Raw genomic sequence first — 55,570 nt, forward strand, 5'->3', positions numbered from 1 at the left:
TGCACGAGGTGGGTGCGCGGGTCGTTGCCGATCGCGATGAACAGACCGTCGAGGGCCAGATCGCTGAGTGTGCCGTCGACCGTGTTGCGCAGCTGCACTCCCGAGACGGAGTCACCGCCGAGGATCTCGGCGACCTCGCTGTTCCAGACGAACTCGATCTTCTCGTTCGCGAAGGCGCGCTCCTGCATGATCTTCGATGCCCGCAGCGTGTCCTTGCGGTGGATGACGTAGACCTTGTCGGCGAAGCGGGTGAGGAACGTCGCCTCCTCCATCGCCGAGTCTCCGCCGCCGACCACGGCGATCGTCTTCTCACGGAAGAAGAACCCGTCGCACGTGGCGCACCACGAGACGCCGTATCCGGACAGACGCTCTTCGCCCTCGATGCCGAGCTTGCGGTACGCCGAGCCGGTCGCGTAGATGAGCGTCTGGGCCTCGTGCACCGTTCCGCTGCCGAGCGTGACCTTCTTGACGGTGCCGTCGAGGTCGAGTTCGGTGACGTCGTCGTAGACGACCTCGGTGCCGAACTTCTCGGCCTGCTCCTGGAACTTGGCCATGAGCTCGGGGCCCTGGATCCCCTCGGGGAAGCCCGGGTAGTTCTCGACCTCGGTGGTGTTCATCAGCTCTCCGCCGACCTCGACGGTGCTCGCGATGAGCAGCGGCTTGAGGTTCGCGCGCGCCGCGTAGATGGCGGCGGTGAATCCGGCGGGACCGGAACCGATGATGATGACCTGACGCATGTGCTCTCCGTCGTAGATGCTGAGACGCCGAAAGACGTTCGACTGCTTCAACCAATGGTAACCGCGCGACATTCCCGCGCGTGGGCGGTCAGCGGCCGGGCAGGAAGCGGCGCAGCATCGAGCCCGCGACCGTGAGCTCCGGGGCGCGCATGAGCGCCAGGATGCCGATGTAGACGACCACGACCACGGCACCGATGATGCAGGTGCCGATCGCGCCGAGGAGCTGGCCGCTCATGGTCCAGCCTTCGGTGCCGCCGAGCAGCAGGAAGACTCCCCATCCGGCCAGCCCTGCGGGCACGGCGGCGACCGCGAACCGGCCGATCGCGCTCATCCACGACCCGATCTGCAGACCGCCGATCTTGCGGTGCAGCAGCCAGATGGCGATCACCGTCTGCAGTGTGCTCGCGATCGACTGCCCGAGTGCGACCCCGGCGGCGAGCAGCGTCACGGGGATCACGTCAAGAGAGTAGAGCAGCGAGGCCAGCAGCGCGGTGCCGACGACGAGGGCGCACTGGAAGATCGTGAACCAGAACGGGGTACGCGTGTCGTCGTAGGCGTAGAACGTCCTCTGGACGATGAAGAGCACCGTGAGCGGGAGCAGGCCGATGAGATAGGCGACGAGCACCGGTGCGGCGCCGAAGGCCTCGTTCAGATTGCTCGAGAAGACGCGAGACGCCGGGAAGGTGGCGGCGGCGACCGCGGCGATGGCCGCCATGATGAAGAACACCAGAGTGCGGATGCTGCGGGTGATGTCGGCGCGAACCTCGTCGTGGCGGCCGGCCGCCGCATGCTCGCTGATCTGCGTGAAGTACGGGGTGCCGATGGACAGCACGATGACCGAGTACGGGAGCATGAAGACCAGCCAGGCGTTCGCCAGGACGGTGGAGGACGCCCCGGCACCGGAGGCGGTGGTGGCGACACTGCTCTGGAAGAAGCCGGCGGCGATCCCTGCGAGCGCCATCAGCATCGTCCACCCGGCGAGCCGACCCACCGTGCCGAGACCCGCGCCACGCCAGTGGAAGTCGGGACGGAGGGACAGTCCCGTACGTCGCCAGAACACCAGGAGCACGAGGGCCTGGAGAGCGATGCCGAGCGTCGCTGTGCCTCCGAGTATCGCGACCATCTGGGGGGTCCAGGACGCGGCGCTCCGGGGCACCTCGTGGAACACGGCGCCGAGGGCGAGGAAGCCGGCGATCGACACGATGTTGTTGATGACAGGTGCCCAGGTGAAGGGACCGAAGACGCGGCGGGCGTTCAGAGTCTCACCGAGGAGTGCGTAGACGCCGTAGAAGAGGATCTGCGGCAGACACCAGTAGGCGAAGGCGATGGCCAGCGCGCGCAGCTCCTGCTGCTTCTCGGATGTGGCGAGCCACACCAGGCCCGGGGCGGCGATCATGGCGATCGCGGTGCAGACGAGCAGCACCACGACGCCGAGGGTGAACATCTTGGAGATGAACGGCCCGCCGCCGTCGGGCTTCGCAGTGGCCTTGACGATCTGCGGGACGATGACTGCGGTCAGCACGCCGACCGAGATCAGCTGGAAGACGCTGTTGGGGAGCTGGTTGGCCACCGTGAACGCGTCGGCCGCCTGCGAGATCGAACCCAGCACCCCGACCAGGACGATGCTGCGCAGAAGACCGGTCACTCGCGACACCATCGTGCCGGCGGCGATCACGGCGCTGGCACGGCCGAGGCTACTCATCGCGCTCCTCGACGGTGTCGACGGTCTCGCTCGCGTCGACGGTCTCGTCGGTCCCGTGGGAACCGGCGGCGGCATCCGCCTCGACGCCCGCCTCTGCGTCGCTCTCGCGACGACGGCGGCGCACCGTGCGGATCACGCCGACGCTGAGCAGAAGCACGATCAGCCCGCCGAACAGGGCGAGGCCGATGGTCTCCCATTCGGCCCGCACCGAGACGCGGACCCGCTCGGGCTGGCTGATCTGCACGCCCGTCGGGCTCGACAGTTCAAGGGTCAGCGTGACCTCACCGCTGCCCACTCGCGCCGATACGGGCACCTTCACTCTGCCGTTCGAATTGGGCTGGATGGTCGCCGCCGTGACCTTCTGCACGTCGAGACGCGGATCGCTCGGACGCACCGAGAGCATCACGTTCACCGGCCACGGCAGATCGTTGCGCACCGAGAACGGCAGATCGGCGTTGGCCGTGAGCAGCTGGATGGTGCTGGACGGCGGGATGTCCACGGCGTCGAGCGTGGCGGTCGTCGCGATGTGCACCGCGGCGGTCGCTTCGTCGAACTTCTTCGCGGTCAGGCCCACGGCGGTCGCACGGAGGATCTGGATGCGCTTGGGGCTCAGCAGCAGCTGCCGATCGTCGAGGATCGAGGCGAAATCGTCGAGGACGACCTCGTCGGCGAGCATCCGCTGCAGGGCGGCGCCACGCGAGGTGTCCGGTTCCGCCACGAGAGAGACGGGGACGCTGGGCGTCGCGAGGACCTCGGTGAGCCCGAAACCGGGGGAGTCGACGGCGGCGATCGCCTCGCGCAGGGCGTCGGCCGAGCGGGTGTCGTCGCGATCGAGCCCCACGAGGAGGGGCGTGGCGGGGTTGGGGAGCGCCGAGAGGTACACCTGCGCGGTGGCCTCGGAGAGCAGTCGCTGGCGGGACGCGGCATCGTTCTCGCTCGCGGCCTCGGAGAGGGCGTCAGACGCGGCGGTGTCCGAGACGAGGATGTCGCTGGTGCCTGCGGTGGCTCGAGCTCCGGCAGCGCCGCCGAGACTGGCGGAGGAGAGGATCGTGACGCCACCGTCTCCGACGTAGCCGGCGAAGGCGTCGAGATCGGTCGCGGTGACGTCGCTGCGCGGCCACAGCACGCCCGCGGTCGCTCCGTCGACCGCACGCAGATCGGCATCGCTGGGGATGCTCGGGCTGCCGGGCGACGGGCTGGGCGTGCCCGACGACGAGGGCGAGGGCGTCGGGGCGTCGGAGGGCGTCGCGCCCGCAGGGGTGGCGAAGTCGCTCGGGGTCACGAACGGCAGGAGCGAGGTCGGCTGCAGCAGCGCGGTGAGCCCGGCCTGCGCCTGGGTCGTCGCATCCGCGTCGCCGAACTGCAGGGCGAAGCGGTCATTGGGCAGTTCGTCGAGCTGGCGCAGCCAGTCCCGGGCGCTCTGCGGCGCCGACGAGCCGAGCACGTTGACGGCGGCGGTGATCGCGGGGTCGATCGCGAGGATGGCGCCTGTGCCTCTGACCCCGTCGATCGCCGCGGTGAGCGCACCGTCGGGTGCGGTGAGCACCGTCAGCTCCTCCGACGTCAGGAGGGCGCCGCGGGCGGGGGTGGCCGTGATCGGCACGATCACCGCGATCGGAGGATTCGGCGTCGCGGTGACCACCAGCACAGAGGTCGACGTCACGGCATCCGAGTCGTTCTGCCCCTGCGTCTGCGCGCCGCTGAGCGTGGCGCGCAGCGGGTAGACGCCCGGCGCGAGGTCGGCCAGCGCTTCGGGGGGAACGGCGATGTTCGTGGTCGCTGCCGACTCGGCGTCCACTGTTCCCGTCGCGTCGGTGCCGAGCTCGTCGAAATCGCCCGTGACCTCGGCGTCGTCGAGCCAGGAGGTCACTGCGGTGGGGCTCGACAGAGCGGTGCGGTTGATCTCGACGGTGACGCGACCCGCGGAGAGCGATGACGACTCGTCGTTCTGCACGGTCAGCGAGGCGGTGGTGCCGCTGCCGGGGGCGATCGCGCCACGCACGCCCGCAGAGAGGATCAGCTCGATCGCGGGTGCGTCGTCCGCGTCGGAATCGGTCGCGGCGACCGCGCTCCCCGTTCCCGTCGCACACAGGCCGAGAGCGATCGCCGAGATGACGGATCCGCACGCGACGCGCTGCAGGCGCGTGCGGTGGCCGTTCTCGGGGGTGGTCGCGGTCATGGAAGTCTTCCTCGAACGCCGGGGATCTCAGGCTGCTCGTGAGTGCTGACCTTGTGATTCTAGGTGGCACGCGCGAGGAGAACCCTGAAGACGCGTAGAGTGACGGCCGTGTCCGACACCCCGTTCCCCGTGCCAGATCCGATCCGCAGCACCGCGCTCGCGGCCGACCTCGACGCCGCCGACCTGCGCTCCGAGCCGCTGCGCCGACTGTGGGGAGAAGAAGAGGACGACGCGCTCGCTCGCGGCATGAGGGAGCCGATCCTGCGCGCGATCGCGCACGATGACGGACCGCTCGCGACCCTCGGACGCCTGCTCGTGCTGGGAATGCCGCAGCCCCTCACGGCAGTGGCCACGGCCCTGCCGACCCTCGGAGTGGAGGGCCTGGTGGCTCTCGGGCTGGCGCGCGTGGACGCGGCATCCGTGATCCCGACCGCCCTGCTGCGGCCGCAGTCCTTCGTCGACGCCGACGGCTTCGGCGAATGGTGGATCGCCAGCGATCTCGACGAGACGGCGCTGGACGGCGCCCTCCCCGCCGACCATGTGCTCGGCGTCGGCGGGGCCTCCCGCACGCTCGCCGAGATCGTGATGCCGGTCGAGGTCGACCGCGCGCTCGACCTCGGCACCGGATGCGGCATCCAGGCCCTCCTGGTCGCCCGGCACGCCCGCTCGGTCGTCGCCACCGACATCTCGGCGAGGGCTCTCGCCTTCGCGGAGCTGAACGCGCAGCTGAACGGCGTGTCGACCATCGAGTTCCGCCTCGGCAGCATGTTCGAGCCGGTCGCCGGAGAGACCTTCGACCTGATCGTGTCGAACCCGCCGTTCGTCATCACCCCTCGCGCCGAGGGTGTGCCGGAGTACGAGTACCGTGACGGCGGCCTCGTCGGCGACGCTCTGGTGGAGCAGTTCATCGCCACCGCTCCGCAGCACCTCACGCCCGGCGGGTCGGCGCAGCTGCTCGGCAACTGGGAGTCTCGCGGAGGGCAGCGGTCGCTGACCGGTCGAGCGGGACTCGATCGCGTCTCGTCCTGGGTTCCCGGCGAGCTCGACCTGTGGGTCGTGCAGCGTGAGGAGCTGACCCCTCTCGCGTACGCCGAGCTCTGGATCCGCGACGGCGGAACGACGCCACGGGATGCCGCCTTCACCCCGCTGCTGCGCGCCTGGCTCGACGACTTCGCCGCACGCGGGGTGACCGCGGTCGGCTTCGGGTACATCCTGATCCGACGTCCTGCGCACGCCGGTGCTCCGCTGCGCAGGCTCGAGCGTCTGCCGCAGCCGGTGTCGAACGTCGGGAGCGCGCTGCGCGACGGCCTCGCCGCACACGACCTGCTGGCAGGGGGCGTCCCGCCGATGCTGCTGACCGCGGCGGACGTCACCGAAGCCCGCCACCTGCTGCCGGGCAACGACGACCCCAGCATCATCGAGCTGCGCCAGGGAGGGGGCTTCGCCCGGACCCTCACGGTGGATCCTGCGCTCGCCGCGTTCGTGGGCGCGTGCGACGGCGACCTCACGGTCATGCAGATCGTCGCGGCGCTCGCCGACCTGTTCGAGGTGCCGCTCGCCGACCTCTGGGCAGACCTCGAACCGCGCATCCGGCAGCTCATCCTCGACGGCCTTCTCGTGGCGGGTGTTCGGTAGGGAATACCCGCCGACATCCATGCGTTCGAATACACCATGAAGGCTTTCGGATTCCTCTCTTTCGGGCATTACGCCGATGTGCCGGGTTCAGCGACCCGCACGGCCGGCGACATGCTGAAGCAGACCATCGAGATCGCGGAGGGTGCTGACGAGATCGGCGTCAACGGCGCATCGGTCCGTGTGCACCACTGGGCCCGCCAGGCCGCCTCGCCGATGCCGCTGCTGTCGGCCATGGCCGCGCGCACGAAGCGCATCGAGGTGGGCACGGGCGTGATCGACATGCGCTACGAGAACCCGTTCCAGTTCGCCGAGGAGGCGGCCGCCCTCGATCTCATCGCCGACGGGCGCATCGCGCTCGGCGTGAGCCGTGGGTCACCCGAGACCGCACTGCGCGGGTACGAGACCTTCGGTTTCCACGATGAAGAGGACCCCGAGCGCGGCAGCGTGATCGCACGCGAGAAGTTCGACCTCTTCCTGCGGGCCATCGACGGTGAAGGCCTCGCCCCGGGAGATCCCCGCATGGTCGGCGCCGGACGCTACCTGGCGATCGAACCGCAGTCGCCGACGCTGCGCGACCACATCTGGTGGGGATCGGGATCGCGTGCCACGGCCGAGGAGACCGGACGCAAGGGCCTCAACATGATGAGCTCGACGCTTCTCACCGAGGCGACCGGCGTGCCGTTCCACCAGCTCCAGCGCGAGCAGATCGATCTCTTCCGCGCCGCCTACAAGGAGGCCGGTCACACCGGCGCTCCGCGCGTCTCGGTCAGCCGCAGCGTCTTCCCGCTGGTCTCCGACATGGATCGGGCCTACTTCGGTCTGCGCAGCGAGGAGAACGCCGACCAGATCGGCATCATCGACGGGTTCCGGTCGACCTTCGGCAAGACCCACGCGGCGGAGCCGGATGTGCTGATCCGGCAGCTCCTCGCCGACGAGGCGGTGATGTCGGCGGACACCCTGCTGCTGACCATCCCGAACCAGCTCGGGCCGGAGTACAACCTGCATGTTCTCGAGGCGTTCGCGACGCATGTCGCTCCCGCACTCGGGTGGAAGCCCAACACGGAGGGCCCGGTGCAGGGAGACGCGATCTAGCGCGATCCGTTCGTGGTGTGGATCACCCTGAGCCGCTCGCACACGACCGGCATGGACGGGTGGAAGCCGCGCGGATCCTCCGAGTGCGCACGCCAGAACCGCTCATGCGTCTCGCGCCAGTGCGCCAGACTCCGGTCGCCCTCTCCTTCGGCGAAGGCGTGGGCCTCGGAGACGTCGCCGAAGGGGATGACGTCGACGGATGCGGTCTCCACGAGAGCACGCGGTGCTCCGCGTCCGTCGAGAACGATGTTCAGCAGGCCGGGTTCGGGAACGGGGTCGTGCGCGTACTCGTAGTCCCAGAGGGAGGATGCCGTCGCGGTCTTCGTGCCGTCGAGCACGAGGGCCAGGAGATCGTCGGCCTGCGCCGGGGTCGCCCCGAACGCCCAGGCGTCGGGGACGGCCTCAGGCAGCGCCGGCACGGCGGCGCGGCACTCTCGCCAGAACTCGTCGATGTCGAGGGGGTCGTTCATCCGGTCAGCCTATTCGTCGCTAGGGTGCAGTCATGACGAGCGAGCGCGGACCGGAAGAGGAGTGGGACTACTCTCCCCTTCCCGCCGATATGCGGCTCTACGACGCACGCACCTACACCGACCTCGGGACACTCGAGGTCGACGGCGAGACGTTCGCGATCCGCGGGAGCGACGACGGCGCACATCACTACGACTGGGTGTCCGGGCCCAACCCGGGGTACGGCTTCACGGTCGGCGGTGGGTCGTCGCCGCGCAGCCGCGACCGGCACGTGGCAGAGATCCGCGACTTCCTTGCGGCGGTGGATCCGGCGACGGGGTACCTCTGAGGCGGAGGTCGACCTGCAGGCCTCGCGCGCAGCACCGTCGTCGCCCGTGGGGTCAGGCGGGTCCGAAGAGCTCCTCGCCGTGCTCGTGCAGCAGCCGGTAGGCATCGGCGAACGTCTCGGGCTCGGGCTCACCGGACGCGCCGTACTTCGCGATGAGCAGACCGAGCAGCCCGCGGGCGGGAGGAGTCAGCGGTTTCAGCTCGGAGGGGTCACCCGGTGTCGGCTCCCGCGCCTCGGGGTTCGGCGGCGTGTAGGCGGGCGTGGTGATCGGCCAGTCGGCGGGATGCCGCGGCTTGTCGAGATTCACGACCTCGAAGAGCGTGTTCGCCGACTGATCCCTGTCGTTGAGAGGCGTCAGGCCATGCAGGCGCGACAGGGTCGCGGTGACCGAACCGTGGTGCATCTCCTCGTGCACGATGGTGCCGCGCCTCGTGTACGCCGACACCGCGATGGCCGGCACACGGCATCCGAGGCGGTCGAAGGTGAAGCCCATCTCGCCGGGCCCGGTGTCGGGCGTCGGTTTTGTCGCGGCCGGAGGTGGCACGTGGTCGTAGCATCCGCCGTGCTCGTCGAACGTGATGAGCAGCAGGGTGTTGACCGCGTTCGACCCCTTCGGGGAGGCGCTTGTGCGCACCGCCTCGTAGATGTCGTGGATGAGCCGGTCGCCCGCGCGCACGTCAGAGATCGCGCTGTCGTAGACGGGCTCGCCGTCGGCCTCGCTCTCGCGTGGGGCTCCGAACGGCGGATGGAAGTCGTTGTGGTCGTAGACCATGCGCGGTTCGATGAACGCGTATGCGGGAAGCGTGCCGTTCTTCGCGTCGTCGTAGAAGTCCTCCATGGTGCCGAAGTGCTCGGTGCGCCAGTACTTCTCGAGCACCGCCGCGTGCAGCATCCCCGTGAAGGACACCAGCTGCAGCTTGTCGATGTAGATCTTCCAGCTGACCTTCTCGTCTTCGAGGCGATTGAAGACTGTCGGCGCCGCGGGTGCGTCGATCCATTTGCGGTACCCGCCGCCCGCCTGGTTGGTGACGAATCCGTGCGATGTGGAGGCGTGGAAGAACGACCGGTTGCAGAAGGTCTGCGACGGCACTCCGGCGAACCAGTGATCGAACACCGCGAACTCCGCCGCGAGCGTCGAGAGCACCGGGAGCATCTCGGGCGAGAAGGAGCCCATGATGTGCGCCGCCTCCTGCGGGGCGGGGTCGGCGCCCTTGCGCAGCCGACGGAAGTTGATGATGTAGTCCTCGAGGAACCCCGACATCGTGGCCTTCTCGCCATGCGTCGGGGCGTTGAACGGGGCGGTCATCTGGTCGACGAACAGGTCGGCGTTGCCCGGCGGGTCGACGGTGCCGAAGATCTGCGTGTTGACGTGCGGGTACTCCTCGCCGGGATCCGGGTCGGGCAGGCTCATGATCCGGTCGGTGTCGCCCGTGTACACATGCGCGTCGACGACCGTGCCGTCACGGGCCGTGTTGCTGTGCGTGCCGAACGCGAGCCCCTCGAACCGCTCGCTCGCGGGCAGGTTCTCGGTCGAGTAGAGGTAGCCGAGCAGGTTGTCGAAGGAGCGGTTCTCGCCCATGACTACGACGAGGTGGTCGAAGCCCGGCTCGCTGCGGGGGGTGAGCGCGGCGAACGGATCGGGATCCGCCGCGAAACCACGCCGGTCTCCGGCGGCGACGCCGGCGCCGATGGCTGCCCCGCCGGCCCCGCCGATCACGGCACCGGCGAGGGCCGCCCCGCCCATCTTGAGGAATCCGCGCCGTGACGGGTCCTTCGTGCCCTGCGGCTCGTCTGCAGTCATGGAGCCGATCCTAGGCTCGGGCCGCGTCGCGCGCATCGTGTTGGCTACGGTGGGGGCATGACCTCTGCAGACGAGACCTCCATCGCGGCGCGCGTCCAGGCGGTCCACACCGACTTCACCCGACGCCAGACGCGGCTGTTCCTCACGTTCGCGCTGATCGAGGGGCCGGTGCTGCTGCTCCTGGCCGTCGCCATCTACGGCTTCGAGCTCATCGACCCGCAGGTCGGGGTGTGGTTCCTGCTCGCCGTGGCCCTTATCGGCGGCTTCCTGCTGAGCGCCCTCCTGCTGCGCCTCATCCAGGCGCGCGCACGCGCCGTCGCGCAGGCACGAGGCGACAACCCGCTGTTCTGACCGCTGACCCTTCGCGCCGACGCGCGGTGCGCGCTCCCCGGTACGCTGGAACCCATGCTCAACATGGCTGACGGCCTCGCCCGTCTCGGTGCGCTCGCCGAGAATCCGGTCGTCCGCACCCTCGCAGAGGCGTTCTCGGCTGCGGGCTACGATCTCGCCGTCGTTGGCGGCCCCGTGCGCGATGCACTGCTCGGTCGCCCCACGCACGATCTCGACTTCACCACGAACGCACGGCCCGACGACATCCTGCGCATCGTCACGCCGATCTCGACCGCCCAGTGGGACATCGGCCGTGCATTCGGCACCATCGGCGCGCGGGTGCAGGGCGAGCAGGTCGAGGTCACCACGTACCGCGCCGACAGCTACGACGGGGTGACGCGCAAGCCGACCGTCGAGTTCGGCGACACGATCGACGCCGACCTGCACCGCCGTGACTTCACCGTTAACGCCATGGCGCTGCTCGTGCCCGAGGTGAAGCTCGTCGACCCGACCGGGGGAGTCGAGGACCTCGTCGGCGGCGTCCTGCGCACGCCCGCCGATCCCCAGATCTCGTTCGGCGACGACCCGCTGCGCATGCTGCGGGCTGCACGATTCAGCGCACAGCTCGGATTCCGGATCGACGACGGCACGGACGAGGCCATCACGCAGCTGCGCACGACCCTCGGGATCGTGAGCCCCGAGCGCATCCAGTCGGAGCTCGTGCGGCTGATGCAGACGGACGACCCCGTGCGCGGCATCCGTGTGCTCGTCGACACCGGCCTGATCGAGGAGTTCCTGCCCGAGGTGAGCGCGCTGCGCCTCGAGGTCGATGAGCACCATCACCACAAGGACGTCTACGAGCACTCGCTGACGGTGCTCAGCCAGGCGATCGCGCTCGAACGGTCGCGCCACCCGGGCTCGGCCCCCGACGTGCCCCTGCGGATCGCCGCGCTGCTGCACGACATCGGCAAGCCGCGCACGCGCAAGCTCGAAGACGGCGGCGCGGTCACCTTCCATCACCACGACGTCGTCGGCTCGCGCATGGCCCGCAAGCGACTGCAGTCGCTGCGCTTCGACACCGCGACCACGACGAGCGTCGCCACGCTCATCGAGCTGCACCTCCGCTTCTTCGGATACGCCGAAGGCGCATGGACGGATGCCGCCGTGCGCCGCTATGTGCGCGACGCCGGAGACGAGCTCGAGCGCCTGCACATCCTCACCCGCGCCGACGTCACCACCCGCAACAAGCGCAAGGCCGGACGCCTCGCCTCGGCCTACGACGACATCGAGTCTCGTATCGCCGCGCTGCGCGAGCAGGAGGAGCTGGACTCCATCCGCCCCGAGCTCGACGGCAACCGGATCCAGAGCATCCTGGGGATCGCGCCCGGCCGCGAGGTCGGCGAGGCCTACCGGTTCCTGCTCGAGGTGCGACTCGACGAAGGCGTGATCGGTGCGGATGCCGCCGAACAGCGCCTCCGCGAGTGGTGGGCCGCGCGGGCCTGAGCCCGATCGCTCAGGAGAAGGCCCTCACTCCTCCGGTTCCTCGGTCTCGGCCGTGAGGCCCAGTGCCTCCCGCACGAGGTGGGAGATGTCGATCGAGATGATCCGCTCGGTCATGATCCGGTCTCAGGGAACGGGGGACTCGGTCGGCTGCGGCGTCGCATTGAGGTCGGGAGTCGGCGGGGCCGTCGGGTTCGTCGCGTCGATGCTCGGTGCTTTCTGGAACGGCGGCGCCGGGCGTTCGACCGTCGACAGGTTCGGCTCATAGGAGACGACGTCGAGGTCGGTCTCGTCGAGAGGGTAGATGTTCCACACCGACCTGCCGCGGTAGTCCTCGGCCGGGATGGTCACGCGCGTTCCGTCGTCCTGGACTCCGACCTCAGTCTCGCCCTCATTTTCGGAGAAGAGGACTTGTCCGCCGTTCTCTCCGTACAGATTGAGCGGGGTTCCTTTACCGGTGAAGAGCTGGACGCGTTCGATCGGGTTGCCGTCCTCGTCGTACGCGAAGATGTTGTTGATCTGTACGCCGTCGAGCCGCAGACCTTGCGGCAGATACTCGTCACCCACATATTCGATCTGCGGCGAGAGTACGGCACCCAGCGCGAATGGGAGAGCGATCACGGCGACGATGCTCGCAACCGTTCGAATGTGCCTGAGGGGGTTCGTGGGTAGCCAGAGACCACGGCCCCACTGCGCGCTGACGACGACCAGCACTGTCAGCGCGGCCCACTCCAGCGGGGAGTCGGGAACCATCCAGTGGTCGAGGCGGCCACGATCGAGCAACATCAGGTGGAGAGCGACCACGTACACCCCGTATCCGCGCAGCACCCACCACACGGGGCGCAGCGCGAGCAGCAGATCGACCAGCCACGCGCCGAAAGGGGTGCGGCGGATGCCGTCGACGAATCCGCTGCGCCAGGCGCCCACGCGTTCCCGCATCCGGATTCGCTGACCGTCCTCCGACCGCGGGGGGAGCCCTGCGGCCGACCGCAGCTCCTCGGCGTAGGCCGCGGGATCGCCCAGTTCCAGGACGTCGTCGTTGTCGGCGGCCTGGTCGGCGAGGTCGGCGGCGAGTCCGCTCATGATCTCGTCGAGTTCGTCGGCGGGGAGGTCATCGAGATGCGCGCGCACGGCCGAGGCGAACGCCCGGATCTGCTCGTCGATCGTGACGGCGGTGTCGTTCATCGGTTCTCTCCGATCGTGGATGGCCCGGTGCCTGAGTCGGCGGTGAGGAGGGCGGACATCGCGCCCGCGAAGTCCAGCCAGGTGACGGTCTGGGTGTCGAGAGCCGCGCGGCCCTGGGGGTTGATCGCGTAGTACTTGCGATGGGGCCCGCCTTCGGAGGGGACGACGTAGCTCGCGAGGCTCCCCGCGGCATAGAGGCGACGCAGTGTGCCGTAGACCGACGCATCGCCGACATCGCCGAGGCCGGCGTCGCGCAGTCTGCGCACGATGTCGTAGCCGTAGCCGTCCTCGGTGCGCAGCACCGCGAGCACGGCGACGTCGAGCACTCCCTTGAGGAGCTGAGTGGTGTCCATCGGACCTCCTTCACTGCAGTGCACGCTACCACGCACTGCACAGTAGTGCGCAAGGCGCACCCGGTCACGTATCCATGGCGCCGGAATATCGCTCCTTCCGCGCACGACATCCGGCTCCTACACTGAGGAAAAGCTCCGCCGACGACGATCGGAGATGCCATGGTGGCCCGGTGGGAGACGTCACGTGAGGGTCCGCTCGAGACCTCTCGTCTGCTGGTCGAGCGTGCGCATGAGGAGCTGATCGCCGGCAATCTCGACGACCACCGACTGCAGCAGGTGCGCCCGCTGGTGAGGGAGTCGTGGGTCCGATCCTGGCGGGGACGCGTGGGGCCCGAGAGCATGCCGGGGATAGAACTCGAGACCGAGGAGCTCGAGGCATACCGGCTCGCGCATCCGCTCGCCTCTGCGATGGACATGATCCGCGCCCTGCTGCTTCCCGGGTGTGCGGAGGACACCGGCGTCGTCATCGCGGTCGGCGACCAGGCCGGTCGCCTGCTGTGGATCGAGGGCGATCGCGAGCTGCGAACCCTGACCGAGGCCATGGGTTTCGTCGCCGGGGCGAACTGGGCGGAGGATGCCGTCGGCACCTCGGCCCCCGGCACAGCGCTGGAGCTCGGACACTCGGTGCAGATCCGCGGCGCCGAGCACTACAACCGGCTCGTGCGTCCGTGGTCCTGTTCCGCGGCACCGGTGCGCGACCCCGAGACGCAGCGGGTGCTGGGGGTGATCGACATCACCGGCGGTGACGATGTGATCTCACCACAGGCGCGGATGCTCGTCGATGCCACCGCTCGCGCGGTCGAGTCCGAGCTCATGGTGGCCCGCCTGCGGGCACGCGCCAACACCCCGCGGCCGACCATGATCGCATCACGCGCCAAGCCCACCAGACGCGCCACCCTGCACGTCCTGGGTCGAGACAAGGCGCGGCTCGAGACCGAGACCGAGCTCGAGGAATCGGTGATTGATCTCAGCGCCCGGCACGCCGAGATCCTGCTGATGCTCGCCATGCACCGTCAGGGACTGTCGGCCGAACGGCTGAGCGAGCTGGTCTACGGCCCCGGTGCCTCCGCCGACACCCTGCGCCCCGAGATGGTCCGCCTGCGCAAGGTGCTCGAGAAGCATGCCCCCGGCCTGGTGCCGGATTCTCGGCCGTACCGGCTGCGGGTGGCCCTCGAGACCGATGCGCAGGACGTGCTTTCGCTGCTCGACCGCGGCGCGCACCGTGTGGCGCTCACCGCCTACCGCGGACCCGTGTTGCCGGAGTCGACCTCGCCGGGAGTCGAGGAGGTCCGCGAGACGGTCAGAGCCGCGTTGCGCGAGGCCATGCTGTCAGAGGCGAGCCTCGACGTGCTGCTCGCCTACGCCGACATCCCCGAAGGGCAGGCGGATGCCGCAGCTCTGCGCCTCGCCCTCGAGATGCTCCCGGCCCGGTCGCCCAGACGGGGAGGACTCGTCGCGCGCATCGAGCGCCTCGAGGAGCGCTGACGCCCGCAACCCGGTGCAACGTTGCGCATCGGGGTGCAACGTCGGTCGACCTACCTTCGAGTCATCAGCCGCAGCACCGACGCGCGGCCCGTCGAAGGAGTCACCGATGACCATCGTCGAAGAAGACGTCACCACTGCCCCGGCATCCACCGCGTATGCCGCCCCCGGCCAGCCCGGAGCCGTCGCGAGCTATCGTCCGCGCTACGGGCACTACATCGGCGGAGAGTTCGTCGACCCGGTCAAGGGACAGTTCTTCGAGAACGTGAGTCCGGTGAACGGCAAGACCTTCACGGAGGTGGGCCGAGGAACCGTCGAGGACATCGACCGCGCCGTGGACGTCGCCTGGAAGGCCTTCGCGAGCTGGGGGAAGACGAGCCCGGCCGAGCGCTCGGTGATCCTCAACCGGATCGCCGACCGCATCGAGCAGCACCTCGAGGAGATCGCGGTCGCCGAGACGTGGGAGAACGGCAAGCCGGTGCGGGAGACACTGGCCGCCGACATCCCGCTCGCCGTCGATCACTTTCGCTACTTCGCCGGCGTCCTGCGCGCTCAGGAGGGCGGCATCAGCCAGCTCGACGAGAACACCGTGGCGTACCACTTCCACGAGCCGCTCGGCGTGGTGGGCCAGATCATCCCCTGGAACTTCCCGATCCTCATGGCCGTGTGGAAGCTCGCGCCGGCGCTCGCCGCGGGCAACTGCGTGGTCATCAAGCCGGCCGAGCAGACGCCGGCATCCCTGCTCTTCCTGTTCGACATCATCGGCGACCTTCTTCCGGCCGGCGTCGTCAACATCGTCAACGGCTTCGGGATCGAGGCGGGCGCACCGCTCGCCCAGCACAAGCGCATCCGCAAGGTCGCCTTCACCGGAGAGACCACGACCGGGCGTCTGATCATGCAGTACGCCTCGCAGAACCTCATTCCCGTGACGCTGGAGCTCGGGGGCAAGAGCCCCAACGTGTTCTTCGAGGACGTCGCGCGTGACACCGCCGACCCTTTCTACGACAAGGCTCTCGAGGGCTTCACGATGTTCGCGCTGAACCAGGGCGAGGTGTGCACGTGTCCGTCGCGCGCTCTCATCCAGCGCTCGATCTACGACGGGTTCCTCGCCGACGGCCTCGAGCGGGTGAAGAAGGTCGTGCAGGGGAATCCGCTGGACCCGGCCACGATGATCGGAGCGCAGGCATCCAACGACCAGCTCGAGAAGATCCTCAGCTACATCGACATCGGCACGAAGGGCGGTGCGAAGCTGCTGATCGGCGGTGATCGCGTCGATCTCGGCGGCGACCTCAGCGAGGGCTTCTATGTCGCACCGACCGTCTTCGAGGGCACGAACGACATGCGCATCTTCCAGGAGGAGATCTTCGGGCCCGTGCTCTCGGTCACCTCGTTCGAGGACTTCGACGAGGGGATCTCGATCGCGAACGACACCCTCTACGGGCTGGGAGCCGGCGTGTGGAGTCGCAGCGGCGACACCGCCTACCGCGCGGGGCGTGCGATCGAGGCCGGCCGGGTCTGGACGAACACGTACCACCAGTACCCCGCGCACGCCGCGTTCGGCGGATACAAGCAGTCGGGCGTCGGGCGCGAGAACCACAAGATGATGCTCGACCACTACCAGCAGACCAAGAACCTCCTGGTCTCGTACGCAGAAGGCCCGATGGGGTTCTTCTGAGCTCGGCGGCGCCCTTCGTCTCGTCGCTGCGCTCCTCGCTCAGGGGGCGGGGCGGCGGGCGGGGCGAGGCGAGGCGGCCGCCCTTCGTCTCGTCGCTGCGCTCCTCGCTCAGGGGGCGGGGCGGGGGCGGAGCGGGGCGGCCGCCTCCTGAGCGAGCGAAGCGAGACGAAGGACGGGACAGGACCATGGTGAAGATAGGCAGCTACCAGCGTGTGGACGTGACGGATGCCGCGGCATCCCTCGTCCGCGACCTGACGGTGCAGCATGGCCCCCTGATGTTCCACCAGTCGGGCGGATGCTGCGACGGCTCGTCGCCCATGTGCTTACCGGTGGGGATGTTCCTCACCGGGCCGAGCGATGTGCTCCTCGGCGCGCTCGACGTCGGCCTCGACGCACCGGTGGAGGTCTTCATGTCGGAGTCCCAGTTCGAGTACTGGAAGTACACGCATCTCACGATTGACGTCGTTCCGGGGCGAGGAGCCGGATTCAGCGTCGAGGGGCCGACGGGGATGCGGTTCCTGATCCGTTCGCGAATGTTGAATGACGCAGAGCTCGAGTACTTCGGGCTCACGTCGTCATCGACCTGACGGCCCCGGGATCGACGCCGTGAGCGCATGGCGGGGCCGTGTCGTGGAGAGTGCGCAAAGGCGGAGGGAGGATGATGTGCCCCGTGGACACATTCTCGGTCGCGAAGCTCGTCGCGGGGCGCCCCCTGGGGGAGCAGCTCTTTCACGTGCTGGCCGGGGCGATCGTCTCGGGCGAACTCGCCGAGGGGGAGCGGATCAACGACGAGAGCATCGCCCGGCACTTCCAGGTCTCGCGCATGCCGGTGCGGGAGGCCTTGCAGCGGCTGGACAGGCTAGGCCTCGTGCAGATCATGCCGAGCAGGCGCACCGTCGTCACCGTCGTCACCGAGCAGTCGATCCGAGAGGCTCTCTCCTACGCGGGCTACGAGGCCGGTGTCGCCGTGCACGCCGGACTTCCGCGATGCAGTCCTGACGAGCGGATCGAGGCCGAGGCGCTGGTGCGCGCCGTGGTGGATGCGCTGGACGAGCCCGCTCGGGCCTCGAAGGCCCGGCGAGACCTGTACGCCTACTTCTCGGAGCGTGCGGGCAACGAGCTCCGGCACGCCCACATGATCGACATGGAGTACGTCTTCGAACGCACCCTGCGTGATCTGGTGCCGTCCGTAGAGAACCTCGGCGAGGTCACGCGCGCATACGCGGACCTCGGTCGCGCGATCCTCGACGGCGACCACGTCGAGGCCGAGCGACTGGCGCGCGCACTGCACGGGATCGGCAGCATCGGCATCGCCCGCGCCGCGGATTGACGCTCAGCGCGGCAGGCGGGGGACCGCCGCCACCAGCGCCCGGGTGTACGGGTCGCTCGGGGAGTGCAGGACTGCGGACGTCGAGCCCTGCTCCACCACACGACCGTGCTGCAGCACGACCGTGCGGTCGCAGGCCGAGGCGATCGCGCTGAGGTCGTGCGACACCATCACGAGCGACAGCCCGTTCTCACGACGCAGCCGGTCGAGCAGCTCCAGCACCTGCACCCGCGTCGTCACGTCGAGGGCGCTGACCGGCTCGTCCGCGAGCAGCACCCGGGGACGCGAGACCACGGCCCGCGCGATCGCGATGCGCTGACGCTGACCGCCGGAGAACTCGTGCGGATAGCGGCGGGCGGTGTCGGCGGGCAGGCCGACCGACTCGAGAGCCTCGGCGATGCGGCGCTGCGCGTCGGCGCCCGATGCGAGGCCCAGCGAGCGGAGGGGCTCGCCGATGATGCGGTCGATGCGCTGCCGGGGGTCGAGCGAGGAGTACGGATCCTGGAACACCGGCTGCACGGCCGTGCGGAAGCGGCGCATCTGCGCGCGGCGCGCCGACAGGCTCAGCGACCCGGAGTTCAGGGGCTCGCCCTCGAACAGCACCTGTCCGTCGCGGGGTGCCGACAGCCCGAGCAGCAGACGGAGGATCGTCGACTTGCCCGCGCCGGACTCGCCGACGAGACCGAGGGAATCTCCCTCGTCGAGGTGCAGCGAGACGTCGTCGAGCACCCGTCGGGAACCGTAGGCGAAGCCGGCCCCCCGCAGTTCGAGAAGGCTCATGCTCCGGCCTCCCGCTCGCCGATGGGGTCGTCGAGGAACGCATCGAGCGCACGGGCGCTGTCGACCAGCATCCGCGTGTACGGCTCTGCCGGCTCCTGCAGCACCTGCGAGACCGTGCCCGCCTCGACGACGAGGCCGTCGCGCAGCACGACGATGCGGTCGACCATCCGTGACACGACGGCGAGGTCGTGGCTGATGAACAGCAGCGCCATGCCCCGCTCGGCGACGAGGCGCTCGAGCAGGCTCAGCACGGCATCCTGCACCGTCACATCGAGCGCGGTCGTCGGCTCATCCGCGATGAGCAGCTGCGGCCTGGCGGCGAGGGCGATCGCGATCGCGACGCGCTGACGTTGACCGCCCGAGAGCTCGTGCGGGTACGCGCGGGCGATACGGGGATCGGGCAGTGCGACCTCGTCGAGTGCGGCGGCGACGGCGCTCTTCAGCTCCGCGCCGCGCAGGCCCAGGTGGCGCCGCAGCGGCTCGGCGAGCTGCCGTCCGACGCGCATCAGCGGGTCGAGCGCGGTGAGCGGCTCTTGGAACACGATCTGCACGACCGGACCGCGCAGGCGGCGCAGGTCGGCATCCGGAGCGCCGACGACCTGGTGCCCGCCGAGCAGGACCGACCCCGACGACCTCAGCGCCTCGGGGAGCAGACCGGTCACGGCGAGCGAGGTGAGCGATTTGCCCGACCCCGACTCCCCGATCAGGCCCAGCCTCTCGCCGGGTGCGACCGAGAATGAGACATCGCGCACCGGTGCTGCCGAGCCGGATCTCACGGTGAGGGCGGAGACGTCGAGAATGCTCATCGGCTCCTCCGGCGGGTCGGGTCGGCGAGGTCACGCAGACCGTCGGCGAGGAAGTTCACTCCGAGCACGAGCGCGATGATCGCGATGCCGGGGGCGATGGCTCCGACGGGCGCGGTGAGCACGGTGCCCTGGGCCTCCTGCAGCATCCGCCCCCACGAGGCGTTGGGGGGAGGGGCGCCGAGTCCGAGGTACGACAGGCTCGCCTCCGCGAGCACGGCCGCGCCGAACTGCAGGGCGAGGCTGACGGCGAGGGTCGGGGCGATGTTGGGGAGGACGTGCTGGAAGACGATTCCGAGCACGCCCGTGCCACTGGTGCGTGCGGCGGTGACGTACTGCTCCTGCAACACCCGCCGAGCGAGGATGCGGGTGAGGCGCGCCACCACGGCGGACATCGCCAGGCCGATCGCCAGCACCGCCGACCACAGCGAGGCGCCCTGGATCGCGACGACCAGCATCGCCAGCAGCAGCACCGGGAATGCGATCACGACGTCGAGCCCGGCCGAGAGGGTGTCGTCGACCCACGGACGAGAGAACGCGGCGAGAAGGCCGATGATCGTGCCGAGCACAGCGGCGATCGCGACCGCGCAGGCGCCGACGATGAGCGCGATCCTGGCGCCCCACATGAGCTGCGACAGCAGGTCGCGACCGAGGCGGTCGGTACCGAGCAGGTGCAGACCGCTGGGCCCCTCGAGGCGGCTGCCGCTGGTGTCGGCGAGCGGGTAGGGCAACCAGAACAGCGACACCAGGGCGATGAGCACGATCGTCCCGGTGAGGACGAGGCCCAGGATCAGGGTCGCCTTCGGCCGCCTCCGCACGGCGACGGAGTCGGTGACCAGCTGTTCGACGACGCCGCTCATCGATTGCCCGAGACGCTCGTGCGCAGACGCGGATCGATCAGACGCTGCACGATGTCGGCGGCGAACCCGACCAGCAGCACGAAGAGCGTGCTCACAACCAGTACGCCCTGGATGACCTGGAAGTCGTGTTGCTGGATGGCCGAGAGCAGCAGGCTCCCGAGACCGGGGAGGGTGAACACGCTCTCGACGACCACCGCTCCGAGCAGCGTCGTCGACAGCTCGATGCCGAGGATCGCGACGACGGGCACGGCGCCGTTGCGCACACCGTGGCGCAGCAGCGCCTCGGACATGGCGGATCCGCCGGCGCGGGCGGTGCGGAGGTAGTCGCTGCCGAGCACGTCGAGCGTCGCCGAGCGGACGTAGCGGCTGAGCGACGCGCTCATGACGATCACGATGGTGATCACCGGGAGAGTGAGCGAGCGCAGCGCGTCGCCGGGATCCTTCCAGTCGTCGCGGGGGAACCCTCCGGAGGGCAGGACACCGAGACCGAGCGCGAAGATCCAGACCAGGACGACCCCGACCCAGAACACGGGCACGGCGACTCCCAGCTGCGCGAACCCCGAGAGAACGAGGCCGTACCAGCGGTCGGACTTCACGGCCGCGACGATGCCGATGACGAGGGAGACGAGAAGAGCGACCGCGAACGCGATGAGGGTGAGCGGGACGGTCACGGCGAGACGTGCCGCGATGTCGGGGCCGACCGGGCGGGAGCTGAGGAACGACTCTCCGAGATCCAGACGCAGCAGCTGTCCCGCCCAGGTCGCGAACTGCTGCAGCACGGGCTGGTCGGAGCCGACCTGCGCCCGCGCCGCGGCGATCTGCTCGGGGGTCGCATCGACCGAGAGCAGGGCGTTCGCCGGGTCGCCGGGCAGCAGCCGCAGCAGCACGAAGATGGCGATCATCGCGACGATGAGCGACACCACCAGGAAGGCGAGGCGACGGAGCAGGTAGGCGAGCATGGCTTCTCAGGACGACGGTGCGGAGGGGATGCCGACCCGCGGCATCCCCTCCGACATCAGGACTTGACGATGTCGTAGGCGAAGAACTGCGAGTTCAGGCCGTTGACCGGGTATCCGCTGAGGTCGCTGGAGGCGACCACGATCTGCGGGTAGAGGTACAACCATACGCTCGCCGCATCCTCGGCGATCTTCTCGTTGACCTGCTTCAGCAGAGCCGTCTGCTCGTCGGTCGTGGCGGCCTGCTCGGCCGCCGAGACCCACTGCTGCACCTCGGCGTCGTCGTAGCCCCAGTAGAAGTCGGGATTGCCGTACCAGACCACATCGCGGTCGTTCACGTGCTCCTGCAGGGTGGCTTCGAAGTCCTGCTCCTTGAACACCTTGGTGTACCACTCGTCGGCGCTGATCGTGTTGATCTCGACGGTGATGCCGACCTCGGCGAGCTGCGACTGCAGGAACTCCGCCACGGCGGGATGCGGGTCGTAGCTCGGGGTGTCGAGCGTGAACGTGAAGCCGTCGGCGTAGCCGGCCTGCGCGAGCAGGTCCTTCGAGAGGTCGACGTCGTACGGGTTCACCGCGGTGAGGTCCTCGTACCAGGGGTCGGTCGGCGGGACCATCGAGCCGATGAGCGTGCCGTAGTCGCCCCAGATGGACTCGAGGAGCTTCTTCGTGTCGATGGCGGAGTAGATCGCCTTGCGCACGAGTGCGTTGTCGAAGGGGGCGACGCGGTCGTTGAACGCGAGCAGCTCCTTCGTCGTCGACGTGCCCTCGCTGATGACGTAGTCGTCATTGTCGAACTGGGCGAGCGAGTCGGGGCTCTGCACGCTCGTGATCACGTCGATCTCGCCTGTGAGCAGGGCGTTGTTCTCGGCGGTGGCGTCGGTGAAGTAGGTGTAGACGACCTCGGCGTTCGTGGCGGGCTCGCCCCAGTAGTCGTCCCAGCGCTCGAGGGTGAGGGTCGAGCCCTTCTTCCACTCGTCGAGCGTGTAGGGACCGGTGCCGTCTTCCTTGCCGGTGATGTCGCCCGCCTCGTCGTTCACGATCCAGACGTAGCTGAGGTTGTAGAGGAACGAGATCGACCGCTGCGACAGCGTGAAGACGACGGTCCGGTCGTCGGGCGTCGCGATGTCGGCGATGGTGGTGAAGCTCGACTTGCGCGCCGACACGGAGTCCTCGGCGGTGACGGCCTCGACGCTCGACTTCACGTCGGCGGAGGTGAGCGGGTCGCCGGAGTGGAACGTCACGTCGTCGCGCAGCGTGATCGTGTAGGTGAGGCCGTCGTCGGACACCTGGGCGTCTTCGGCGAGCAGCGGCTCGACGTCGCCGTCGTCGGTCAGACGGTAGAGACCCTCGTAGACGTTGCCGGTCAGCGCCTCGGTCACACCCTGGCCGCCGCCCTGCGTGTTGCTCAGGTTGGTGGGCTCGTACAGCGACCCGATGAAGATGGTGGCGTCTTCGCTCGCGGCGTCGTCGGTGGCGCCCGACGCGCAGCCGGCCACGAGGGCGAGCGTGGCGACGGCGCCGAGCGCGCCGAGGATGCGGGTTCTTCTCATGAGTACTCCAGGGTGAGAGTGTGCGGCGTCACGCCGCGTAGATGTCGAAGCCGTCGCGGAAGACGACGTTCTTCTCGCCTGCTCGGATAGGCAGGGGGAAGCGATTGGATGCCGGCGGCAGCGGGCAGTTGTACTGGGCGCTGAATCCGCACGGGGGCACGAAAGCACGGTTGAAGTCCAGCACGACGGTGCCCTCGTCGTCGCGCAGCTGCACGAACAGGAAGCGCCCGGAGCCGTACGTCTCGGATCCGTTGGTCTCGTCGCCGAACACGAGCAGCAGCGTGCCGCCGTCGTCGAACGCGGCGAGGTCGTACTCCCGACCGTCGAGCTCGACGCGGATGTCGCCCGGCACGACGAGATCGCGGGTGCCTCCGTTGTCGCGGATGTGCTCGAACGAGACGCGACGCTCACCCGACACGGGCGTGAAGTGGCCCTCGAGCACCCAGGCGGGGTCGTACTCGTAGGTGTCGATGCGGTCGAACGCGCGGATCGCGGGTGCGTCGGCATCCCACACCCGCAGCCCGTGCTCGGGCGCACCGGTCTCGATGTTCGTGCGCTGGAGCGGGGTCACGGTGACGGTCTCGCGTGCGGACCGTCGCTCGGCCTCGAGATCGGGCAGATCACCGGTCCACCGGGTCTCTGTCAGCGCCAGGTTGCCGGTCGCCGAGGTGACGGAGGCACGGCGGTCGGCCTGCCACTGGGTGTGTTCTGAGAGTTCGGACATCGTCTTCCATTCTCTTGCATGCAGAAGGGCCCAGGGCCGCCGCCGTCACCCGGGGTAATGACAGCGAATTCCGCGCCATCGACATCCGGCGCATGCACGAGAGTCTTTTCTCTCATGCACGAATGTCGCCCTGATAATGACGATATGGCGAGTAATTCGTGCATCGGCGCACGGGATTCAACGTGTTCGGTTGACTATTCCCGACGCAATGGAATGCAACGTACATCGGTATACCATTACTCGTATACGCGCAGAGTCGTCAGTCCCCAGCTGACCCGCGCGTGGACGGTTCGACCGTCCTGCGGAGGGAGAGTCAGATCTTCCTCTGATCCCGAGGGGGGATGGGGTGGGTCGCTGTTCCCCAGACAGCCCCACCCCCACAACCCCACCTCGGGCTCCCTTCTCAGAAGGATCTGAACCAGATCCAGAACGCGGCGAAGCCGATCACGACGACGATCGGCAGCCAGCGGAAGCTCCGCTTGAGCCTGCGTCCCTCATGCGCCACCCCCGGCGGCGGCGAGAGCATGCCGGCCGGCGGTGCGAACGGCAGTCGCGGATTCGCGGCCGACGAGGCGGCATAACCGCGAGAGGATGCGGCGGCCGTCGGATTCTCCTGCAGCAGTCGCTCGTCTCGCCAGCGCTCCCACTGATCGAGCTTCGTGATCACGGCGCCCACCGCGCCGAACAGCCAGCCCCACGTGGCCGGGTCCAGCGTCGACGCCTTGCGCTGCGTGTAGAGGAACAGCCAGTCGTCGACGATCTCGACATCGAGTTCCGCCGCGTTGTCGATGAACCGGGCCATGATGTCGGGCGTGAAGAGGTAGAGAGCGTCCTGCTCGTAGCCCTCCGGGCAGTACAGCGTGAAGTACCGATCGAAATCGCCCTCGAGCGACAGGCGCTGCTCGCGCTGGAACGACGCGGGCAGATTCGTCCCGAAGCCGTTGTTGCCCTTCGCATCGAGCACGATGTTCGGGAGCGGCACGTCGAGCTTGACGGCGACATAGCCCCAGTGGTGTGTGGTCGAGTTCTTTCCCGACCCCGTCGTATACCGGTAATTGCCGAACTCGACGAAACGGGGCACGGTGCCGCGCACGAGATCCGTGGCCTCCCGCGAGCGTCCGAGGCCGAACAGCATGCCCGGCAGGCGCGGATCGGACACCCGCGCCTCATACGACATGCCGTTCGCCCGGGCGAACGCATCGAGGCGATACCGCGCGACCCGGGCGCGGCGCCAGCTCACGACCCCGATCGTGATCGCGACGGCGGCCGCCGCGATCACGCCGAGACCGGCGAACGACGAGGTCCCCCGGTCGGTGAGGAGCGAGAACATCGTCGCGCCGACGACGATGAGGGCCACGACGAACACGAGACCGAAGATCACGACGGCGATGACCGAGGCGGCCGAGAAGCCGGATGAGCCCCGGGCACGGAGCTCGGCGCTGAACGCGCTCACGGCCCGCGCATCCACGGGATCGGTGAGCGGGCGCGCATCGAACGACGGAGCCGGCTGCGGTGCGGTCATCGGTTCACCTCATCGGCGTCCCAGGTCAGGTCGGCGTTCTCGGGGATCGGGAAGGCCTCGAGGCGCTCATCGGCGCAGATCGCGGCGATGAGGGCGCCGGATCCCGCGACGATCGTCGAGTCATAGTCGATCTCGCTCACGAGAATCCACGCACGGTCGTCGGGCCAGAGGATCGAGGGGGTCTGCGCAGCGGGAGGGAACCCGTGCTCCTCGCCCGGCAGGTCGCGCCACGGAACGTGCAGCACCCAGTCCGGACGGGTGAAGTCGCTGATCGCCCCGCGGAACAGCACGTGATCGCGCCCGGGGAGGTGGAACCGCGGCCCTTCCGAGATCTCGCGCGACAGGATGCCCTCCTGCCAGGTCGGCTTGCGGAACGAGTTGTTCAGCGGGTCGTGGATGCTGCGATCGAGCATCGCCTGGTGATTGGGATCGTCACTGAACGTGAGGAAGCCCCGGGACGGGGAGTGGCCGAGGAATCCGACCAGATCTCCCCGCCCCGCCCAGAGCGCCGCGAGGCCAGCATCCGGGGTCGTGGTGTGGGAGACGAGGTGCGAGGCGATGATCGACAGGGTCTCCGGCGCGATCTCGCCCTCCATCGGCCCCGTGAACTCGCGGCCGTCGGGCGAGAGCCGCAGATTCCAGTCGCCGTCGGTCGGCGTGCGCACGATGCGCTGCCACTGGGCGAGCGGATGCAGGGTCGTGTCGAACGCGGATGCCGTCTCGGCCCACGTCACGGGCTCGTCGATGTACTGGTCGAGCAGGCTCAGACGCTCCTCCTCCGACATCCGCTCGTACTCCTCCTGCGAGGGCACAGGACGGTCGGGGAGCGCACGCACGGTCCCTGGATGCAGGATGCGCGCGTACGCCGCGAATCCGTGCGGGACCACGGCGTGCATGGTCGCGTTCCACGGGTCGTCGAGGTGCTCACGCAGCCAGTCCCCGGCCGAGGTGTCAGACATCCAGTGCATGCGACCCACGGTACCGGCGAGGAAACTCTTCACCCGAGGGCGCGGCGGAGGGGCCAGAATATGCGGAGGAGTGCGCTGTCCGTCGCAGACGGGCGCGGGGAACGAGACGGTTCGGGAGGGCGTCCGATGATCGATGGTGTCTCAGTGGTGTCGGGCGAGCGGGCCTTCCGTCGGCATCCGGCTCGGGCCGTGGTGAGCGCGATCCTGCTCTCGGCGGTGCTGTCGGCGGCGACGCTGTTCATCCTCCCGCAGTTCCTGCCGCGCCGGATGGACCTCTCGACGCGGGGGATGATCGTGCTGGCGGTGGCGATCGCCCTGACCCTCGTGGTCTTCGTGTCGATCCTCTGGCTGCGCAACACCCGCATCGTCGTGCGTCCAGACCAGGTCGAGGTCGGTCGCGCGGGGAACCGTGAGGTGTACGACCGCGCCACCACCGCCTTCCGATCGAAGATCACCGAGCACCGCACGAACGGACTGCGCAGTGGCATCACCCGTGCACTCATCATCGAGAACGCCGGCCGGGAGATCACGGTGGAGCTCCCCGGATTCACGCGTGCGACGTTCAACGACCTGATGGCGACGCTCAACCCGATCGCGCCGCCGCCGGCGACGGACCCCGTCGCCGCAGCCAGGGAGAGAGCCCAGCTGCCCTCGTCGTTCACGGTCGATGCGTCGGGCGAACGCCGGCTCGCGAACGGGCTGGCGATCGGCGCGGTCGTGCTGCTCGTCGTCGCCGCGGCCGTCGTCGTGCTCGCCCTGCAGCCCGGCTTCCTCGACGGGGAGCTCTCTGCGCTGGTGCTGCTGGTGCCGTTCGCGGGGCTCGCCGGCATCGTGCTCGCGATCGGGGCGCTGCAGCGACGACGCGTGCTGAAGGCGATCCCTGCGCACATCACGGTGAGTCACCACGGCCTCCGTCTCGACGACGTCGATCTGCCGTTCTCGCAGCTGACCCGCATCTGGCTGACGCCGCCGGGGTATCCCGTCAGGCGCATCCGGTTCGAACGGGTGGCGGGCCGAGCGACCGTGCACGTGCTGGGTTCGCCGCGCGTGCAGATGACTCCGGAGTACACGGCCCTCTTGCTCGCGCTGCGGGCCGAGACCGCTCAGCACCCCGAGATGCTTCGGCTCGACCTCGAATGAGGGTCAGACGAAACGGTGCCGACGATGAGCGCCGCCGCCGTTTCGTCTCACGACCTTCACCGCGCGAGCGACCGGGCCAGACGGTTCACAGGCGGTTCTGAGCGCTGCCGGGACGCCCTCCATAATCGGATCATGACGTCCTCCGCATCCATCCCCTCGCTCGACGGCCGCCGCTTCACGATGGTCTCTTCGACCACCTCGGTCGTCGACGCCGACGCCCCCAGCGAGTTCGTCTACCGCGAGAAGGACGGCGCCATCTGGGGCGACTACTCGGGTGACACGGTGACCTTCGGCCGTTTCGTCGGCACCCGCACCGGCGACACCATCTGGGTCTCGTTCGTGCACGTCCTCGCCGCCGACGGCACCGTCGTCACCGGCAACGGCGAGAGCGAACTCGAGCTCACCGACGACGGCCGCATCCGGCTCGTCGAGCACTACGAGATGCACGACCTGCCTCAGCTCAGCGTCTGCGAAGAGGCCGCGGCGGCCTGATCTCCTGCGTTCGGCTTCGCGATTCCTGAGCGCCCTTCGTCTCGCTGCGCGGTTCCTGAGCGCCCTTCGTCTCGCTGCGCGGTCCCTGAGCGCCCTTCGTCTCGCTTCGCGGTTCCTGAGCGAGGAGCGCAGCGACGAGACGAAGGGCGCTCAGGGTGCGGGGAATGCGCGCGGCGTGCGCCCTTCGTCTCGCGGCGCTCAGGAACCGGAGCGCAGCGACGAGACGAAGGGCGCTCAGGAACCGGAGCGCAGCGACGAGACGAAGGGCGCTCAGGGTGCGGGGGCGGGGCGCTCAGCGCGGGGGAAGCGCGTCGCGACCCGGAGTCGCCGGCGTCCACCGCGTCATGCCCAGGGGTGTCGCCAGATCGCGCTCGGGCAGATCGCTCGGCAGCAGATACGACCGGCGGATGACCTCGTCGAGGACGACGACGCTGACGACCGTGCGCACCTCGGGCAGCTGCGCGATGACGCCGGTCGTGAACTCGTGCACGCCGCTGACGTCGACGGCCCTGATCAGCAGCATCGCGTCGTGCTCGCCGGTCGTGATCGCGCACCATTCGATGTCGGGCATCTCGAGCACGCTCTCGCGGAACGACGCCCACGCCTGCGGGTGCACCGTGACGAAGACGAGCGCGCCGATCGACAGCCCGGCCTTCGACTGATCGACCCTCGCGCTGAAGCCCGTGATCACCCCGTCCTGCATGAGCGACTCGACGCGCGTGTAGGCGTTGGCCCGCGAGATGCCGACCGTCTCGGCCAGCGCGGCGATCGAGATGCGACCGTTATCGCGCAGCGTCTCGAGGATTCTGTATCCGATGTCGTCCAGTGGGGCGCCACTTCGTCCAGATTGCCTCGCAGCTTCGTCGCTCTTGGTGGACACAATGCTCCTCACGGAAGGGGTCTTGGACAGACTGTGATGCGGTCTGCATTCTTGCTGGACACATAGTCCCATACAATGCGAATCTGATCACCGGTCGTCCACCCGGCGTCGACCGAACCCGTTGAACTCCTCGCCCTTGGAGGCCCCCATGTCGTCACGTCGCAGCACGTCCGTCATCGCGATCGGAGCTGTCGCGCTCCTCGCTCTCGCAGGTTGCTCCGGTGGCAACTCGGCGAACACCGGGGGCGACTCCGCAGGCTCCGACTCGCTCGTCATCGACACCGCGTTCTCGATCGAGACGACCGACCCCGGGCACACCTACGACCCGACCGGCAACATGATCGCGAAGGCGCTCTACGAGACCCTCGTCGACTTCGAGGGCTCCGACGTGTCGACCCCTGTTCCCGGGCTCGCCTCGTGGGAGCAGAACGACGAGGCCACCGAGTTCACGTTCACGCTCGAGGGCGACCGGGTCTTCTCCGACGGCTCGCCGATCGAGGCGAAGGACGTCGTCTTCACCCTGCAGCGCATCCAGGGCATGACCGATGCCAAGCCCAACTTCCTCCTCGGCGGACTGACGATCACCGAGGTCGACGACAAGACGATCTCGATCACCTCCGAGACGCCCCTGCTGCAGCTGCCGGCGATCCTCGCGAACCCGGCCCTGGGCATCGTGAACTCCGACGTCGTGATCGAGAACGGCGGAACGACCGACGGTTCCGACACCGCGCAGGAGTTCCTCGACGGCACCTCGGCCGGTTCCGGTCCGTTCGTGCTCGACACCCTCGACCTCTCGTCGCAGGTCGTGCTGACCAAGAGCGACGAGTACAACGGTGACGAGAAGGCCGCATACGGCCGCGTCGTCGTGCGCAACGTCTCCGAAAGTGCGACGCAGCTCGCGAACCTCAAGGGCGGCGACTCCATGGTCGCGATGGACCTCAACGGCGACCAGGTCTCGGGCCTCGGCGACGGACTGAACGTCGAGTCGGTGCCGTCGGGTCAGACCATCTTCCTGCTGCTGAACCAGTCCGAGGCCGTCGCGGGCGACCTCGCCAACGTCAAGATCGCCGAGGCGATCCGCTACGCCCTCGACTACGACGCGCTGCTCGAGCTCGCGGGTGCGGGCGCCGTGCAGGCGACCGGAGTCATCCCTCCCGGATTCGAAGGCGCGCTCGACAGCGGTGTGGAGCAGGACCTCGACAAGTCCAAGGCTGCTCTGGCAGAGGCCGGCTACACCGGCCAGACCCTGAAGCTGCAGTTCCCGAACGACTACCCCGTCGGCGGTGTGGAGTTCACCCCGCTCGCCGAGCGCGTCCAGGCGCAGCTGGAGGATGCCGGCATCACCGTCGAGCTCGCTCCGGCGCCGTTCGCCACCGAGCTCGACGCCTACGTCAACGGGACCGAGGGCTTCGGCCTCTGGTTCTGGGGCCCCGACTACGCCGACTCCGCGAACTTCCTCCCCTTCGCTCCGGGCCTGAAGGTCGGACTCCGCGCAGGATGGGCCGCCGAGGCGAACCCCGAGATCGCGGGCATCGCGGCCGGAGCCGCCGCGGCGACCGACGAGGCCCAGCGCAGCGATGCCTTCACCTCGTTCGCCGAGGCGATGCAGGCCGAGGGCCCCTTCGTTCCGCTGATCGTCCCCGGTCGCAACATCGCCACGGCTGACGCCGTCACCGGCGCCGTGTACAACTCGGTGTGGGAGATGGACATCGCCGAGATCACGCCTGCCGGCTGAGCGGAGCGCGCACATGACGACGGTGGCCGTGCGACGGCAGGCACAGCGTCGCAGGTCTCCGCTCGTCGGATACCTGCTGCGCAGGATCGGCACCTCCCTGCTGCTTCTGGTGGGGGTCACGATCGTGACCTTCGCGCTGACGAACCTCGTGCCCGGCGACCCCGTGTCGGCGGCGCTGGGTGAAGGCGCGTCGCAGAACCCGGCGACGCGCGAGGCGTTCATCAAGGCGCAGGGCCTGGATCAGCCGCTCTTCGTGCAGTACTTCATCTACATGGGGAACCTGCTGCGCGGCGACCTCGGACGATCGCTGGTGACCGGGCGACCGGTCACCAGCGACCTGGCAACGGCCGTGCCCGCCACGATCGAGATCGCGATCGGCGCCATCATCCTCAGCCTCGCCGTCAGCGTGGTGCTCGGCACCCTCGCCGCGTACCGCCGCGGGCTCGTCACCGACCAGGTCATCCGCATCGTCACGCTGGTCGGACTGAGCGTTCCGACGTTCTGGCTCGCTCTCGTCAGCTTCTACGTGTTCTTCCTCGAGCTGCGGATCGCCCCGGGATCCGGCCGCATCTCGCCCTCGATCACCCCGCCGCCGCGCATCACCGGGCTCTACACCGTCGACTACCTGCTCAACGGCGACGGTGTCGGGTTCGCCGACGCGCTGGCCCACCTCGCTCTTCCCGTGATGGTGCTCTCGCTCGTCACGATCGGACTGCTCACCCGCTTCATCCGCACCTCGGTGCTCGAAGTGCTCGGCAGCGACTACGTCCGCGCGGCCAGGGCCAAGGGCCTTCCCGCGATGCGCGTGATCCTCGACTACGTCCTGCGGGGCGCCTCCCTGCCGATCCTCACCGTGGTCGGCGTCGCGTTCGGCTCACTGCTGTCGGGCACCGTGCTCGTCGAGTCGGTGTTCGCGTGGCCGGGCCTGGGCACCTACGCCTACAACTCCGCGGCGAACCTCGACCTCCCCGGCATCATGGGCGTGGGTCTGGTCGTCGGGGTCATCTACCTCCTCATCAACTTCGTCGTCGACCTGCTCTACGGCGTCCTCGACCCGAGAGTGAGGATCGCATGAGCCGCATCGACTCGGCATCCGGCCCCTGGCGGTTCCGGTTCCGCTGGCCGCGCGCGTGGCGTACACCCCTGGGCGTGATCGGCACCGTGGTCGCGGGAGCGTGGATCATCGTCGCCTTCACCGCCCAGTGGTGGGTGCCGTTCGGTCCGAACGCGCAGGTGCTCCCTCGCCTGCAGGCCCCCGGCATCGACACCCTGCTCGGCACCGACGGCAACGGCCGCGACATCTTCTCCCGTCTGATGACGGGCGCCACCGTGAGCCTGCCGCTCGCGCTGATGCTCGTGATCGCCGCGATGGTCATCGGCACCGTGATCGGCGCGGTCGCCGGCTACTTCGGCGGCTGGGTCGATGAGACGCTCATGCGCATCACCGACCTGTTCATGGCGTTCCCGACGGTCATCCTCGCGATGGTCGTGGCGGCGTCGCTCGGGCCGTCGCTGTTCAACGCGGTGATCGCGGCGATCGTCGTCTCCTGGCCGCAGTACTCGCGCGTCACCCGCAGCATCGTGCTCGGACTCCGCGGGCAGAACTACGTGATCGCCGGACGCCTGCTCGGCCACTCCCCGCTGCGGACGCTGTTCGTCGACATCCTGCCGAACATCGCCGGACCCGTGCTGGTGCTCGCGACGCTCGACATCGGCGCGGCGATCCTGCTGCTCTCCGGCCTCTCGTTCCTCGGCCTCGGCGCGCAGCCGCCGACCGCCGAGTGGGGATCCATGATCTCGGCCGCCATGCAGAACTTCGACGCCTGGTGGCTGGGGGTCTTCCCGGGCCTCGCGATCCTCACGGTGGTGCTCGCCTTCAACTTCCTGGGCGACGCGATGCGCGACATCCTCGACCCGACGGCCGAGGTCGCCCACGAGAAGCAGGCCGAGCACGCGGCATCCGCGAAGGGGGTGGCAGCATGACCGTCTCGACGACACCCGCGCTGAGCATCCGTGACTTGACGATCGACATCGGGCGTCCCCTCGTGCACGGCATCTCTCTCGACCTCGAGGCCGGCCGCATCCATGGGCTCGCCGGCGAATCCGGGTCGGGCAAGACGCTCACCTCCCTCGCCGTGCTCGGACTGCTGCCCCGGCAGGCGCGCACCGGAGGATCCATCACGCTCGCGGGGGAGGAGCTGGTCGGCATGCGCCGCCGGGCGCTCAACCGCATCCGCGGCCGTCGCATCGCGATGATCTTCCAGGACCCGTCGGCGTCGCTGCACCCCCAGCTGCCGATCGGTCGCCAGCTCACCGACCACATGCGCGTGCACCTCGGGCTGCGCGGCGAGGCGGCGAAGGTGAGGGCCGTCGAGCTGCTCGAGACGGTGCAGGTGCCGAATCCGGATGCCGCGCTGAAGCGCTACCCGCACCAGTTCTCCGGCGGTCAGCGCCAGCGCATCGCGATCGCCTGCGCTCTCGCGTGCGACCCCGAGGTGCTGCTGGCCGACGAGCCGACCACCGCGCTCGACGTCACGGTGCAGGCCGGCATCCTTCGGCTGCTGCGCGATCTCGCGACCGAGCGCGACCTCGCGGTGCTGCTCGTCACGCACGACCTCGGTGTCATGAGTGCGATCGCCGACGAGGTCGCCGTCATGAAGAACGGACGGATCGTCGAGCGGGCCGACCGCGAGACGCTGTTCCGCGACCCGCAGCACGAGTACACCCGCACGCTGCTCGCCGCATTGCCGGGGTCGAAGCTCGAGATCGCGGATGCCGATGCCGCAGTGCGGGATCCCGAGCTGCTGGATCCCGTGCTGTCGGATGCTGAGCTGTCGGATGCTGCGGGGGAGGCCCGAGATGAGTGAGATCGCCGTCCTCGATGCGAAAGACGTGGTCGTCCGGTACCCCGGCAGCCCGCCGGTCGTGGCCGTCGACGGCGTCTCGCTGACCGTCGCGCCGGGGGAGACCGTGGCGCTGGTCGGAGAATCCGGCAGCGGCAAGTCGAGCCTCGCCCGCGCGGTCGTGGGCATCGAGAAGCTCGCCGGGGGAGAGGTGCGCTTCCGTGATGCGCCCGTCACGCCGCTCGGCATCCGCCGTCGCAACGTGGCCCTCACCGGCATCCAGATGGTGTTCCAGGATCCGTCGACGTCGCTGAACCCGCGCCGTCGTGTGGGCGATCAGATCGCCGACGGCATCGCTACGGCGCGCGCTCGCGGCGCCGAGGGTTCGACCGTCGCGGAGTGGCTCGAACGGGTCGGGCTGCCGACCGAGGTCGCCACGCGATTCCCGCACCAGTTCTCGGGCGGTCAGAAGCAGCGCCTCGCCATCGCGAGGGCCCTCGCCGCCCGGCCCTCACTGCTCGTCGCCGACGAGCCGATCTCGGCTCTCGACGCCTCGACCCAGACCAGCGTCGCGGGTCTCATGCGCGACCTCGTCGCCGAATCCGGCGCCGGGATGCTGTTCATCTCGCACGACCTCGCGGTGGTCCGTCGCATCGCCGACCGCACCTTCGTGATGTTCGCCGGTCGGGTGCTCGAAGCCGGGGCCACCGACCGCGTGTGGTCTGCGCCGCAGCATCCGTACACCCAGGCGCTGCTCGCCGCGATCCCCGAGCCCGACGGTGCCGGCCGCATCCCGGTGGCCCCGTCGACGAACGAGCGCACCGTGTGGTCGGAGATCGCCCCCGTCATCGACTGACGCCGCGCTCGGTCACGCCTTCGCTCTGCCGGTCGCTCGCTCACGCTGTCGGGAGGAGAACTCGCCCTCGGGAGGGTCCCTGTGGCTCGAGCCTCCTCCCGAGGGCGAGTTCTCCTCCCGAACGTCACACCGATGCACGGCACGCGGGCGCTCGCCGCGGTGTTCTTCGGGGCCGCGCTCGCGCTCTCGGGAACCGTCTTCCAGACCATCACCCGCAATCCGCTGGGCAGCCCCGACGTGATCGGACTGACGACCGGCGCCTACACGGGCGCCCTGATCGTGATGACGAGCGGCAGCGGGTCAGGCCTCGCCGTCGCGATCGGTGCGATCCTCGGCGGCTTCGGCACCGCCGTGCTCGTGGCACTGCTCATCGCCGGTCGAGGGGCGCTGGGATACAGCGTGCTGATCGTGGTGCTGGCGTGCGTGCAGCGCGGGCTGTGGCTGGTCGAGCTCGGCGACGACATCGGCACGAGCCTCGGCGGGCGCATGGGAGGGACCAAGGCCGGTCTCGTCGCGATCGCGGTCGGCCTGACCGGTGTGGTCACCGCGGTGATCGGTCCGGTCGCATTCATCGCGCTCGCGGCTCCCCACCTGGCGCGACTGATCGTCAGGAACGGTCCGGCCCATCTGGTCGCCACCGCGCTGACGGGCGCGACCCTGCTCTCGGTCGCCGACATCATCGCGCAGAACGCCGTGCCGAAGCACGCGCTGCCGGTCGGCGTGGTCACGCTCGTGCTGGGCGGCGCGTATCTGATCTACCTCGTCGTGCGCACGGCTCGTCGCCGGGTGTGACCCTCACGAGCGCACCACGCACTGCGGGCCGGGACGACATCGCCCCGGCCCGCAGTGCGTGAGTCGATCAGAGGGGCGCGACGATGTCCTGCGCCGCGTCCCACTCGGTGATCTCCAGCGAGGTCTCGATGCTCTGCCCTGCGGCCTCGGTGGTGCCGCTCGTGGCGAGCACCACGTAGTCCTTCGTGACCTCGAAGGTCACGTCGACATCCACGCCCTGAGCCTGGGAGGTGCCGCTGACCAGGTAGACCTCCTGGCCGAGGCGCGTGCCGGTGCCCGTGACGGTGAAGTCGCCGGTCAGGGCGCCGGCGGCTTCAGCCGGGTCGGTGCTCGCCGCCGTGACCGCGCCGCTGCTGAGCGCCGCGACGATGGGGTCGCTGGAATTCGGGTCGGCGACCTGCCACTCGCTCGTGGACGACTTCACCCACGCGTCGTCGCCGATCACGATCAGCGAGCCCATCGGCGTCGTGGTCTCGATCGCCTTGTCCGTCGGGTCGTACCGGGCGGTGGTCTCCATGCCCAGGATGTTCGTCTTCGCGACGTATCCGGCCGTGTCCTGCATCGCCTCGGTGATGCAGGATCCCAGGGCAGCACCGTCGACGGTGGCACCCTCGGAGAGCTCGGGGCAGTCGGATGCGGGTGCGGTGGTCTCCTCCGCAGCCGCGGAGGGCTTCGGATCCGCGGGCTCCTCGGCACCTGCGGTGCAGCCGGTGAGCAGGACACTGGCGGCCAGCACGAGGCCGACCCCCCATTTGTTGACGCGCATGGCGTTCCCCCTTCGGTCGTGTGCGTGCGATGCCTGTCGGCATGCACGGGAACCAGCTTGCCAAGTCCTCGGCGACCACGGTGGAGGCGACGCGGAGGTTTCTCCGCTACACTGTCAAGGTTGTCTGCCTTCCGGCATCCATTCGGGATGCCACGGCGGATGACGTGCACACACCCTCCTGTTTCCGGGAAATCCTCGGAAACCGTTCTAGTCCGAAGGAGGTGGGTAAGTGACGCACCAGTACGAACTCATGGTCATTCTGACCCCCGAGATCGATGAGCGCCAGGTCGCTCCTACGCTCGACAAGTTCCTCAAGGTCATCACCAACGATGGCGGTTCGATCGACAAGGTCGACATCTGGGGCAAGCGCCGTCTCGCGTACGAGATCCAGAAGAAGAACGAGGGCATCTACGCCGTCGTCAACTTCACCGCGACCAGCGAGGCCACGCAGGAGCTCGATCGTCAGCTGAAGCTGAACGAGCAGATCATGCGCACCAAGGTCCTCCGCTCCGAGGAAGCTCAGGCGATGGTCGCGACCGAAGCCAAGCGCACCGAAGAGAAGGCTGCCCGCAAGGCCGCCAAGGCTGCGAAGGCCTGAGTCCGATGGCCGGCGAAACAGTCATCACCGTGGTGGGCAACCTCACGGCCGACCCCGAGCTGCGGTACACGCAGAACGGACTGCCGGTGGCGAACTTCACCATCGCTTCGACGCCTCGGAACTTCGATCGCGCCGCCAACGAGTGGAAGGACGGCGAAGCGCTGTTCCTCCGTGCGTCGGTCTGGCGTGAATTCGCCGAGCACGTGGCGGGTTCGCTGACCAAGGGCATGCGCGTCATGGCGCAGGGCCGTCTGCGTCAGCGCTCCTACCAGGACCGCGAGGGCAACCAGCGCACCGCTATCGAGCTGGAGGTCGACGAGATCGGCCCCTCGCTCCGGTACGCGACTGCACAGGTCACCCGTGCGGCCTCGAACGGTGGCGGCGGCGGTGGCGGCGGACAGTCGCGTCCCGCTCAGCAGCAGCAGGTGTCGGAGGAGCCGTGGTCAACCCCCGGCTCGTCGACCAGCGCCGATGCCTGGAGCACTCCGGGCAGCTTCGGCGACGACACCCCCTTCTGAAACAGGATCTCCGGATGCTTCGGCATCTGTCTCAAAACTAAGGAAAAACAATGGCTGGAAAGTCGAGCGGCGACCGCCGCAAGCCGCGGAAGGGCGCGAAGAACGCCGCTCCCGCGAAGTCGATCCGGGTCGGAGTCATCGATTACAAGGATGTCTCCACCCTCCGTAAGTTCGTCTCGGAGCGCGGCAAGATCCGCGCCCGTCGTATCACCGGTGTCTCGGTGCAGGAGCAGCGTCTGATCGCCACGGCGATCAAGAACGCACGCGAGATGGCGCTCCTGCCCTACGCTGGCGCCGGCCGGTAAGGGGTATCGAGATGGCAAAGCTGATTCTCACGAACGAGGTCGCCGGGCTGGGCAGTGCCGGTGACGTGGTCGAGGTCAAGAACGGGTTCGCCCGTAACTACCTCATCCCCCAGGGCTTCGCTACGGCGTGGACCCGCGGTGGCGAAAAGCAGGTCGCTTCGATCCAGGCTGCTCGTCAGGCGCGTGCGATCCACGACCGCGACGAGGCCGTGGCCCTGAAGAACTCCCTCGAGAGCACCAAGGTGCGCCTGGCCGTCAAGGCCGGCAACGAGGGTCGCCTCTTCGGCTCGGTCAAGACCGATCACATCGCGGATGCTGTCGCAGCCGCGGGTCTCGGCTCGATCGACAAGCGCAAGGTGCACATCCCGTCGCCCATCAAGGTCACGGGCGAGCACGAGGCCACGGTTCGTCTGCACGACGACGTGACCGCAGTCATCACGCTGCAGGTCGTCGCCGCCAAGTAAGGCACGACGTCTCGAACACCCCCTGTCCCTCGGGACAGGGGGTGTTCTGCGTGTTCCGAGGCCTGTTCTCGGGGCCGCCGAGTGTGACGCGCCCGGTGAAAATCCAGCTTGACTTTCCCCAGGTTGTACACATCTCGTCCGGGATTCCCTCAACCTTCAATGTGCGGTTGAAGCGCATTCTCATCCACAGCCTGGGGAGACGATAAAACGCAGGTCAAGGGCATGTTACGGGTTGCAAGATCGGGTACTCCACCGGGTTATCCACAGCCGTTCTGCACAGACACTCCGGACTTGTTCGCACGCTTTCCACAGAGTTATCCACAGGCTGTGTTGCGACCGGAAACCGCCGCTCGTAGCGTGGTCCAGCGACCCGATGTCGGAAGTGCCTGGTTTGCTGCGCAGACAGGCATTCTCGACCGAGAGCCCCGCGCGTTGCCGACTCCTCGGCTCCGCCGGAGGAACGTCGCAGCGAAGGGAGCAGCGTGTCGATCGCCGACATCTCAGAGGACCGCATGGGCAGCAAGCGGTCGCACGAGCGCACACCGCCGCACGACCTCCTCGCCGAGCAGAGCGCCCTCGGCGGAATGCTCCTCTCGAAGGATGCGGTCGCCGACGTCATCGAGACGCTCAAGGGTGCAGACTTCTACATCCCCAAGCACGAGCTGATCTTCGAGGCGATCCTGTCGCTGTACTCGCACGGTGAGCCGACCGACGTCGTCGCCGTCACCGACGAGCTCATCAAGACGGGCGAGCTGAGTCGCGCCGGCGGCGCCGACTACCTGCACACCCTCACCTCGATCGTCCCCACGGCCGCAAACGCCGGCTACTACGGCGGGATCGTCTCGGAGCGCGCCATCCTGCGCCGCCTCGTCGACGCGGGCACGCGCATCGTGCAGCTCGGGTACGACGGGCAGGGCGATGCCACCGACATCGTGAACAACGCCCAGGCGGAGATCTACTCCATCACCGGGTCCGAGACGGCCGAGGACTACGTCCCCCTGCAGATCGCCGTCGACGCGGCGCTCGAGGAGATCGAGGCGGCCAGCGGGCGCGACGGATCGATGACCGGCGTGCCGACCGGCTTCAAGGAGCTCGACGAGCTCACCAACGGCCTTCACGGCGGCCAGATGATCGTCGTCGCGGCGCGTCCCGCGATGGGTAAGTCGACGCTCGCGCTCGACTTCGCGCGCTCGGCCTCGATCGGGCACAACATCCCCTCCGTCTTCTTCTCGCTCGAGATGGGCAAGAGCGAGATCGCGATGCGTCTGCTCAGCGCCGAGGGCCAGATCCCGCTGCAGAACATGCGCAAGGGAAACCTCGACCCGCGCGACTGGACGACGGTCGCCGCGACGCGAGGTCGCATCAACGACGCGCCGCTCTACATCGACGACAGCCCCAACATGACCCTCGTCGAGATCCGTGCGAAGTGCCGTCGCCTCAAGCAGCGCGAAGGACTGCGCATGGTCATCATCGACTACCTGCAGCTGATGACGTCGGGAAAGCGCGTCGAGTCGCGTCAGCAGGAGGTCTCGGAGTTCTCGCGAAGCCTCAAGCTGATCGCCAAGGAGCTGCAGGTCCCGGTCATCGCCCTCTCGCAGCTGAACCGTGGTCCCGAGCAGCGCACCGACAAGAAGCCCGCGATCAGCGACCTGCGTGAGTCCGGCTCGATCGAGCAGGACGCCGACATGGTCATCCTGCTGCACCGCGACTCGGTGTACGACAAGGACGTCCGCCCGGGTGAGGCCGACCTGATCGTCGCCAAGCACCGTAACGGCCCGACGGCGACGATCACCGTGGCGTTCCAGGGTCACTACTCGCGCTTCCACGACATGGCGCCGGGCGGCGACTTCAACTGAGCCGAGCGTCTGGGAGATCCCGATACCGCTGAATCCGACGTCGGTTCTCAGAACGTGTCGACGACGACTCGGACGTCACTCGGGGTGTGGGTTCGGCCCGGTCCTGCCGAAGCTCGGAGTCACGCCCTCGCGCTTTCGTACCAACCAGACGGTGTGATCGCCGATGCTCGGATCTCTGCTGGTGTGCGCGACGACGTCGAATCCGTGCTGATCGAACAGTGCACGATACTCACCGGGGTCGAGGCTGGCGTGGTAGAGCGGGTCGCCGTGTAGGTTTCCGACAACCTCGCCGGCTTCCGGACCGGTTGTGAGGAGGAGTGGGGCTCCGGTCGTCGCGTGATGCTCGAAGAGGGGGAACATCGCTCGCTGGTCGACAGGGGAGAGATGGAAGAAGCTATCCCAGGCCACGATCCCCTCGAATCGGATGGCGAGGTCCAGACGGCGCATATCGAGCACTTCGGCCCGCGCGGCAGGCACGTTCGTGCGGAAGAGTCGGATCATCTCCGATGAACTGTCGATGCCGGTGACAGCGAAGCCGTTGTCGTCGAGCCATTGCGCGATCGGTACTCCAGAACCGCACCCGACGTCGAGGACGGATGCATGAGGTTCGAGCAGGGTGGTGAACAACGACAACCACCCATGTTCGACGAGGGCGGTACTTCTCGCTCTCACCCATTCCGCCGCACGCTTCTGGTACACCTCGCCAACCTGGTCCACCGGATCGTTCATGAAGCCATCGTCTGCTGTTCGCCCTCAGTGACATCAGCGACGCGCGGGAGGCGCAGCCGACGAGTGACGGAACTGGCCCCGTCGACCTCGTGTGCGGTGTGTGCGCTCTTCGCCTGAATCCGGGGGTGGTCGTCGGATGATCCAGCCCGCCGCTCCCCGCCCTAGGCTTGAACATGCGGGCCCGGGTTTGACCGTTGCGGTGCTGCGCGGCGATCATGAGGTTCACGCGCTGACGGGTGCGCACGGATGAGGAGCGGAATATGCAGCGTGGGTCGAACCTCCCTGCTGTGGGCGTCTACAACCAGGCGCTCGTCTTCGACCTCATCCGCCGGTCCGAAGAAGGGCTCAGCCGCAGCGAGCTCGCCGAACGCACGGGGCTGTCGACGCAGACGCTCAGCAATGTCACTCGCCGGCTGGCCAACGAGGGGCTGATCGAGGAGACCGGAAAGGTCATCTCGGGCCCGGGAAAGCCCCGCACGCTCCTCGCGCTGCGATCGGATTCGCGCTACGCGGTCGGTGTGCACCTCGACCCGGCCGTCGACACCGTCGTGGTCGTCGATGCCGCCGGCGCGGTCGTCGCCAGGACCGAGCAGACCCCCGGAGGCGCTGACGCGTCGCCGGATGAACTCGTGGGACGTCTCGGAGACAGCGTCCGGTCGCTCATCGCCGAGGCGCGGCTTCCTGCCGAGCGCGTGCTCGGGATCGGCGTGGCCGCTCCCGGGCCCTTCGACCGCGATGCGGGTCGACTGCTGAATCCGCCGCTCCTGCCCGCCTGGCACAACGTGCCCGTGCGCACGGAGCTCGAACGGGTCAGCGGGTTGCCGACGCTGCTCGAGAAGGATGTCGTCGCGACCGTCGTCGGCGAGCAGTGGTTCGACGCGGGGCAGGAGCTCGCCGACGCGATGTTCCTCTACTACGGCGCGGGCCTCGGCCTCGGGCTCTCGGTCTCGGGGGCGCCGGTGCACGGCAGGACGGGCAACGCCGGCAACATCGCGCACATCGTCGTCGACACCGAGGGGCCGATCTGCACCTGCGGATCCCGTGGCTGCATCGGAGTGATCATGGAGCCGCGGATGCTCCTCGCCCAGGCCGGGCACGCGACACCGCCGAGCGGCACAGGAGATGCGCGGATGCAGCTCGAGCGGCTGTCGTCGTTGGCCGCCGCCGGAGACGAGGGAGTGCTCGCAGCCCTCGAAAGCGCCGGGAGGCACCTCGCGACGGCCATCGTCGAAGTGAACAACCTTCTCGATCTCGGCATCGTCGTCCTGGGCGGGCCTGCGTGGTCGAGGCTCGGCGAGCGGCTTCTGCCGGTGCTGGACCACTGGGTGCACACCACCGCCGTCAGCACCTCCACCGAACCCGTGCATCTGCGCCCCTCGCAGATCGGAGCGGACTCCGCCGCCGTGGGAGCCGCGTGCCTCGTGCTCGACGATGCGCTCACCGCGCGGGCGTCGCGACTCATGATCAGCCGCTGACCGCTGACGGATCTCCATAGCGTTCCGTGACGGAACTGTTACTCCGCCCTCTCGACCTATTTATCCCATTTGATAGGATTATCCGTCTGAGGGCCTCAACAGCGAGGTCCGCATGCAAAGGAGCAAAGCAGATGCGAACGAAGCCCCTCGCCGCCATCGGCGCGATCGCGGTCGGCGCGATCGTCCTCTCGGGATGCGGTGCGTCCGGGGACGCAGAGACGTCCGACAGCGGCGACCGCACCATCACCGTCGCGTATCAGATGACGTCCGCGTTCCACCAGCTCGATGACCTCTTCCAGAAGGTCAAGCCCGAGTTCGAGGCCGCGAACCCCGGGGTGACGGTCAAGCTCCAGCCGATCGAGTCCGAAGACGAGTACTTCACGAAGCTGGCTCTGATGAACGGCTCGCCCGACACGGCACCCGACGTGATCTACGAGGACACCTTCCAGCTGCGCTCCGACGCCGCGGCCGGTTACCTGCTGCCGATCGACGACTACCTCGCGGACTGGGATGACTGGGACCAGTTCTACGACGCGGCCAAGGAGGCGGGTCTCGGAGGAGACGGCAGCACCTACGGCGTCTCGATGGGCACCGACACCCGTGCGATCTACTACAACAAGGAGATCTTCGCGGCCGCGGGACTCCCCACCGACTGGCAGCCCGAGTCGTGGCAGGACATCCTCGATGCCGCTGAAGCCGTGAAGGCGTACGACGCCGACCTGATCCCCCTGAACATCTACGGCAGCAAGAGCGCGGGTGAGCAGACGTCGATGCAGGGTCTCGAGATGCTCCTCTACGGCACCGAGTCCACTCTCTACGACGCCGACTCCGACAAGTGGGCGGTGGGCTCCCAGGGTCTCACCGACTCCTTCGGCTTCTACGACACGCTCTACAAGAACGATCTCGCCACTCCGCTCGATCTCGCCCTCGACTCGACCATCGGCAGCCGCGTCTCGACGGAGCTGCTTCCCGAGGGCAAGCTCGCCATGGCCATCGACGGATCGTGGCTCCCCGGTGGCTGGATCAGCGGCGACGGCGCCTGGGACGGCTGGGCGGACAAGATCGGTCTCGCGAAGATGCCGACGCAGGACGGCGGCAAGCCCGGCTTCACCTCGATGTCCGGGGGCTGGACCCTCGCGGTCGGATCCCAGACCACGCACCCGCAGACGTCGTTCGACTTCATCGCGATGGCGCTGAACCAGGAGAACTCGCTCAAGTACGACACCGAGAACAGTCAGATCGCCGTCCGTGAGGACGTCGCGACCGACGACGCGTACCTCGCGTACAACCCGACCTTCGCGTTCTTCTCCGACCTCGTGCAGTACACGCACTTCCGTCCGACCACGCCGGACTACTCGCAGATCACCAGCGCTCTCCAGCAGGCCACCGAATCGGTGATCACCGGAGAAGCGACCCCGGAGGATGCCGCGAAGACCTACGACGACGCGCTCACCCAGATCGTCGGCCCGGACAAGGTCGAGTAGGACTCCCGCAGTGACCTCTGCAACCGCAACGCGCAGCCCGGCCCCGGTGCACACCGGGGCCGGGCGGCGCGCCCCGCTCCGCGACCTGCTGCGCTCCGTCCCGCTGCTGCCCGCCGTGGTGCTGCTGGTCGTGTTCCTGCTCGGGCCGATCCTCTACGCCATCTGGGGATCGCTGACCAACCGCGCCCTCACCGGCTACCGGGCGGCGAAGCCCGAGTTCGTCGGATTCGACAACTACATCTCGCTGTTCACCGACCCGAACTTCTGGACGGCGCTGGTTCTCACGGTCGTCTTCGTGCTGTTCTCCGCGATCATCGGTCAGAACGTGCTGGGACTCGGTGTCGCCGCACTCATGCGCATCGGCTCGAAGTCGGTCAACAGCGTCGTCGGCGCGCTCGTCGTCGTGGCCTGGGTGATGCCCGAGATCGTCGCCGCGTTCGCCCTGTACGCCTACTTCTCGAAGGACGGCACGCTCAACGCGCTGCTGGAGGGCATCGGCATCCCCGCGGTGAGCTGGCTCATCGAGTACCCGATGTTCGCCGTCATCCTCGCCAACGTCTGGCGCGGCACGGCCTTCTCGATGCTCGTCTACGGAGCCGCCCTCAACGAGGTGCCGCCGGAGGTGATGGAGGCCGCGCAGATCGACGGCGCGAACGCCGCCCAGCGCTTCTTCCTCATCACCATCCCGATGATCCGCCGCTCGATCTCGACGAACCTCATGCTCACCACCCTGCAGACTCTCGGCACGTTCGGGCTCATCTGGGTGATGACCAAGGGAGGGCCGGGCGTCTCGAGTTCCACCCTCCCCGTCCTCGCCTATCAGGAGGCCTTCCAGTACTCCCAGATCGGCTACGGCACGGCGATCGCTGCGGTGACGCTCGTGCTCGGTGCGATCTTCGCGATCTTCTACATCCGCATCCTCAAGCCGGAGGTCGATTGATGACTGCCACCGAAGCACTCGTCCGCCCCACCGTCCGGCGCGGCCCGCGCATCTCGGTCGCGTCGCCCGCGAAGCGCCGCTCCACGGGGCTCGCCAACGCCGTCCTGATCGTGATCGGGGTCGTGTTCCTCGTGCCCATCGCGTGGATCGCGTTCTCGGCGGTGTCTCCGTCGGCCACGGTGTCGATCTCGGTGCCGGAGAGCCTCACGCTCGACAACTTCGTCGCGGTGTTCGACTGGTCGATGACGCTGCTGCCGCTGTGGAACTCGGCGCTGATCTCGTTCGGCACCGCCCTCATCACCGTCGTCGTCGGCGTGCTCGCCGCGTATCCGCTCTCGCGGCACAACTCCCGTTTCCAGCGCGGCTTCATGTACTCGGTCCTGTTCGGTTCCTGCCTGCCGATCACGGCGATGATGGTGCCGGTCTACGCGCTCTTCGTGCAGTTGAAGATGCTCGATTCCCAGGTCAGCGTGATCCTGTTCATGGCCGCCACATCGCTGCCCATGGCGATCTGGATGCTGAAGAACTTCATGGACTCGGTGCCGGTCTCCCTCGAGGAGGCCGCGTGGGTCGACGGCGCCTCCGCCATGCGGGCGCTGTGGACCATCGTCCTGCCGCTCATGCGCCCCGGCATCAGCGTCGTCTTCATCTTCGTGTTCACGCAGGCGTGGGGGAACTTCTTCGTCCCGTTCGTCCTGCTGTTCAGCTCGGAGAAGATGCCGGCGGCCGTCGCGATCTTCACGTTCTTCGGCAACCACGGCGCGGTCGCCTACGGACAGCTCGCCGCGTTCGCCACGTTGTACTCCGTGCCGATCCTCGTCCTGTACCTGCTCGTGCAGCGTCTGTCCGGCAGCAGCTTCGCGCTGGCCGGCGGCGTCAAGGGCTGATCCCCGCCTCCTCGCACACCCCACGATCCAGAAAGCACCACTCATGCACGACCGCACCGCGCTCATCGAGATGCGCATCGACCGATTCCTCCGCGAGCGTCTGCGCCCGGCTCGTCACCGGCTGAGCCACCCGCTCGAGGTCCGCGCCTGGGAGGTGCCGGGTGAGCCGGTGCCCTTCGCGGATGCTGCGCAGGCGGACTACACGCCCACCGCGGTCGGCACCGCGTGGGGGCGCCCGTGGGGCACGACGTGGTTCCGGGTGAGCGGGCAGGTCCCGGCCGAGTGGCGCACGGCATCCGGCGACCTCCCCGACGGCACCAGGGCAGAGCTGGTCGTGGACCTCGGCTTCACGGCCGGACAGAGCGGCTTCCAGGCCGAGGCTCTCGTCTGGGGTCTCGACGGGAGTCCGATCAAAGGCATCTCGCCGTTCAACAACGCGGTCGCCGCAGCGGTGCAGCCGGACGGACGCATCGACGTGCTGCTCGAGGCGGCATCCAACCCCGACGTGGGCAGCATCTTCACGTTCGACCCGACGCGACTCGGCGACCCCGACACCGCCGGCGTCGATCCGATCTACGTGCTCCGGGTCGTGGACGTGGCCCTGCGCGACCTGACCGTCGAGTCGCTGCTCGACGACACCGTGATCCTGCGCGGGCTCCTCGGCGAGCTCGATGCCTCTTCGCCGCGACGGGCGGAGATCGTGCAGGCACTGGATCGGATGATCGACCTCGTCGACCCGCATGATGTCGCGGGCACGGCGGCGGAGGGCCGGGAGGCGCTGCGCGCGGTGCTGGCGAGTCCCGCGCATGCCAGCGCGCACGTGCTGCATGCCGTCGGGCACGCGCACATCGACTCGGCGTGGTTGTGGCCCGTGCGCGAGACGGCGCGCAAGGTGTCGCGGACCTTCTCGAACGTGCTCGCGCTGATGGACGAGAACCCCGACGTCGTCTTCGCCAGTTCGTCGGCGCAGCAGTTCGCGTGGATCAAGGAGCGCTACCCCGAGATCTGGGAGCGTCTGGTCGAGCGCGTGCGCGAAGGCCGCTTCGTGCCTGTCGGCGGCATGTGGGTCGAGTCGGACACGAACATGGTCGGCTCCGAGGCCCTCGCCCGTCAGCTCGTCGAGGGCAAGGGGTTCTTCCTCCGGGAGTTCGGGATCGACACCCCCGAGGTCTGGCTGCCCGACTCCTTCGGCTACAGCGGCGCCCTTCCGCAGATCATCAAGGCCTCGGGATCCAAGTGGTTCCTGACGCAGAAGATCTCGTGGAACGAGACGAACCGGATGCCGCATCACACGTTCCTCTGGGAGGGCCTCGACGGCACCCGCGTGTTCACGCACTTCCCCCCGGTGGACAAGTACAACTCGGATGCCTCGCAGGCCGATCTCGCGCATGCGCAGCGGAATTTCCAGGACAAGGGCAGGGCGCGGGTCTCGCTGCTGCCCTACGGGTACGGCGACGGCGGAGGCGGTCCGACCCGGGAGATGGCCGCGCAGGTCGAGCGCGCGGGGTCGCTGGAAGGGTCCCCGGTCGCCCGGCATTCCACGCCGCGGGCGTTCTTCGAGCAGGCCGAGTCCGAATACCCGTCGCCCGAGGTGTGGAGCGGTGAGCTGTATCTCGAGTTCCACCGCGGCACGTACACGAGTCAGCTGCGCACCAAGCAGGGCAACCGTCGCAGCGAGCACCTGCTGCGCGAGGCCGAGCTCTGGGCGGCGACGGCGTCCGTCCGCACCGGTCGCCCCTACCCGGCCGAGCAGCTCACCCGTCTCTGGCAGCTCGTGCTCCTCCAGCAGTTCCACGACATCCTTCCCGGCACATCGATCGCCTGGGTGCATCAGGATGCCGAGCGCAACTACGCGGCGATCGCCGTCGAGCTCGAGCAGATCATCGCCGACTCCCTGCGGGCACTGGTCGGCGAAGGCACGCGCAGCCTCGTCGCCAACGCGGCGCCGCACGGGAACGCCTCGGTCGGAGCGCTGGCTATCGGCGAGGCGGATGCGGTCGCACCCGTCGCACCGGTCGCCGCGGAGGGCGGGTTCGTGCTCGACAACGGCCTCGTGCGGGCGACGATCGACGCGCGCGGTGTGCTGACCTCGATCATCGACCTGACGAGCGGGCGCGAGGTCGTGCCTGCCGGTCAGAGCGCCGGCGTCTTCCAGCTGCACCGGGACACCCCGACGCAGTGGGACGCCTGGGACATCGACGAGCACTACCGCCGCAACGTGACCGACCTCCTCGACGTGGACGGCATCGAGATCGTCGACGGCGCCGTGGTGATCTCGCGCACGTTCGGTGCATCGACGCTGGTGCACAGCATCCGTCTCGATGAGGGATCGCGCACGCTGAAGCTGGCTGTCGACGTCGACTGGCGCGAGCGGCAGAAGCTGCTCAAGCTCAGTGTCCCCGTCGACGTGCACACCGATCATGCCGCCTCGGAGATCCAGTTCGGGCACATCGTGCGTCCGACCCACACCAACACCTCGTGGGACGCTGCGCGCTTCGAGACCGTGGCGCATCGATGGGTCCGAGTGGGGGAGAGCGACTTCGGCGTCGCGGTCACCAACGACTCCACCTACGGCCACGACATCACCCGGCACCCGCGCGAGAGCGGCGGCACGTATTCGACCGTGCGGCTCTCGCTCGTGAGGGCGGCGCTGTTCCCCGACCCGCAGCAGGATCAGGGCCGGCACCATCTGGAGGTCGGCATCGTCGTCGGCGGCGAGCTCGTCGATGCGATCGCCGAGGGGTACCGCACGAACCTCGCGGAGCGTCGCGTCGTGGGCGCCGACGATGTGCACCCTCTCGTCGCGATCGATCACCCGGGTGTGGTGGTCGAGGCGGTCAAGCTCGCCCAGGACGGCAGCGGCGACGTCATCGTGCGCCTGTACGAGGCTCTCGGGCGTCGCGCCGATGCCATGGTCGCCGTGGGATTCCCGAGCGGTGACGCCGGCGAGGTCGACCTGCTCGAGCGTGAGATCGAGCCGGCCGCGCTGTCGGGTCAGGATGCCGACGGCTTCCGTCTGTCGCTCCGACCGTTCCAGCTCGTGACGCTGCGGCTGCCGCGAGGCTGAGGGGAGGACGGGACGCCCCCACCACGGGGGAGGCGGCAGAAAGGGCGCCCCATCCGATGCCGCCATCTGGACGGCACCCCAGCTGCCGCGACAGGCGCGACAGAGCTGTATCGCAAGAGTGACACCGGAGCGCCCGCCGCGCAAGGGCTATCGCGCACGGCGGGGCTCCGGATCACCTCAGCCGAGCGTCACGGGGTGGGCATGCCGCCGTTCACGTTCAGGGTCTCGCCGATCACGTAGCTGGATTCGGCCGACGCCAGGAACACGTAGGCGGGAGCCAGCTCCGCGGGCTGCCCCATGCGTCCGAGCGGGGTCTCCTCGCCGAACTGGTCGAGCTTCTCCTGCGGCTGACCGTCGCTCGGCTGCAGCGGCGTCCAGATCGGGCCGGGGGCGACCGCGTTCACGCGGATGCCCTTCGGCGCGAGCTGGTCGGCGAGGCCCTTCGTGAAGGCGTTGATCGTCGCCTTCGTCGAGGCGTAGTCGACGAGCATGCCCGACGGCGAGTACGCCTGGATCGAGGTGGTGTTGATGATCGACGACCCGGCAGGCAGGTGCGGAAGCGCCGCCTTGGTGATCCAGAACATCGCGTAGACGTTCGTCTTGAAGGTGTCGTCGAACTGCTCGTCGGTGATGTCGCCGAGCGACTCCTGGTAGATCTGCTTGCCGCCGTTGTTGACCAGGATGTCGAGGCCGCCGAGAGCGCCCACGGCTTCGGCCACGAGCGTGCGGCAGTACTCCGCGTCCCGGAGGTCGCCCGGCAGGGTGGCCACGTTCGCGCCGGCCTCGCGGAGGATACCGGCGATGCGAGCCGCGTCCTCCTCCTCTTCCGGCAGGTACGAGAGCGCCACGTCGGCGCCCTCTCGGGCGAACGCGATCGCGGTGGCCGCACCGATGCCGGAGTCGCCGCCGGTGATGAGAGCCTTGCGGCCGCTCAGGCGCCCGCTGCCACGGTAGCTGTCCTCTCCGAGGTCGGCCTTCGGGGCGAGGTCGGCGTCGAGACCGGGCTCGGGCATGTGCTGCTTCTGGGGCTCGATGTCGGAGTAGAGCTCAGCGGGGTTGACGAAGGTGTACTGGTCACGAGACATGGTGTGTCCTCTCCTTGTTTTCGTTCGTTCGGTCTGGGGTCGGGGCGCGGTCGACGGAGCCGGATCGGGATCCGGCTCAGCGATCGCGGAGCTTGTCTGCGGGAACGACCTCGCGGATCGTCATCGCCGCGGTGAGGAAGGCCAGATGGCTGAGCGCCTGCGGGGTGTTGCCCCACGCGGCCCCGTCGTCGGCATCGATCATCTCGGCGTAGATGCCGACGTCGTTGGCGTGCCCGATCAGCGTCTCCATGTGCGCGAGGGCCTCGTCGTGGCGTCCGACGCAGGCGAGCGCCTCGACCCGCCAGAAGGCGCAGGCGACGAAGGTCTTCTCCTCCGCCGCGACGCCGCTGTAGCGGTACATCAGAGCCCCGGCGCCCAGCTCGAGGCTGAGGGCGTCGATCGTCGACGCCATGCGCTCGCCGCGGTCGAATCCGCTCGGGGCGTGCAGCAGCACCGAGGCGTCGAGCTGATCGGAGCCGGCGAAGAAGACGTACGCGCCGCGGCTCTCCGACCAGCAGTGCGCATCGATCCACGCGCGGATGCGGTCGCGCTCCGCCCGCCACCGGTCGGCGCTGCCCGGGATCGCCCCCGAGTCGGCGAGGGCGATCGCATCTTCCAGCGCCTTCCAGCACCCCATCTTCGACGAGGTGTAGTGACGCTCCTCGGGGAGCTCCCACATCCCGGAATCCGGATTGCGCCAGACGTCGCAGGTGCGGTCCGCGATGTCCGCGAGCAGCCGTGAGGTCTCGACGTCGAGCACGTTGCCCGCATCGACGTACGTGCGGCAGATGGCCATCAGGTCGCCGTAGACCCCGAGCTGCAGCTGGGCTCCGGCGGGGTTGCCCGTGACGACGGGGCCGATGCTGCGCCACCCCGACACGTCGTGCTCGCGCGGCTCGGGAACCGCAGAGCCGTCGAGCGCGTACATGACGTGAAGGTCGGATCCCTGCTCGCGGATCGTGCGGAGCAGCCACGACAGGGCGGCGTGGGTCTCCTCCCGCAGCCCGAAGCGCACCAGGGCGTGCGCGGTGTACGCGAGGTCGCGCACCCACGCGAAGCGGTAGTCCCAGTTCTTCCCGCCACGGGGGTTCTCGGGAAGAGATGTCGTCGCCGCTGCGGCGATGGCACCGGACGGGCTGTAGATCAGGAGCTTGAGCGCGAGGGCGTTGCGCTGCACGTGCGAGCGCCACGGGCCGTCGTACGAGAACACCGACGACCAGTGCTGCCAGTGCTGCACCGTGCGGTCGACCCCGAGGTCGATGTTGTGCGGATCGGGGATGTGCAGCGGCTCCCCGTGCGTCGCCGCCAGCGCGATCAGGTGCCGGGATCCCGGTGAGGTCGTGAACGACCCTGTCTGCTCGGGGCCGACGGAGGACTCCGAGGTCGTGGCCATGGGGCCGTGCGCGAAGCCGACCACCACCAGGGCGGTGGCGCCGCTGCGGATGATGTCGGCGTGCGCGGTGCGCTCCACCCACGGCGCGGCGGTCTGCAGGGAGGATCCGGGCTGCACGCGCCAGTGCATCGCGACCTCGCCCTCGACGCCGTCGATGCGCCGGGCGAGCTCGGCCCAGGGCAGTCGTCCGGCGACGCCGAAGATGAGGGCGTCGGTGATCCGCACCGCACCGGCATCCGTGTGGAACGTCGTCTCGAGCACGTTCGTCTCGGGAACGTAGCGTCGCTCGGTGCGGAACTCTGCGGTGGGACGCAGCTCCACGCATCCGCCGGTCTGCTCGTCGAGCAGGCTCGCGAACACGGGAAGATCCGTGAGCCCCGGGAGCGGCAGCCAGTCGATGCGCCCGTCGAGACCGATCAGCGCGACCGTCCTGCCGTCGCCGATCGGCGCGTACGACGCGAGAGGACGAGCGGAGCGGGGCATGGGTCCATCGTGCGGCCGGGGGAGAGATACCGCCTACCGCCTTGCGCGTCCTGCATCCGCTCGCTATACGAGCCGCCCCGGATGGGGGTCAGGGGCGGACGCGGACGGTGCGGCCCTCGAAGGTGACGAGGTCGCCGTCGTGCAGCTGGCGTCCACGGCGGCGATCGACCTCGTCGTTCACCCGTACGTAGCCGTCGATGATGACCTCCTTGGCGTCGCCACCGGAGTCGAGGAGTCCCGAGAACTTGAGGAACTGCCCGAGGCGGATCATGTCGCCGCCGATGGAGACATCGTCGATTCGGCCGGAATTCGTCATGTCTGAATGCTAATCGCCCGATACGGTGCGAGCCGCCGTCCGGATCGGACGGCGGCTCGGGAACGACCCCGGCGGATCAGTCGTCGATGTCCGTGCCGACGACGGCGAAGTCGGCGCTGAAGTCGATGTCGACCGACCGTCGATCGCCCGTGAGCACCGACACGTCGTAGGGGCTCACGTCGTCGTTGTCGGCGTCGAGATCGGTGATCAGGCCCTCGGCCTCGGTCAGCGCCGCGTCGACGAGGGCACGGATGGTCGCCTCATCGAGCGTGCGGGTCGGCGCGGAATCGTCGTCGTCCTGCTCGGTGGAGACGACGGTCGTCGCGAGATCGGCGGTGACGCGGACCTCGCTCTCGCTGCCGTCCGACGCGGTCAGCTGCACCTCCCAGGTGCCGTCGCGCTTCGCGTCGATCGAGGTGACCTCGCCGTCGGCGGCGCCGCGTGCGGCATCCGCGATCGCGACGATCTCGTCGGCCGAATCGGTGCCGATCTCACCCGCGGGTCCGCCCGTGCCGGGCCCACCCTCGGCGGGTGCGCCCTGCTCGGCGTCGTCGCGGTCGTCTCCGGGGCGTCCGCCGCGGTCGTCGGCGCCGCGAGGACCGTCGGAGACCGAGGGGCGGTCGTGGTCGTCGCCGAACTCATCGCCGACGGCTGCGCCCAGGGCCACCCCGCCGCCGACGAGCACGACGGCCGCGGCGATCCCGCCGCCGATGAGCAGCGCACGCGTGCGGCGGGGCTTCGCCGGGGCGGATGCCGGGGTCTGGGGAGCGGACTCGACGGCGATCGGCGCGACGGGCACGGTCTCGGCATCCGCGGCCGGGGGAGCGGGGGGCGCGGGGGGAGCCGGAGGCGTGTTCGCGGGGAGGTTCTCGGGGGTCTGGTCGGGTGTCGGGTTCTTGTCGTTCATGAGTCGATGGTCCCGCGGAGGTGCTGAAGCCACCCTGAAGCCCCCTGAAGACCTCTTCAGGAACGGGTCAGCCGCGCACCGCACTCGCCACATCGGCGAAGGATGCCGGCACGAACCCGCCGTGCGCCTGATCGCCGTGCACGAGCTCACCCGACCCGGTCTCCGCGCTGCCGAGCACGCCCCACGGGTCGACGATCCTCACGTCGTGACCGTCGAGGTGCAGCCGGCGGACGCCCTCGAGCAGCATCCGCTTCGCGATGTCGTTGGCGCGCTGCACGCGGTCGAGGTCGATGACCACCGGGTCGTCGCCGGCCTGCTCCTCGGCGAAGCCCCGCAGCACCCGCTCGGCCTCCATGAAGTGCAGGTCGCCCGCGATCTCGTGCACCGCGATCCCGTCGTGCTCGACGCGGCGCGACACCGACCGCGCCCGCTCGGTCGAGGTCATCAGGTGCAGGCCCAGATCGTGGTTCATGCGCTCGAACATCCGCACCCCACGCGTGCTGTTGCCGTGCTCGTCGAGCCGGGGCGAGAACACCGCGATGCCGACCTGACCGGGCAGCACGCCCATCAGACCCCCGGCGACGCCGCTCTTGGCGGGGATGCCGACCGAGGTGAGCCAGTCGCCGGCGGAGTCGTACATGCCGCAGGTGGTCATGACGCTCAGCACCTGCCGGTTCACGACGGGGTCGATCAGCTGCTCGCCCTCCGGCGACAGCCCGCCGGCGGCGAGCACCGAACCCATGCGGGCGAGATCGCGCACCGAGACCGACACCGAGCACTGGCGCGTGTACCCGCGCACGATGTCGGCCGGGTCGGCGTCGAGCACGCCCACGGTGCGCAGCATGTACGCGAGCGCCATGTTGCGGTCTGCGGTCGACAGCTCGGACTCGAACACGTCCTCCGCGATCGAGAGCTCGCGGCCCGCGAGGCGGCTGTACAGGTCGAGGATGCGCTCGGCGCGACCATCGGCGTCCGTGCCGTCGACCAGGGCGTGGGCGGCGATCGCTCCCGCATTGATCATCGGATTGCGAGGGCGACCGCTCCCGGGCTCCAGCGAGATCTCGTTGAACGCGTCGCCGGACGGCTCGACGTCGATCCGTTCTAGCACGGCATCGAGACCTCGGTCCGCGATCGCGAGAGCGTAGGTGAACGGCTTCGAGATCGACTGGATCGTGAACTCGACGTCGGCATCCCCCGCGACGTAGACCTCGCCGTCGAGCGTGGCGACCGCGATGGCCAGGCGATCCGGGTCGGCGTCCGCGAGCTCCGGGATGTACGAGGCGACCTCGCCGGCATCCTCCCCGCAGGAGTCGAGCAGCAGCTGGAGGTAGTCGATCATCGGGGTCTGCATGTGCTCCATGCTCCCACGGGCGTTCAGTCGGAGAGAGGGAGGGCGACGACGAATCGCGCCCCGTCCCAGCGTGACGCGTCGACGGAGACGGTGCCCCCGCCGGCCGTCGCGATGCCCCGGACGATCGCCAACCCGAGTCCGCTCCCGCCCGCATCGCGGCTGCGCGCCTCATCGAGCCGCACGAAGCGCTCGAAGATGCGCTCCCGCTCGGGTTCGGGCACGCCGGCGCCGTCATCCTCGATCGTCACGAACACCCACGAGCCCTGCGGGATCACGCTGATCGCGACGCGTCCGGCGCTGTGCCTCGCCGCGTTGTCCGCGAGATTGCGCAGCAGCTGGCCGAGCAGCCGTGGGTCGCCGACGACGCGCGCGGCGGCGATGCCTGTCCCGTCGACGTCGACCCCGCGCGAGCGCAGTCGGCGCACCTCTGCGAGCGCCACATCGTCGAGATCGACCGCCTCGTCGTGAGTGCCCGCTCCCTCGTCGAGGCGGGCGAGCAGCAGCAGCGACTCGACGATCCCCTGCAGGCGCAGCCCCTCGTCGGAGACGACCTCGGCCAGCTCGTCGATGCTGGTCGTGGCGGGGTGCGCCTGGGCGAGTTCGGCGTGCTGGCGGATCGTGGCCAGCGGCGACCGCAGTTCGTGCGAGGCATCCGACACGAAGCGGCGCTGAGCGGTGGCCGAGGCGTCGAGCCGATCGAGCATGCGGTTCATGGTGGTCGCGAGCGCCGCGATCTCGTCGGACGAGGGCGGCACCTCGACCCGTCGGTGCAGATGCTCGGCGGTGATCCCGTCGACCTCCCGCCGGATCCGCGTCACGGGTCTCAGCGCACGGCCGACGACGAGCCAGGTCGTGACGGCGACGAGCACGAGCAGCAGGGGCACGGCGACGGCGAGCAGGATCGCGACGGTCGACAGGGTCTCGACGGCGTCCTCGATCGGCACGGCGAGGACGAGGGTCTCGTCGCCGTGCAGATCATCCGAGACGATCAGCATCGGTGTGCGGTCGATCGTGCGGGTGCTCGCCCCGTCGGCGATCGGCAGGGCGGTGGACCCCAGATCGTCGAGGGCGTCCTCGCTCGCCGCGCGCACCGATCCGTCCGGTGCGATGATCTGCACGATCTCGTCGTCGAGGGTGTCGATCCCCCGGCCTCCGGGCCCGTCGAGTCGCTCCGTCAGCTCGTCGAGCCGCTGCTCCGCCGCCCGTTCGGCACTCGCATGGATGCTGGAGCTCAGAATTCCGTAGAACGAGAACGCTCCGATCAGCAGCGCGACGGCGACCACGAGGGTGGCGCCGAGCGTGGTCCGCGCCCGCACCGATCGCCACGCGCGGCTAGCCACCGTCGGCCGCCAGTCGGTAGCCGGCGCCGCGGATCGTCTCGATCGCCTCGCGACCGAACGGCTTGTCGAGCTTGCGGCGCAGGTGCCCGACGTAGACCTCGACGATGTTCGGGTCGCCGTCGAAGTCGTCGTCCCAGACGCCCTCGATCAGCGTGCGCTTCGAGAGCACCTGACCGCGATGGCGCATCAGGTACTCCAACACCGCGAACTCGCGGGCGGTCAGGGTGACGGGCGTCTCGCCGCGCCACACGTGGTGCGACGAGGGATCGAGTCTCAGGTCGCCGGCTTCGAGGACGGCGGGGCGGGCGACCGCGCCGCGGCGCACCAGGGCGCGGATGCGGGCGACGAGGATCGCGAATGAGAACGGCTTCGTCACGTAGTCGTCGGCGCCGGTCTCGAGCGCTTCGACCTGGTCCCATTCACCGTCCTTCGCGGTGAGCATGAGCACGGGCGTCCAGTTCTCTTCGGCGCGCAGCGCCTCGCACACCTTCCAGCCGCTCATGCCGGGCATCATCAGGTCGAGGACGATCGCGTCGTAGCGCGTCTCGCGCGCCCGCCAGAGCCCGTCGACCCCGTTGTGGGCGACGTCGACCGCGAAGCCCTCGGCCTCGAGTCCTCGGCGTACGGCGTCGGCGAGACGCGCCTCGTCGTCCACCACCAGGATCCGCATGATCCCAGTGTGGCGGGCGCGCGCTGAATCCGCGCTGAAGCGGGGCGGGAGGAGGTGCGGTCAGCGGTGGCACGGGGAGCCCGGAGGGAGGAGGTTGGCAGCGTGGATCGCGTGTGGTTCCATGAGGGGATGACCAGCATCCGGGGGGACAGGTCGAGAGGCACGCGTCTGCTTCTCGTCATCGCGACGACCATGCTGCTCGCAGGATGCGCGACGGCGACCACCGGGCTGTCGACGG

At 68.9% G+C, this 55,570-nt stretch carries 53 protein-coding genes (2 of these 53 only partly in view); 28 read left to right on the forward strand and 25 right to left on the reverse strand.

Features of this window, described 5'->3' with window-relative positions:
- The 3 genes from trxB to ASD43_RS05215 form a co-directional block, all read right to left on the reverse strand.
- Positions 1-737, reverse strand: partial view of a thioredoxin-disulfide reductase gene (gene trxB / locus ASD43_RS05205; protein WP_056419139.1) — the 5' portion only. 238 nt of this gene lie to the left of the window's left edge; the window shows 737 of its 975 coding nt (coding positions 1-737); its start codon is at positions 735-737; its stop codon lies beyond the left edge, outside the window.
- Positions 738-825: 88 nt separating this feature from the next.
- On the reverse strand, positions 826-2,439 hold the full coding sequence (murJ, locus tag ASD43_RS05210; protein ID WP_056414460.1) for a murein biosynthesis integral membrane protein MurJ: 1,614 nt from the start codon (positions 2,437-2,439) through the stop codon (positions 826-828).
- Positions 2,432-4,618 (reverse strand): DUF6049 family protein, encoded by a 2,187-nt coding sequence (locus ASD43_RS05215; RefSeq protein ID WP_056414464.1) that lies wholly within the window; start codon positions 4,616-4,618, stop codon positions 2,432-2,434. Before ASD43_RS05215 ends, murJ begins: the two co-directional genes overlap by 8 nt.
- Before the next feature lie 99 nt (positions 4,619-4,717).
- Between ASD43_RS05215 and ASD43_RS05220 the strand changes: the two genes are divergently transcribed.
- Positions 4,718-6,253, forward strand: a complete 1,536-nt coding sequence (locus tag ASD43_RS05220) for a class I SAM-dependent methyltransferase (protein WP_157550829.1) — start codon at positions 4,718-4,720, stop codon at positions 6,251-6,253.
- A 36-nt stretch (positions 6,254-6,289) separates the two neighbouring features.
- Complete coding sequence (locus ASD43_RS05225) at positions 6,290-7,345, forward strand: LLM class flavin-dependent oxidoreductase (RefSeq protein WP_056414467.1); 1,056 nt, start codon at positions 6,290-6,292, stop codon at positions 7,343-7,345.
- On the opposite strand, the gene ASD43_RS05230 is transcribed toward ASD43_RS05225, so the two are convergent.
- The gene (locus ASD43_RS05230) at positions 7,342-7,815 is read right to left on the reverse strand and encodes an ASCH domain-containing protein (protein ID WP_056414468.1); all 474 of its coding nucleotides are present in this window, start codon (positions 7,813-7,815) and stop codon (positions 7,342-7,344) included. The two genes, ASD43_RS05225 and ASD43_RS05230, sit on opposite strands and share 4 nt — an antisense overlap.
- A gap of 32 nt (positions 7,816-7,847) precedes the next feature.
- On the opposite strand from ASD43_RS05230, the gene ASD43_RS05235 reads away from it, so the two are divergent.
- Positions 7,848-8,141 (forward strand): hypothetical protein, encoded by a 294-nt coding sequence (locus ASD43_RS05235; protein ID WP_149421945.1) that lies wholly within the window; start codon positions 7,848-7,850, stop codon positions 8,139-8,141.
- Between the two features lie 52 nt (positions 8,142-8,193).
- Here ASD43_RS05235 and ASD43_RS05240 read toward each other — a convergent pair whose 3' ends face one another.
- Positions 8,194-9,942: an alkaline phosphatase family protein gene (locus ASD43_RS05240; RefSeq protein WP_056414474.1), complete on the reverse strand. Its 1,749-nt coding sequence runs from the start codon at positions 9,940-9,942 to the stop codon at positions 8,194-8,196.
- Positions 9,943-9,999: 57 nt separating this feature from the next.
- On the opposite strand from ASD43_RS05240, the gene ASD43_RS05245 reads away from it, so the two are divergent.
- Positions 10,000-10,293 carry a hypothetical protein gene (locus ASD43_RS05245; protein ID WP_056414477.1) on the forward strand — a complete coding sequence of 98 codons (294 nt, stop codon included), beginning with the start codon at positions 10,000-10,002 and terminating at the stop codon, positions 10,291-10,293.
- Positions 10,294-10,347: 54 nt separating this feature from the next.
- Positions 10,348-11,775, forward strand: a complete 1,428-nt coding sequence (locus tag ASD43_RS05250; RefSeq protein ID WP_056414481.1) for a CCA tRNA nucleotidyltransferase — start codon at positions 10,348-10,350, stop codon at positions 11,773-11,775.
- A 123-nt stretch (positions 11,776-11,898) separates the two neighbouring features.
- Here ASD43_RS05250 and ASD43_RS05255 read toward each other — a convergent pair whose 3' ends face one another.
- Positions 11,899-12,957 (reverse strand): hypothetical protein, encoded by a 1,059-nt coding sequence (locus ASD43_RS05255; protein ID WP_056414486.1) that lies wholly within the window; start codon positions 12,955-12,957, stop codon positions 11,899-11,901.
- Entirely contained in the window at positions 12,954-13,310 is a 357-nt protein-coding gene (locus tag ASD43_RS05260; RefSeq protein ID WP_056414491.1) for a PadR family transcriptional regulator, read from the reverse strand. The genes ASD43_RS05255 and ASD43_RS05260 overlap by 4 nt, the downstream gene beginning before the upstream one ends.
- Before the next feature lie 159 nt (positions 13,311-13,469).
- On the opposite strand from ASD43_RS05260, the gene ASD43_RS05265 reads away from it, so the two are divergent.
- From ASD43_RS05265 to ASD43_RS05280, 4 genes are all read left to right on the forward strand, one after another.
- Positions 13,470-14,795: a helix-turn-helix domain-containing protein gene (locus ASD43_RS05265; RefSeq protein WP_056414495.1), complete on the forward strand. Its 1,326-nt coding sequence runs from the start codon at positions 13,470-13,472 to the stop codon at positions 14,793-14,795.
- A gap of 106 nt (positions 14,796-14,901) precedes the next feature.
- Complete coding sequence (gene exaC, locus ASD43_RS05270; protein ID WP_056414498.1) at positions 14,902-16,467, forward strand: acetaldehyde dehydrogenase ExaC; 1,566 nt, start codon at positions 14,902-14,904, stop codon at positions 16,465-16,467.
- Between the two features lie 185 nt (positions 16,468-16,652).
- Positions 16,653-17,054, forward strand: a complete 402-nt coding sequence (locus tag ASD43_RS05275; RefSeq protein ID WP_056414500.1) for a DUF779 domain-containing protein — start codon at positions 16,653-16,655, stop codon at positions 17,052-17,054.
- A gap of 83 nt (positions 17,055-17,137) precedes the next feature.
- The gene (locus ASD43_RS05280) at positions 17,138-17,797 is read left to right on the forward strand and encodes a GntR family transcriptional regulator (RefSeq protein ID WP_056414504.1); all 660 of its coding nucleotides are present in this window, start codon (positions 17,138-17,140) and stop codon (positions 17,795-17,797) included.
- A gap of 3 nt (positions 17,798-17,800) precedes the next feature.
- On the opposite strand, the gene ASD43_RS05285 is transcribed toward ASD43_RS05280, so the two are convergent.
- The 8 genes from ASD43_RS05285 to ASD43_RS05320 all read right to left on the reverse strand — a co-directional run bounded on the left by ASD43_RS05285 (position 17,801) and on the right by ASD43_RS05320 (position 25,951).
- Positions 17,801-18,574: an ABC transporter ATP-binding protein gene (locus ASD43_RS05285; RefSeq protein ID WP_056414507.1), complete on the reverse strand. Its 774-nt coding sequence runs from the start codon at positions 18,572-18,574 to the stop codon at positions 17,801-17,803.
- Positions 18,571-19,380, reverse strand: coding sequence for an ATP-binding cassette domain-containing protein (locus tag ASD43_RS05290; protein ID WP_056414510.1), 810 nt, complete (start codon positions 19,378-19,380; stop codon positions 18,571-18,573). The genes ASD43_RS05285 and ASD43_RS05290 overlap by 4 nt, the downstream gene beginning before the upstream one ends.
- Positions 19,377-20,237, reverse strand: a complete 861-nt coding sequence (locus ASD43_RS05295) for an ABC transporter permease (RefSeq protein ID WP_056414513.1) — start codon at positions 20,235-20,237, stop codon at positions 19,377-19,379. Before ASD43_RS05295 ends, ASD43_RS05290 begins: the two co-directional genes overlap by 4 nt.
- The gene (locus ASD43_RS05300; RefSeq protein WP_056414516.1) at positions 20,234-21,196 is read right to left on the reverse strand and encodes an ABC transporter permease; all 963 of its coding nucleotides are present in this window, start codon (positions 21,194-21,196) and stop codon (positions 20,234-20,236) included. Before ASD43_RS05300 ends, ASD43_RS05295 begins: the two co-directional genes overlap by 4 nt.
- A 56-nt stretch (positions 21,197-21,252) precedes the next feature.
- Positions 21,253-22,746, reverse strand: coding sequence for an ABC transporter substrate-binding protein (locus ASD43_RS05305; RefSeq protein ID WP_056414519.1), 1,494 nt, complete (start codon positions 22,744-22,746; stop codon positions 21,253-21,255).
- A 28-nt stretch (positions 22,747-22,774) separates the two neighbouring features.
- Positions 22,775-23,470: a DUF1684 domain-containing protein gene (locus ASD43_RS05310; protein WP_056414522.1), complete on the reverse strand. Its 696-nt coding sequence runs from the start codon at positions 23,468-23,470 to the stop codon at positions 22,775-22,777.
- Between the two features lie 403 nt (positions 23,471-23,873).
- On the reverse strand, positions 23,874-24,992 hold the full coding sequence (locus ASD43_RS05315; RefSeq protein ID WP_056414525.1) for a hypothetical protein: 1,119 nt from the start codon (positions 24,990-24,992) through the stop codon (positions 23,874-23,876).
- Positions 24,989-25,951 carry a hypothetical protein gene (locus tag ASD43_RS05320; protein ID WP_235564036.1) on the reverse strand — a complete coding sequence of 321 codons (963 nt, stop codon included), beginning with the start codon at positions 25,949-25,951 and terminating at the stop codon, positions 24,989-24,991. The genes ASD43_RS05315 and ASD43_RS05320 overlap by 4 nt, the downstream gene beginning before the upstream one ends.
- Before the next feature lie 135 nt (positions 25,952-26,086).
- Here ASD43_RS05320 and ASD43_RS05325 point away from each other — a divergent pair, with 135 nt between their 5' ends.
- Entirely contained in the window at positions 26,087-27,100 is a 1,014-nt protein-coding gene (locus tag ASD43_RS05325; RefSeq protein WP_056414534.1) for a hypothetical protein, read from the forward strand.
- Between the two features lie 132 nt (positions 27,101-27,232).
- Positions 27,233-27,592 (forward strand): hypothetical protein, encoded by a 360-nt coding sequence (locus ASD43_RS05330; RefSeq protein WP_235564037.1) that lies wholly within the window; start codon positions 27,233-27,235, stop codon positions 27,590-27,592.
- A 292-nt stretch (positions 27,593-27,884) separates the two neighbouring features.
- Here ASD43_RS05330 and ASD43_RS05335 read toward each other — a convergent pair whose 3' ends face one another.
- A complete protein-coding gene (locus tag ASD43_RS05335) occupies positions 27,885-28,472 on the reverse strand; it encodes an Lrp/AsnC family transcriptional regulator (RefSeq protein WP_235564038.1) in 588 nt (195 codons plus the stop codon).
- A gap of 148 nt (positions 28,473-28,620) precedes the next feature.
- Between ASD43_RS05335 and ASD43_RS05340 the strand changes: the two genes are divergently transcribed.
- From ASD43_RS05340 to ASD43_RS05365, 6 genes are all read left to right on the forward strand, one after another.
- The gene (locus ASD43_RS05340) at positions 28,621-30,207 is read left to right on the forward strand and encodes an ABC transporter substrate-binding protein (RefSeq protein ID WP_056414538.1); all 1,587 of its coding nucleotides are present in this window, start codon (positions 28,621-28,623) and stop codon (positions 30,205-30,207) included.
- A gap of 13 nt (positions 30,208-30,220) precedes the next feature.
- A complete protein-coding gene (locus ASD43_RS05345) occupies positions 30,221-31,282 on the forward strand; it encodes an ABC transporter permease (protein WP_056414541.1) in 1,062 nt (353 codons plus the stop codon).
- Positions 31,279-32,190, forward strand: coding sequence for an ABC transporter permease (locus ASD43_RS05350; protein WP_056414545.1), 912 nt, complete (start codon positions 31,279-31,281; stop codon positions 32,188-32,190). The genes ASD43_RS05345 and ASD43_RS05350 overlap by 4 nt, the downstream gene beginning before the upstream one ends.
- Complete coding sequence (locus ASD43_RS05355) at positions 32,187-33,074, forward strand: ABC transporter ATP-binding protein (protein ID WP_082539272.1); 888 nt, start codon at positions 32,187-32,189, stop codon at positions 33,072-33,074. Before ASD43_RS05350 ends, ASD43_RS05355 begins: the two co-directional genes overlap by 4 nt.
- Positions 33,067-33,906 (forward strand): ABC transporter ATP-binding protein, encoded by an 840-nt coding sequence (locus tag ASD43_RS05360; RefSeq protein WP_056419153.1) that lies wholly within the window; start codon positions 33,067-33,069, stop codon positions 33,904-33,906. The genes ASD43_RS05355 and ASD43_RS05360 overlap by 8 nt, the downstream gene beginning before the upstream one ends.
- A gap of 132 nt (positions 33,907-34,038) precedes the next feature.
- Entirely contained in the window at positions 34,039-34,698 is a 660-nt protein-coding gene (locus ASD43_RS05365) for a FecCD family ABC transporter permease (RefSeq protein WP_056414548.1), read from the forward strand.
- Between the two features lie 67 nt (positions 34,699-34,765).
- Here ASD43_RS05365 and ASD43_RS05370 read toward each other — a convergent pair whose 3' ends face one another.
- On the reverse strand, positions 34,766-35,464 hold the full coding sequence (locus ASD43_RS05370; protein WP_056414551.1) for a hypothetical protein: 699 nt from the start codon (positions 35,462-35,464) through the stop codon (positions 34,766-34,768).
- Between the two features lie 229 nt (positions 35,465-35,693).
- On the opposite strand from ASD43_RS05370, the gene rpsF reads away from it, so the two are divergent.
- The 5 genes from rpsF (at position 35,694) to dnaB (ending at position 39,205) form a co-directional block, all read left to right on the forward strand.
- Positions 35,694-36,062 (forward strand): 30S ribosomal protein S6, encoded by a 369-nt coding sequence (gene rpsF, locus ASD43_RS05375; RefSeq protein ID WP_045253958.1) that lies wholly within the window; start codon positions 35,694-35,696, stop codon positions 36,060-36,062.
- A gap of 5 nt (positions 36,063-36,067) precedes the next feature.
- Positions 36,068-36,580: a single-stranded DNA-binding protein gene (locus tag ASD43_RS05380; protein ID WP_045253957.1), complete on the forward strand. Its 513-nt coding sequence runs from the start codon at positions 36,068-36,070 to the stop codon at positions 36,578-36,580.
- A 50-nt stretch (positions 36,581-36,630) separates the two neighbouring features.
- On the forward strand, positions 36,631-36,885 hold the full coding sequence (rpsR, locus tag ASD43_RS05385) for a 30S ribosomal protein S18 (protein ID WP_045253956.1): 255 nt from the start codon (positions 36,631-36,633) through the stop codon (positions 36,883-36,885).
- Positions 36,886-36,896: 11 nt separating this feature from the next.
- Positions 36,897-37,349: a 50S ribosomal protein L9 gene (rplI, locus tag ASD43_RS05390; RefSeq protein WP_045253955.1), complete on the forward strand. Its 453-nt coding sequence runs from the start codon at positions 36,897-36,899 to the stop codon at positions 37,347-37,349.
- 512 nt (positions 37,350-37,861) lie between these two features.
- The gene (gene dnaB / locus ASD43_RS05395; protein ID WP_167541592.1) at positions 37,862-39,205 is read left to right on the forward strand and encodes a replicative DNA helicase; all 1,344 of its coding nucleotides are present in this window, start codon (positions 37,862-37,864) and stop codon (positions 39,203-39,205) included.
- A gap of 75 nt (positions 39,206-39,280) precedes the next feature.
- Here the strand turns inward: dnaB and ASD43_RS05400 are convergent, their stop codons facing one another.
- A complete protein-coding gene (locus ASD43_RS05400; RefSeq protein ID WP_056414554.1) occupies positions 39,281-39,934 on the reverse strand; it encodes a class I SAM-dependent methyltransferase in 654 nt (217 codons plus the stop codon).
- Between the two features lie 260 nt (positions 39,935-40,194).
- Between ASD43_RS05400 and ASD43_RS05405 the strand changes: the two genes are divergently transcribed.
- The 5 genes from ASD43_RS05405 to ASD43_RS05425 all read left to right on the forward strand — a co-directional run bounded on the left by ASD43_RS05405 (position 40,195) and on the right by ASD43_RS05425 (position 47,787).
- Positions 40,195-41,409, forward strand: coding sequence for an ROK family transcriptional regulator (locus ASD43_RS05405; RefSeq protein WP_056414556.1), 1,215 nt, complete (start codon positions 40,195-40,197; stop codon positions 41,407-41,409).
- 131 nt (positions 41,410-41,540) lie between these two features.
- Positions 41,541-42,893 (forward strand): extracellular solute-binding protein, encoded by a 1,353-nt coding sequence (locus ASD43_RS05410; RefSeq protein WP_056414560.1) that lies wholly within the window; start codon positions 41,541-41,543, stop codon positions 42,891-42,893.
- A gap of 10 nt (positions 42,894-42,903) precedes the next feature.
- Complete coding sequence (locus ASD43_RS05415) at positions 42,904-43,833, forward strand: carbohydrate ABC transporter permease (protein ID WP_442922201.1); 930 nt, start codon at positions 42,904-42,906, stop codon at positions 43,831-43,833.
- Complete coding sequence (locus tag ASD43_RS05420) at positions 43,833-44,720, forward strand: carbohydrate ABC transporter permease (RefSeq protein ID WP_045253950.1); 888 nt, start codon at positions 43,833-43,835, stop codon at positions 44,718-44,720. The genes ASD43_RS05415 and ASD43_RS05420 overlap by 1 nt, the downstream gene beginning before the upstream one ends.
- Before the next feature lie 43 nt (positions 44,721-44,763).
- Positions 44,764-47,787 (forward strand): alpha-mannosidase, encoded by a 3,024-nt coding sequence (locus ASD43_RS05425; protein WP_056414568.1) that lies wholly within the window; start codon positions 44,764-44,766, stop codon positions 47,785-47,787.
- Positions 47,788-47,975: 188 nt separating this feature from the next.
- Here ASD43_RS05425 and ASD43_RS05430 read toward each other — a convergent pair whose 3' ends face one another.
- From ASD43_RS05430 to ASD43_RS05460, 7 genes are all read right to left on the reverse strand, one after another.
- Positions 47,976-48,872: an SDR family oxidoreductase gene (locus tag ASD43_RS05430; protein WP_056414571.1), complete on the reverse strand. Its 897-nt coding sequence runs from the start codon at positions 48,870-48,872 to the stop codon at positions 47,976-47,978.
- 76 nt (positions 48,873-48,948) lie between these two features.
- Entirely contained in the window at positions 48,949-50,748 is a 1,800-nt protein-coding gene (locus ASD43_RS05435) for a glycoside hydrolase family 15 protein (RefSeq protein ID WP_056414575.1), read from the reverse strand.
- A gap of 88 nt (positions 50,749-50,836) precedes the next feature.
- Positions 50,837-51,064: an RNA-binding S4 domain-containing protein gene (locus tag ASD43_RS05440; protein ID WP_045253946.1), complete on the reverse strand. Its 228-nt coding sequence runs from the start codon at positions 51,062-51,064 to the stop codon at positions 50,837-50,839.
- A gap of 76 nt (positions 51,065-51,140) precedes the next feature.
- A complete protein-coding gene (locus ASD43_RS05445; protein WP_056414576.1) occupies positions 51,141-51,971 on the reverse strand; it encodes a hypothetical protein in 831 nt (276 codons plus the stop codon).
- Positions 51,972-52,038: 67 nt separating this feature from the next.
- Complete coding sequence (locus ASD43_RS05450; protein ID WP_056419157.1) at positions 52,039-53,322, reverse strand: glutaminase; 1,284 nt, start codon at positions 53,320-53,322, stop codon at positions 52,039-52,041.
- 23 nt (positions 53,323-53,345) lie between these two features.
- Positions 53,346-54,662, reverse strand: a complete 1,317-nt coding sequence (locus tag ASD43_RS05455) for a sensor histidine kinase (protein WP_056414580.1) — start codon at positions 54,660-54,662, stop codon at positions 53,346-53,348.
- Positions 54,655-55,332 carry a response regulator transcription factor gene (locus tag ASD43_RS05460; RefSeq protein WP_056414583.1) on the reverse strand — a complete coding sequence of 226 codons (678 nt, stop codon included), beginning with the start codon at positions 55,330-55,332 and terminating at the stop codon, positions 54,655-54,657. The genes ASD43_RS05455 and ASD43_RS05460 overlap by 8 nt, the downstream gene beginning before the upstream one ends.
- A gap of 129 nt (positions 55,333-55,461) precedes the next feature.
- Here ASD43_RS05460 and ASD43_RS05465 point away from each other — a divergent pair, with 129 nt between their 5' ends.
- Positions 55,462-55,570, forward strand: partial view of a hypothetical protein gene (locus ASD43_RS05465; protein WP_157550832.1) — the beginning only. It continues 446 nt past the right edge of the window; the window shows 109 of its 555 coding nt (coding positions 1-109); its start codon is at positions 55,462-55,464; the stop codon falls past the right edge of the window.

Source organism: Microbacterium sp. Root553 (assembly GCF_001426995.1).
In the GTDB taxonomy this organism is placed as follows: domain Bacteria; phylum Actinomycetota; class Actinomycetes; order Actinomycetales; family Microbacteriaceae; genus Microbacterium.

What these genes read in the sequence shown, in the direction of transcription:
- murJ (WP_056414460.1), bottom strand. Translation starts at nt 2,439, where the DNA reads ATGAGTAGCCTCGGCCGTGCCAGCGCCGTGATCGCCGCCGGCACGATG.
- ASD43_RS05215 (WP_056414464.1), bottom strand. Translation starts at nt 4,618, where the DNA reads ATGACCGCGACCACCCCCGAGAACGGCCACCGCACGCGCCTGCAGCGC.
- ASD43_RS05225 (WP_056414467.1), top strand. Translation starts at nt 6,290, where the DNA reads ATGAAGGCTTTCGGATTCCTCTCTTTCGGGCATTACGCCGATGTGCCG.
- ASD43_RS05230 (WP_056414468.1), bottom strand. Translation starts at nt 7,815, where the DNA reads ATGAACGACCCCCTCGACATCGACGAGTTCTGGCGAGAGTGCCGCGCC.
- ASD43_RS05235 (WP_149421945.1), top strand. Translation starts at nt 7,848, where the DNA reads ATGACGAGCGAGCGCGGACCGGAAGAGGAGTGGGACTACTCTCCCCTT.
- ASD43_RS05240 (WP_056414474.1), bottom strand. Translation starts at nt 9,942, where the DNA reads ATGACTGCAGACGAGCCGCAGGGCACGAAGGACCCGTCACGGCGCGGA.
- ASD43_RS05245 (WP_056414477.1), top strand. Translation starts at nt 10,000, where the DNA reads ATGACCTCTGCAGACGAGACCTCCATCGCGGCGCGCGTCCAGGCGGTC.
- ASD43_RS05250 (WP_056414481.1), top strand. Translation starts at nt 10,348, where the DNA reads ATGCTCAACATGGCTGACGGCCTCGCCCGTCTCGGTGCGCTCGCCGAG.
- ASD43_RS05255 (WP_056414486.1), bottom strand. Translation starts at nt 12,957, where the DNA reads ATGAACGACACCGCCGTCACGATCGACGAGCAGATCCGGGCGTTCGCC.
- ASD43_RS05260 (WP_056414491.1), bottom strand. Translation starts at nt 13,310, where the DNA reads ATGGACACCACTCAGCTCCTCAAGGGAGTGCTCGACGTCGCCGTGCTC.
- ASD43_RS05265 (WP_056414495.1), top strand. Translation starts at nt 13,470, where the DNA reads ATGGTGGCCCGGTGGGAGACGTCACGTGAGGGTCCGCTCGAGACCTCT.
- exaC (WP_056414498.1), top strand. Translation starts at nt 14,902, where the DNA reads ATGACCATCGTCGAAGAAGACGTCACCACTGCCCCGGCATCCACCGCG.
- ASD43_RS05275 (WP_056414500.1), top strand. Translation starts at nt 16,653, where the DNA reads ATGGTGAAGATAGGCAGCTACCAGCGTGTGGACGTGACGGATGCCGCG.
- ASD43_RS05285 (WP_056414507.1), bottom strand. Translation starts at nt 18,574, where the DNA reads ATGAGCCTTCTCGAACTGCGGGGGGCCGGCTTCGCCTACGGTTCCCGA.
- ASD43_RS05290 (WP_056414510.1), bottom strand. Translation starts at nt 19,380, where the DNA reads ATGAGCATTCTCGACGTCTCCGCCCTCACCGTGAGATCCGGCTCGGCA.
- ASD43_RS05295 (WP_056414513.1), bottom strand. Translation starts at nt 20,237, where the DNA reads ATGAGCGGCGTCGTCGAACAGCTGGTCACCGACTCCGTCGCCGTGCGG.
- ASD43_RS05300 (WP_056414516.1), bottom strand. Translation starts at nt 21,196, where the DNA reads ATGCTCGCCTACCTGCTCCGTCGCCTCGCCTTCCTGGTGGTGTCGCTC.
- ASD43_RS05305 (WP_056414519.1), bottom strand. Translation starts at nt 22,746, where the DNA reads ATGAGAAGAACCCGCATCCTCGGCGCGCTCGGCGCCGTCGCCACGCTC.
- ASD43_RS05310 (WP_056414522.1), bottom strand. Translation starts at nt 23,470, where the DNA reads ATGTCCGAACTCTCAGAACACACCCAGTGGCAGGCCGACCGCCGTGCC.
- ASD43_RS05315 (WP_056414525.1), bottom strand. Translation starts at nt 24,992, where the DNA reads ATGACCGCACCGCAGCCGGCTCCGTCGTTCGATGCGCGCCCGCTCACC.
- ASD43_RS05320 (WP_235564036.1), bottom strand. Translation starts at nt 25,951, where the DNA reads ATGTCTGACACCTCGGCCGGGGACTGGCTGCGTGAGCACCTCGACGAC.
- ASD43_RS05325 (WP_056414534.1), top strand. Translation starts at nt 26,087, where the DNA reads ATGATCGATGGTGTCTCAGTGGTGTCGGGCGAGCGGGCCTTCCGTCGG.
- ASD43_RS05330 (WP_235564037.1), top strand. Translation starts at nt 27,233, where the DNA reads ATGACGTCCTCCGCATCCATCCCCTCGCTCGACGGCCGCCGCTTCACG.
- ASD43_RS05340 (WP_056414538.1), top strand. Translation starts at nt 28,621, where the DNA reads ATGTCGTCACGTCGCAGCACGTCCGTCATCGCGATCGGAGCTGTCGCG.
- ASD43_RS05345 (WP_056414541.1), top strand. Translation starts at nt 30,221, where the DNA reads ATGACGACGGTGGCCGTGCGACGGCAGGCACAGCGTCGCAGGTCTCCG.
- ASD43_RS05350 (WP_056414545.1), top strand. Translation starts at nt 31,279, where the DNA reads ATGAGCCGCATCGACTCGGCATCCGGCCCCTGGCGGTTCCGGTTCCGC.
- ASD43_RS05355 (WP_082539272.1), top strand. Translation starts at nt 32,187, where the DNA reads ATGACCGTCTCGACGACACCCGCGCTGAGCATCCGTGACTTGACGATC.
- ASD43_RS05360 (WP_056419153.1), top strand. Translation starts at nt 33,067, where the DNA reads ATGAGTGAGATCGCCGTCCTCGATGCGAAAGACGTGGTCGTCCGGTAC.
- ASD43_RS05365 (WP_056414548.1), top strand. Translation starts at nt 34,039, where the DNA reads ATGCACGGCACGCGGGCGCTCGCCGCGGTGTTCTTCGGGGCCGCGCTC.
- ASD43_RS05370 (WP_056414551.1), bottom strand. Translation starts at nt 35,464, where the DNA reads ATGCGCGTCAACAAATGGGGGGTCGGCCTCGTGCTGGCCGCCAGTGTC.
- ASD43_RS05380 (WP_045253957.1), top strand. Translation starts at nt 36,068, where the DNA reads ATGGCCGGCGAAACAGTCATCACCGTGGTGGGCAACCTCACGGCCGAC.
- rpsR (WP_045253956.1), top strand. Translation starts at nt 36,631, where the DNA reads ATGGCTGGAAAGTCGAGCGGCGACCGCCGCAAGCCGCGGAAGGGCGCG.
- rplI (WP_045253955.1), top strand. Translation starts at nt 36,897, where the DNA reads ATGGCAAAGCTGATTCTCACGAACGAGGTCGCCGGGCTGGGCAGTGCC.
- dnaB (WP_167541592.1), top strand. Translation starts at nt 37,862, where the DNA reads ATGGGCAGCAAGCGGTCGCACGAGCGCACACCGCCGCACGACCTCCTC.
- ASD43_RS05400 (WP_056414554.1), bottom strand. Translation starts at nt 39,934, where the DNA reads ATGAACGATCCGGTGGACCAGGTTGGCGAGGTGTACCAGAAGCGTGCG.
- ASD43_RS05405 (WP_056414556.1), top strand. Translation starts at nt 40,195, where the DNA reads ATGCAGCGTGGGTCGAACCTCCCTGCTGTGGGCGTCTACAACCAGGCG.
- ASD43_RS05410 (WP_056414560.1), top strand. Translation starts at nt 41,541, where the DNA reads ATGCGAACGAAGCCCCTCGCCGCCATCGGCGCGATCGCGGTCGGCGCG.
- ASD43_RS05420 (WP_045253950.1), top strand. Translation starts at nt 43,833, where the DNA reads ATGACTGCCACCGAAGCACTCGTCCGCCCCACCGTCCGGCGCGGCCCG.
- ASD43_RS05425 (WP_056414568.1), top strand. Translation starts at nt 44,764, where the DNA reads ATGCACGACCGCACCGCGCTCATCGAGATGCGCATCGACCGATTCCTC.
- ASD43_RS05430 (WP_056414571.1), bottom strand. Translation starts at nt 48,872, where the DNA reads ATGTCTCGTGACCAGTACACCTTCGTCAACCCCGCTGAGCTCTACTCC.
- ASD43_RS05435 (WP_056414575.1), bottom strand. Translation starts at nt 50,748, where the DNA reads ATGCCCCGCTCCGCTCGTCCTCTCGCGTCGTACGCGCCGATCGGCGAC.
- ASD43_RS05440 (WP_045253946.1), bottom strand. Translation starts at nt 51,064, where the DNA reads ATGACGAATTCCGGCCGAATCGACGATGTCTCCATCGGCGGCGACATG.
- ASD43_RS05445 (WP_056414576.1), bottom strand. Translation starts at nt 51,971, where the DNA reads ATGAACGACAAGAACCCGACACCCGACCAGACCCCCGAGAACCTCCCC.
- ASD43_RS05450 (WP_056419157.1), bottom strand. Translation starts at nt 53,322, where the DNA reads ATGCAGACCCCGATGATCGACTACCTCCAGCTGCTGCTCGACTCCTGC.
- ASD43_RS05460 (WP_056414583.1), bottom strand. Translation starts at nt 55,332, where the DNA reads ATGCGGATCCTGGTGGTGGACGACGAGGCGCGTCTCGCCGACGCCGTA.